Source organism: Alloyangia pacifica (assembly GCF_003111685.1).
GTDB lineage: Bacteria > Pseudomonadota > Alphaproteobacteria > Rhodobacterales > Rhodobacteraceae > Salipiger > Salipiger pacificus_A.
Window position 1 is genome coordinate 1117577 of sequence record NZ_CP022189.1, and the last position, 53320, is coordinate 1170896.

Below are 53320 nucleotides of genomic sequence, written 5' to 3' on the forward strand. Positions count from 1 at the left end.
GAGGTCGATGCCGTGCACTGCCTTGAACGCGCCGCCATAGACCTTTTCGAGCTTGCTGAGTTGCAGACGTGCCATTGCGATTATCCTTTCACCCCACCGGCCGAGAGGCCTTCGATGAAGTATTTCTGAGCCATGAAGAACACGATGAGCGCGGGCGTGATGGTGAGCACCGACATCGCCAGGATGCGGTTCCATTCGAACGCCTCGGTCGTGTCGATCGAGAGTTTCAGCGCCAGGCTGACCGGATACTTGTCGACCGAGCTGATGTAGATGAGCGGGCCGAGGAAGTCGTTCATCGTCCACATGAATTGGAAGAGGCACACCGAGATCAGCGCGGGGGCCAGCATCGGCACCACGATGAACACCAGCGTCTGCCAGCTGTTCGCGCCGTCGACCCGCGCCGCCTCTTCCATGTCGCCGGGGATCGCGCGCAGGAACTGCACCAGCATGAAGACGAAGAAGGCGTCACCGGCAAAGGCCGAGGGCACCCAGAGCGGCAGGAAGCTGTCGAGCCAGCCCAGATCGCGGAACAGCAGGTACTGCGGGATGCGGGTGACCACGTTGGGCAGCAGCAGGATGGCGATCACCGAGCCGAAGAGCAGCTTTTTCAGCGGGAAGTCGAAACGGGCGAAGCCGTAGGCTACCATGGTGCAGCTGATTGCCGTGCCGATCACCTTGGGGATGATGATCAAAAAGGAGTTCAGGAAGAACCGCCCGAAGGTGTAGGGGGTCGAGGTCTCCCAGCCCTTCACATAACCCTCGGCGGTGGGCTCCTGCGGGATGAAGCCGGGGTTGGCGAAGATCTCGGCGTTGGTCTTGAACGACGCGCCGACCAGCCAGATCAGCGGGTAGAGCATCAAGAGCCCCACCCCAAAGAGGATGACATAGCGGACCGCGGCCGAGACTTTGGCGTTGCGGATCTGCCGGGCGTTGGCCGCGCGGGCTTCGGCGAGGCCATCGGCACCGGCGGAAAGGACATCGGAGGCGTGGGAGATATCGGTCATGTTCAGCTCCGCTTGTCGCCGGCGTAGTAGACCCACTTCTTCGAAGACCAGAAGGCCGCGAGGGTGAGCACCATGATGATCACGAAGAGCACCCAGGCGATGGCCGAGGCATAGCCCATGTCGAAGCGGCGGAAGGCCTCGTCGTAGATGTACATCGGCAGGAGGTAAGTGGACTTCAGCGGGCCGCCCTGGGTGATGATGTAGGGGCCGTTGAACTCCTGAAACGCCTGGACCATCTGCATGATCAGGTTGAAGAAAATCACCGGGGTGATCAGCGGGATGGTGATGAACAGGAAGCAATGCGCCTTGCTCGCGCCGTCGATCTCGGCGGCCTCGTAGAGCGACTTGTCGATCGACTGCAGGGCCGCGAGGAAGATCACCATCGCCGAGCCGAATTGCCAGCAGCGCAGCAGCGTGATGGTGAAGAGCGCGTTCTGCGGATCGCCGAACCAGTTCACCGCCTCGAAGCCGAGCCCGGTGAGCATCATGTTCACCAGCCCCTCGGAGGCGAAGATGTAACGCCAGAGCACCGCGATGGCGATCGACCCGCCAAGGATCGACGGCACATAGAAGGCGGTGCGGAAGAAATTGATGAACTTCAGCTTGTAGTTGAGGATATAGGCGATGAAGAGCGCGAAGGCGAGCTTCAGTGGCACCGTGGTGAACACATAGATCAGCGTCACCGTCAGCGACCGTCTGAACGTCCGGTCCTTGGTGAAGAGATCGGTGTAATTCTCCAGTCCCGTCCATCTTGGTGCCGACATGAGGTTGTAGTCGGTGAAGCTGAGATAGAGCGAAGCCCCGAAGGGGATCATCGTGAAGACCAGAAGACCGATGATATAGGGCGCGAGGTAGCCAAGCCCCAGAGCGCGCTTGCGCGTCATGGCCGACCTCCCTCGCCCCGACCTGCCGAGACGGCGGTCAACTTCGGCAAAATAAGCATATGTCCTCCCGAACTGTGCGGAATTCGCCCGTCCCGTGACGTCAGCTTGCCCCCTCCTCGGGGCTGGCGGGTGACAGGCGGTCCTCTACAGTTGTATGATGAATTCATGACAGATGGCGAGCGTGGATTGAATTCACCAAGATGGCGAAAAAGATGGACGAAATCGGAGGTTCAATTCTCGACCGGGTGCCCGCCTCCGCGCTGACCCTGACGCTGACCCGTTCAGCGATCCGCATGCAGCACTCGAGGCTCTGGCGGATCGAGAAGGAAAACCCGGTCGAGGACCTGGTGATCGCGCTCGAGGGGCGCGGCGAGTACATCGTGGGCAAGGAGCGCTTCCCGCTGGCGCCGGGCGAGGCGATGCTGTTGCGGCGGGGCGAAGCCTTCTGCGGCTGGAACGAGGGCGCGGGTCTCTACACCGGGCTGGCGCAGCATTTCACACTCGGCATCTACGGCGACACCGACCTCATCGCGCAGATGGACCTGCGGCGGAAGGTGCGGCTGTCACGCTGGGCCGAGCTGGCGCCGCTCATTCGCAGCTACCGACAGAGCGCGCCGCCGAATTCGGTGACGCTGATGCAGCACCACCTCTTCATGGTCTTTCTGATCGCCTTCATCGATGATGCCTTCCTGGGCTGGCGGCAGGGCGGGGCTGTGCCGATTGACGGGGCGGCGGCGATCGATCTGGCGGTGATGAAGGCTGCGGCGCAGATTTCGACCGCACCGCTCGATCCCGAGGTTGCGGCGCGGGCGGTCGAGGCAGCCCCCTACAACGACGACTATTTCCATCGCGCCTTCCGCGACCGGCTCGGGCGTACGCCGCGCCAGTACCAGGAGTATTGCCGGATGGAGCGGGCCATGTCGTTGCTCGAGCGCGGCATGAGCCCGTCGCAGGTTGCCGAGGAAATCGGCTATGCCGACCCTTATTACTTCAGCCGGGCCTTCAAGCGGCAAATGGGCATCAGCCCGCGCGGCCACCAGCAAAGGGTGAAGCGCGCGCAGGACGGGCAGGTCATGGGTATGGACGAGGCCGATCAGGCACGGGCCCTGGGGCAGGCATGAGCGCCTGTTTCAGAGGAAATCGTCGCGGCGCGGGGTGAAGCAGTCGATCAGCCGCCCGGCGTCATGGCACTCGCAGCCGTGCTTGGCATTGGAGGGGATGACAAAGCTGTCGCCCGGCTTCACCTCGAAGCTCTCGTCGCCGAGGAAGAAGGTAAAGCGCCCGCTCTCGCAATAGGTCGACTGCACATGCGGGTGGTGATGCATCGCGCCTTTGGCTCCGGTCTCGAAGCGGAATGAGACGACCATCAGCTCGGGGCTGTCGGCCAGCACCTGCCGGGCGACGCCGGTGTCGGGAAAGACGACGGGGAAATTGCTCATGAGAGCCTCCTGTTGGGCCTATTGACCGGACTTGCGCAGCAGGTTGCGGTAGCGTGACTGCGCGCCCTTGAGATGCAGGCGCATGGCCCGCCGTGCGTCGTCCTCGTCGCCGTCGATGATCGCGCTGACGATGGCCTCGTGCTCGGCGTCGATGGCCTGCAGGTAGGTCGCGGTGGCGGCATCGGTGCCGTCGCTCAGCGCGTGGCGCGGGATCAGGCTTGCCCCGATCATCGACAGGAAGTCGCGAAAGCGCGGGTTGTTGGTGGCATCGGCGATGGCGAGATGCAGCTCGAAATCCGCCGGCGCCGTCGGCTCTCCCGATGCGGCCTTGGCACGCAGCGCCGCCAGCGCCTGCAGGATCAGCTCTTCCTGCGCGGGCGAGCGGCGCAGGGCGGCGAGCCCTGCAGCCTCGACCTCGACGGCGGTGCGCAGTTCGAGCATCTCGATCATCGAGGAAATGCGTACGAAATCGATGTTCTGGAACGGCAGGTCCAGCTCAGGGCGCTGGTCGAGCACGAAGACCCCGGCGCCCTGCCGCGGCTCCACCAGCCCGTCGTAGCGCAGCGATGCCACCGCCTCGCGCACCACGGTGCGGCTGACCTCGAACTCCTCGGTCATCTTGGCCTCGCTCGGCAGGCGGCTGCCGGGGGCGTATTGCCCGCTCTCGATCTGCGCCCGCAGGCGGTCACGCACCTGCTCGACGAGGGTCTTGCCGCTGCCGCGCGAGGGGCGGGCCGTCCTGACTTTCTGCTCGGTCACGTTCTTGGTCTTCTTGTTCCTGGCTTGGTCATACATATAATACAGGTTTCCTCGGGGCTGTCCATGTCCGGTGGCGGGAAGATCGCCGCGCGCTCTCGATCTTCCATCCCATTGGCGAGGCGGCAGGCAGGAGTTTTCCTGTAGTTATTTCAAGAAGATGGACGGCAGTGCCTAGGCTGGCCATCCGCGAGCAAGGCGGCGCCCGGACATCTGACCGCTTCGCAATGTTGTATGATAACATCTTGAAGGCGAGGGCCATCCGTGGTTCCTTGGCCGCGACAGCCTGACCGGCCCCGGCCGCGCAGGCAGAGATTCTGGGAGAGAGCACATGCTGACCGTCGAAACCCGCCACGCCATCCACCCGACCCAGGCCCGCGACATGTGGACCGAGGAGCTGCGCGAGCACTTCCTTACCCAGGGCATGTTCCGCGAGGGCGAGATCCGGCTCGTCTACACCCATTACGACCGTTTCGTCATGGGCGGCGCGGTGCCCGGCGCCGGCACGCTGACGCTCGACGTGGTGGACGAGACCCGGACCCCGAGCTTTCTTGATCGCCGCGAGATGGGCATCGTCAACATCGGCGAGGCGGGCACTGTGGAGGCCGGGGGCGAGACCTACGAGATGGGCCGGGGCGATGTGCTTTACCTCGGAATGGGCACGGGGGTGGTGTCCTTCTCCGGCGCGGGGCGCTTCTACATCACGTCCTGCCCGGCGCATAAGAGCTACCCGTCGAAGCTGATCACCCTGGCCGATTGCGTCGAGGTGACCATGGGCGCGCCAGAGACCTCGAACAAGCGCACCATCAAGCAGTTCATCCATCCGCAGGTGATGGAGAGCTGCCAGCTGATCCTCGGCTATACCTCGCTGGAGGAAGGCTCGGTCTGGAACACCATCCCCAGCCACATCCATGACCGCCGTATGGAGGCATATCTCTACTGGGGCATGGACGAGGAGAGCCGCGTGCTGCATCTGATGGGCGAGCCCGACGAGACCCGGCACCTCTTCGTCGCCAACGAGGAAGGCGTCGTCAGCCCGAGTTGGTCGATCCACTCCGGCGCGGGCATCGGCAAGTATACCTTCATCTGGGCGATGGCTGGCGACAACGTCGATTACACCGACATGGACTTCATCCAGCCCAAGGACCTGCGCTGATGTCCGGGCTCTTCTCGCTCGAGGGAAAGCGCGCGCTTGTCACAGGTGCCAACACCGGCATCGGCCAGGCCATCGCCGTGGCGCTTGCCGGGCAGGGGGCCTCGGTCACCTGCGCCGGGCGCCGCGCCTGCGACGAGACGGTGGGGATCATCGAGGCGGCGGGCGGCAAGGCGGAGAGCCTGCTGCTCGATTTCGCCGACCCGATGGCGGCCAAGGAGGTGTTCAAGGGCGCGGGCTATTCGCTGCTGGTCAACAATGCGGGGATCATCCGGCGCGCCGACAGCATCGAGTATTCCGAGGAAGACTGGGACGCGGTGACCGACGTCAACATGAAGGCGCTCTTCTTCACCTGCCAGGCGTTCGGCCGCGAGCTGATCGCGACAGGACAGGAGGGCGCAGTGGTCAACATCGCCTCGCTGCTGTCCTTCCAAGGCGGCATCCGGGTGCCAGCCTACACCGCGTCCAAACATGGCGTGGCGGGGATCACCAAGATCCTCGCCAATGAATGGGCCCCGCATGGCATCACCGTCAATGCCATCGCCCCGGGCTATATCGCCACCAACAACACCGAGGCGCTGCGCGCGGATGCGGAACGCTCCAAGGCCATTCTCGAGCGCATCCCCGCCGGGCGCTGGGGCGATCCAGAGGACATCGGCGGCACCGCCGCTTACCTCTGCTCCCGCGCGGCGCGCTACGTGACGGGCGCGGTGCTCAACGTCGACGGCGGCTGGCTCGCGCGCTGAGGCCGGGCTCCGGCGGGCGTATTTGGAAAGAGAAGGGGGAGGGCATCGCTCTCCCCTTCGGCGTTTGCGCCCGCCCTGTCTTTTGGGTCCAAATATCCCGGGGGAGAGCCGCGCAGTGGCATGGGCGGAGCCCCCTTTTGCCCGACGGGACGCCTAGTCCGCCTAGTCGGCCGAGGGCGGCGGCATCAGGTCCATCTCCTCGCCGGTCAGCTCGCGGCGCATCATCTGCAGCGTCATATTGTCGGGGGTCTTCTCCAGCGCCTCGTTCAGCAGCGCACGGCCTCGGGTCTCGTCGCCCGAGGCAAAGGCGATGCGGACCTGCATGATCCAGGCGTCAGAGAGCTGCGGGTCGAGCCGGGTCGCCTCGGCAAAGGCATTGGCGGCGGCGGGCAGGTTGCGCATCACCAGGGCCATGCCGCCCATCTGCAAGTGGGTTTCCGGGAAATCGAGACGGCTGGCCATCGAGGCCTGCCATTCGTCAAAGGCGCCGCGCAGCGCCTGTTCGTAGCGGTCGGGCATATGGGCAATCTGCGCGTCGAGCATCGATTGCGCCGCGGCCATGCGCACCGAGCGCGAGGGGTCCGAGAGCGATTGCATGATCCGCGGCGCGCGCTCCATGGCCTGGGCGGAGCGCTGCAGCCGGACGGCGGCGCTGCGCACCAGCGGGTCAGGGTCCCTGAGCAGCGACTCCAGCGCCGCGGCCTCGGCGGGATCGCCCGCCTGCTCGAGCAGGTAGATCGCCGTGGCGCGCACGATGCCGGCCATGTCGCTGTCCTGCGAGAGGCTGCGCAGCTCGGGCGCGGCGCGGGCGGGGTCGCGGCGGCCATGGGCGAGCACCTCGCCGAAATGCGGGCCGCGGTGGGTGCTTTCGGGGAACCACTCCTCGAGCTTGGCGGCGGCCCATTCGGGGCTCTGGTCCTCGTGGCAGGTGGTGCAGGCATCGGGGGCGCCGGTCTCGGCGTTCAGATCGGGGCGCGGGATGCGGAAGGAATGGTCCGCCCGCCAGTCGTTGCCCATGTAGACGCGCTCGACCATGTGGCAGTTCTTGCACTCCGCGCCCGCCGAGCCCTCGGGATGGTGCGTGTGCTCGGGTCCGTCGAAGACCTTGAGCGGCAGCGAGGGGAACTCGGGGTTGCCCGCCGGGCTGTGGCACTGGGCGCAGACGGCATTGCCCTCGGCGATCAGCTCGGCCTCATGCGGCAGGTGGCAGTTCGAGCAGCTGACCCCCTTGGCATACATCTTCGACTGCAGGAAGGAGCCATAGACGTAGACCTCGTCGAGGATCTGCCCGTCGGCCTCATAGGCGCCCTCGCGGAGCAGCGAAAGATTGTAGGTGTCGTGGTAGGGCGTGCCGGGCACCGGGTTGCCGTCGAGATAGGGCTCGCGCCGGGAATGACACGAGGCGCACTGTTCGATCATCTGCGCGGGCTGCGACATGTCGACAGTGAACCCATGTGCGGGGGGCGGCGCCTCCTGCGTGGTCTCGTAGGTTTCCGCCCAGTTCACATGTGCCGAACCGGGGCCGTGGCAGGCCTCGCAGCCGACGCCGATCTCGACCTGCGTCGAGGCGAAACTGCGGGCCTGCGGGTCGTAATTGGCCTCGAAGCCCGTCGCATGGCAGGCGGCACAGCGGCTGTTCCAGGTTTTGTAGGGGCCGGTCCAGTGCAGCCCGTCGCCCGGGGCGTAGTTCTGCTGCGGGTAGAGGTGGAACCAACCGCCCTTTTCGGTGTCCCAGACCACGTCGAAACTCTGCAGGCGGCCCGGCTCGGTCTCGAGGATGTATTGCTGCAGCGGCTCGACACCGATCACCGAATGCACGTCGTATTCGGTGGTCACCCCGTCGCGCTCGGTGACGCTGACATGGGGCGTGCCGTCCGCCTTGAGACTGAAGCGCGCCTGCATGTCGCCGAGCGTGAACTGGGTGCCGTCGAAATTCGCGCGGATGGTGTCCGCGGTCGGTTCGGTCCAGGCGAGCGCATGGTGCGAGCCCTCCCAAGCTGCCCCGGCGGCCTCGTGGCAGGTGATGCAGCGCTCGGAGCCGAGGTAGTCCTGGGCGAGAGAGGACGACGCGCCCAGGGCCAGCGCGAGAGCCATCAGAAGGCGAGCGAGTCGGTGCAGCATGCAATTGGATCCGGAGTAAAAATTTAAGGCGGAAAAACGACTTGGCGCGCGCGGGCACGTCAGGCCCGATCCTTTCCGAGGGAGGTCGCTGCGTCAACCCTCGGCGAGGGCCTCACGGCGGCGTGGGTCAGTCGAGGCTGATCAGGAGCTGCCAGTCGCCGCCTGCGCCGCTGCGGTCGGCGAGGCGGATCAGAAGGTCCCCGCCCTCGGGCAGGACCAAGGTGATCGGGGCTGCGGCGTCGCCGCGGGCGAGCAGCGTGGCGGGACGCACGAAGGCGGCAAAGCCGATGTTGCCGGGCGCTTCGAGCGAGAGCGTCACCGCCTGGTCCGCTGGCGCGCTGGTGATCAGATCGAGAATGCCGCCCGCGGCCATGGTGCCGTAGGTGAGACCGCCGCGAAATTCGAGCTGCGCGGTTTCGGTCGCGGGCACGGCGGGGCTGCTCAGCGCCGCCGGGTCAGCCCCGGCGAAGGGCGCGAGATAACCCGCCGCGACCCAGCCTGCGTGGGCGCCGTCGAGGCTCTGCAGCTGGCACCAGGGTTGGGGGTCCTCGACGCACCCGAGGTTGCGCAGGAGCGCGCCGGGGTCGAGCTCGGTGATCACCGGCGCCTCGGTCGAGGGGGCGCCGCGCATCCGCAGGCTGCCGTCGCTGGTGACATAGACGAAGGCACTCTGCGGCGGCGGGGTGGACTGTGCCTGCAGCGGCGCGGCCAGTGGCAGGACGACAAGCAGGGCGCGGGGGAGGCTCATGGTCGTGGGGCTTCCTCTGGGTCCGGCGAGCGCAGCAGCCCGCTCTGCATAATGACGAAGCCGCGCTCAGAGCGGCGGTCGGGGGTGGCGGCGATGTCGGAGATCACCAGCGTTAGGCCGGGGTGGGCATAGCTCAGCAATCGCTCGCGGGTGACCGAGGTCAGCACGAGCCGATCAAGAATGCTCGTTTCCGGCTGCAGTGGGCGCTCCGGGTCGGGCTGGTGGGTGACGCCGAGCCAACGCAGCCGGCCCTGCTCGGCGGCGCTCAATACCAGCACGTGCTCGCCAAGCGGTCGCTCGTCCTCGAGCAGGAAGCTCTCGGTCAGCACCTCGCGTCCGTCGCGCAGAAGGGTGATGCGCCGGTCGGGCGAGGTGACCAGTGCGGTGGTGATCGGGTAGGGATCAGACGGGTCCCACTCCTCTGGCCAATCCGCAGGGCGGCGGCGCACCTCGAGCTCGCGCACCGCGCTGTCGAGCTCGGCCTCGCTCAGTCGCGCCAGCACGAAGCCGGGGTGGATCAGCTCCCACGGATCGCTGCTGTGGCCCGAGACGATGACCGGCGTGCCGAGATGGGTGATCTCGAAAAGCCGCCTCGAGAAGTCTTCCGGCAGGCGCACGCAGCCATGCGAGGCCGGGTAGCCCGGCAGGTTGCCTGCATGCAGCGCGATACCGTCCCAGGTGAGCCGCTGCATGTTGGGCATGGGCGCGTCATTGTAGAGCGAGGAGCGGTGGTCGACATCCTTTTGCAGGATGGTGAAGACGCCGGTCGGGGTTTCGTGCCCCTGCATGCCCGAGGTGCAGGTCGACACGGCGATGCGCAGCCCGTTGCGATAGACGTGTACCCGCTGCTCGGGCAGCGAGACGATCACCGCCACCGGGCCTCGCGGGGCGCGTTCGGGGTGCCAGGTGAACTCGCCGGGAAGCATGCGGTCGATCGCCAGCGGCAGCTCCTGCGCCCGGGCCGCAGGGGCGAGCGCAAGCGCCGCGCCCCCGGCGCGCAGCAGGCTGCGGCGGGTCAGCATGGGGGAACTCGGCGGGGCGTCGGAGGAGGCGGGGAGGGCGTCGGGCGGTATGACATCAATCGGCTGGGGACTCGTAGGGGGCGGATGGGGGTGTCAGCGGGATCGGGAGAGCCCGCGGCGCAGCAGCGCCACGAGCAGGATGTTGAGAAGCGGCGCAAGGGCCGCGAGCCAGGGCCAGGACGTCTCGGGGAAGACATCGATCATCCGGTTCCATGGCAAGCCGAGCGGAATGAGGAAGACGCCGGCGAGCGGGTCCTTCGGGGTTCCGAAGAGGCCGAACTGGCCGAGCAGGTAGCCCCCGAGGGCCACCACGTACGCCAGCACCAGGGCCCAGAAGAGACCGCTCGTTAGCGCCCGCATCGCTCAGTTCTCCGGCTGCGATTGTCTCGGCTGGCGCCGGGTCAGCCCTCGGTCATATGTGGTTCGGCCATGATCTCGCCGGTCGTGCCATCGGGGTAGGCGATGCAGTCCCAATGCGTGCGGTCGTCGCCGACGCGGGCCTTCACCATGGTGCCGGTCTCGGAGCTCTCGGAGCTGATCAGCGCGATGTCCGTGGTTCCGGCAGCCTTGGCAATGTCGCGCAGGCAGGCGGACTCGGCCTCGGTGGCCGGGCGCATGCCAGCCGTAGGCTCTTCCGAGCCGCCGCAGGCGCCGAGCGCCGCGAGAACGGCAAGACCGAAGGTGGCCCTGGCAAATCTGTCGAGGTTGATCATTTCGGTCAGTCTCCCATTGTGTCGAAGAACCCGCCTCTGCCGCCAAGGCCGAGGCTTGGGCGTGCTGCCCTCCCGCCCGCGCACGGCGGGCGGGAGACCTCTGGTCTCACCGCGCTGCGCCGCGGATCAGGCGCACGATGAGAATGAGGATGATCGCGCCGATCACCGCGGCGATGATCGAGGGGATAAGCCCGGCGCCGAAGGAGACACCGATCATCGGGAACAGCCAGCCGGCGAGGAGCGCGCCGCCAATGCCGAGGATGATGTCCATCACCAGGCCCGATCCGCCGCCCTTCATGATGACGCTGGCGAGCCAGCCGACGATGGCGCCGATGATCAGGGTGATGATCAGCCCGACCAGCGCGTTGCCGCCGCTGGCCATGGCGTCTCCGGTCGTAGTGCCGGTGGTCTCCTGCGCCCAGGCAGGCGGCGCGGCCAGCGCGGCGGCGGCGAGGAAGTGGAATTTTCTCATGATGTCGTCTCCTTGCGTGAAAGCGCGCGGGCTGCGCGGGGGCTGCCTTGGGGGCCGGTCGCAGCGCGGCGAACCCCGGCGGGGCGAAAGTCTTGGAGAGGAGCGAAAGGAGGGAAGCCCGGCTGCGTGCCGGGTGGGGCGGCTGCCGGGGCGGGCGACACTCCTGCCGGCGCGGAACGGGTCGCCCGGGCGGCGCAGGACAGGTCGGATCGGGCTGCAGTCAACATAGTCCACCCTTGAAATCTTGCACCCTTGAAGCGGTCCCGGAGCGGCGCGCTGATACGGCTGGATCGGAGACGGACGAGGGGCGCTGCGGCAACGGGCAACTGGGTAAAACGTTTGATTCGAAAGAAATTCGCACGGGATAACGGCATCAGGTTACCGGAAATACCCGGAATGATATCATACATTCGAGAAATATCTTTTTCCGGCGGAACTCTGCCGGACGATTGGCTCGGAACCCGGGCGGCGTGCTTCAGGTTGGAAGGTCAGCCAGGCCGCACGGAGCACACGATGAGCACGACGCCGAAGACCAAGCCGCAGGAGCCCGCGAAGGCGCGCAAGAAGACCTCGTCGGAGGAGGCCGCGACGTCGGGCGCGGCTGAGCCGGTCGGCGAGATGCGCCACCGCACCGAGGCCTACGCCCGGCTCGCGCGCCGGGCCGATGCAGAGGCCGCGGTGTTCCGCCCTCGCGATCTGACCGGGCAGGCACGGCGGCTGCACGTGCGCAGCACGATCATCGAGGACCACATGGTGCGGATCGACCAGAAGGCGGCGGGGGCTGACGAGAAGTTCCGCGTATTGTCGACGTCCTTTTTCTCGTTTTTCCGCGGCACCTCGCTGCTCTTTCACCGCGACATGGCGGGGGAGGATGCGCGGATGCCGACCGTGCTCTGCCTCGGCGATGTACACCCCGGCAACTTTGGCATCATGCCCAATGCGGACAATGTGCCGATTTTCGGGGTGAATGATTTCGACGACGTGATCTACGGTCCCTTCGTCTGGGATCTCAAGCGGGGTGCCGCAGGGTTCATGATCGCCGCCGAGGTCGAGGGTGGGCTCAGCCGCAAGAAGCAACGCAAGATCGCTCGCCACTTCCTCAAGGGCTACCGCTCAGGGATGGCCTTTTTTGCCGAGCACAACACCGAACTCCATGTCGAGATGCGCGAGGACAATTGCCCCGAGATCATCCGCCCGCTCTTCGGCAAGGCCGCGCGTTCGCGCGAACACTGGCTCGGCAAGCGCTACCTTGAAGAGACCGGCCGCGGCTTCCGAGCCAACGCGGAACTGACCCCGGTGAGCAGCCGCATCAATGAGTTCCAGAAGCTGGTCAAGGCCCTCGCCGGTCAGAACGGCATTGAGGCGGGCGGGCGGCACGGCCCGCTCAAGGTCAAGGACGTGGCGATGCGGCATGGACAGGGCACGGCCTCGCTGGGGTTGCCACGCTATTACGTGCTGCTCGAAGGGCCCTCCGGGGATGCCCGAGACGACATCATCATCGAGTTCAAGAAGGCACGACGCTCGGCGCTCGAGGGGCTGGTGCCAGCGCATGATTTCGACGCCGGGGATCAGGGCGACCGGATCGCCCACGGCCAGTCGGTGCATCTCGCGCAGGGCGACGTCTTCTACGGCAATGTCGAGATCGAGGGCGAGAGCTTCATGTCGCGCGAGCGCGCGCCCTTCCGCAACGACGCGGATCTGGATGATCTGTCGAAGAAGGCGTGGAAGCGCTACGCCTATGCCTGCGGGCGGGCACTGGCGCAGGCCCACGCGCGGTCTGACGATCTTGGCCAGCTCGACTACGACATCGAGCCGGCGATCCTGCAGGCGATGGAACCGGCGAAACTCTTCATCGACGACATCCTGTGCTTTGCCGAGGAAGCCGTGGAACGGCTGCGCCGCGACCACGAGATGTTCCGGCGGGATCTGGCGCTTGGGGCCTTTGAAGTGACCGAAAAGCGTTACCGCTGAGCCCGCCTTCCCTCAGACCATCGACACCAGCGCGGCGCACATCAATTCGCGATCGTAGCGCTCGGGCTCGTCGGTGACCAGCGGCAGACGGTGGCAGGGGATGCCATGGCGCGCGGTGACCTCGGCGCAGGCCGCGGGGTCCTCGGAGGCGTCGCAGAGCACATGGGTCATAAGGCGCGTGCTGGGCACATCCATGCCAGCATCGGCGCGCAGCGGCGCGAGGATCGCGGCCACCCGCTCCGCCAGGCCCAGCCGCAGCGCCTCGGGGTCGGTGCCGAGGCTGGGGACATAGACCTTGGGCACCTCGCAGCGCGCGATGGTCCGACCCACGCCCGCGGGCAGCAGGTTGGCGATCACCGAGGAGAAAAGGCTCCCGGGCGGGTAGCAGATGAGATCTGCCTGCCGGATCAGCTTGCGATTGCGCTTGGGCAGGGGCACCGAGCCAGACAGAACCTCCTTGCCGTGCGCGCTCAGAAACAGCCGCACGATGGGGCTGTCGATCGGCGGTGCCTCCTTGCCGCTGATCTGGCGCTGGCCGTGGATTTGCCGCCCGTCGGCCAGTTCAACGCCGAGCTGCAGGTTGCAATCGACCACGCCGCGCACGGTGCCGCGCACATCGACCATCTTCGACATCAGAAACAGCACCGGCTCCAGCAGCCGCCCGTGCGCGAGATAGCCTCCGGCGAGGATGAGGTTGCCGATGCTGGCATTGCGGAAGTCGAAATCCATCGGCGCCGCGACGAGGAAGGCGCGCAGGAAGTCGCGGATCAGCAGGCCGATGGGGCTGGAGACCGCCTTGACCAGCGGGTGGCTGCCGGCGACCATCGCCTCGACCTCGGCGCGCAGCGGGGCGTTCGGCACCGCCTTGGGCATCCTGTGGCTGAAAAGCGCGTAGATGTCCGGCTGGCCAAGCTCGCTCTCGTCGGCCAGCGCCATGAGGCGGCTGCGCAGATCGCCCACTGCGGGCATGTCGAAGGCCTCACGCAGGACCTGGCTGCTGCCGCCGCTGTCGAAGGGAGTGATCAGATGGGCCGAATTGTAGGTGTAGCGCTTCAACGCACGCGAGATCTTGTTGAGTGCGCTGCCGCCGCTGAAGAACAGCAGCCGCGGGCCGAGGTGCGGTGCGCTGAGCGAGCGCGCGACGCGCAGGTCGTCGGGCAGCTCAGCGCTGCGCTGGAGGGTGATCTTGGTCATCCGGCCACTCGCTCTGGTCTCCGCCCTGTTGCGGGTCGCCGCGAACCTTGCCAGAGGCGGAGGCCGCTGCGAAGGCCTCCTGCGGGCTGCAGCGGATTTTTTCCTGTCCATTGGGCTGTTTGCGGGGTGGGTATTATCAGCTTTCGGGGTCGTACATGAATTCGCGCAGCTCCTGCGGGCAGCGGCATGCCTGCGCGATCCGGCGCGCCCAGTCCAGCGCCTCCAGCCGCGTCGGCACCTCGAGCACGGTAAAGCCGCCGTTCAGGAAGCTGCCCTGATAGATCTCGGCTGACACGCTGCCATCGCCCGAGACCAGCACCGGGGCTACGCTCTCATCGAGCCCACCGCCGAAGACGTAGACGCCAGCGGCCTTGGCCTCCTCGATCACCGCATGCGAGGCCGCGACCACCTCGGGGAATTCCCCGTCGGTGACCTGCATGGCTTCGGCCGGGAAAGAGATGAGAAATTTGGTCATGAGGCAGGGTGCCTTGCCGCCTGGTTTGAAACAAGTGGTCAGAGGCTGCCCGGGCGGGCGAAAAACCTTCCATACGCAAAAGGCCGCCCATGGGGCGGCCCTTCGGGTCATATCGGCTCGAGGTCAGCCGCGCTCGGCGATGGCGTCCAGCGTCGGGCGCATCCCGTCGAGCGCGTAGCCCGCCTTGGCGGTGGACAGCAGGATGTCGTCGGTCGGCATCTTGCCCGCCTGGCCCATGGCCCAGACCGTGGCGCAGCGGGTGCCCGAACGGCAGTAGGCGAAAACCGGGCCGGGGGCGTTCTCGATCAGCGCGGCCTGCTCGGCCACGAGGTCGAGCGTCAGCCCGTCGTGGGTCACCGGCAGCACGGCGAACTCCATGCCGGCGGCGCGCACGGCGGCGCCGATGGTCTTTGCCTGCAGTTCGGGCGGGACTTCGCCGTCGGGCCGGTTGCAGATGACCAGTGTGAAGCCGGCCTCGGCGAGCGCGGGAACATCCTCCACCGCAATCTGCGGCGAGACGGTGTAGCGGGGGGTGATGTGGTTCAGATCCATGGCCAAACGGTTATTCCGCCGCCACGGGGTTGTCGAGTCTCCTGCGCAGGGCAGGGGCTACGGCCATGCCGGTGAGCATCGCCGCGACGAAGACATAGAGCCCGGTGCCGCCGTAGCTCAGCGAGGCGATGGACGGGCCGGGGCAGAGCCCGGCGAGACCCCAGCCGATGCCGAAAAGCACCGAGCCGATCACCAGCTTGCGGTCGATCCGCGTGCCGGGCTGCGGCGGCAGCGGCGTGCCAAGCGCGGTGCGGGTCCGGCCACGGGCGACGAGCCAGGCCATTGCCATGGGGATCATCGCGCCGCCCATGACGAAGGCCAGCGTCGGATCCCAGGCGCCGAAGACGTCGAGCCAGCCCTGCACCTTGGCGGTGTCGGTCATGCCCGACAGGAAAAGGCCAGCGCCGAAGAGACCGCCGGCGACGAGGGCGAAGAACAGGCGGGCCGGAGAGGAATTGCCCATTTCAGATCACTCCCAGCAGGTGACGGAAGATAACCACGCCGACACCGCCGGCGAGAATGTAGCAGCAGGTTGCGACGAAGCCGCGCAGCGACAGGCGGGACATGCCGCAGACGCCGTGGCCCGAGGTGCAGCCATTTGCCAGCCGCGTTCCGACGCCGACCAGTAGGCCGGCGGCGACAAGCACGGGAATGTTGTCAGTGATGTGGGTGTCAACCGCGCCGCCATAGAACGGCAGCAGCAGGATCGGCAGAAGGATCACCCCCGCAAGGAAGCTCAGACGCTCCCACTTGCTGTCGCTAGCCGAGCCGTCGACCAAGGCGCCGATGATGCCCGACGCGCCCATGATGCGTCCGTTGATGAGCAGATAGACCGCCCCGCCGGTGCCGATCAGCAAGCCGCCGATCAGGCCCCAAATCCAGTCGAGTGGCATTCGCAGTTCCTTTGTCACGCGGCGGCCCCGGGAGGTGGCCGCCGTTCTTTATGAGGGGAACGCGCCCCGTCTGAAGGCGGAACGCGCAGGTATCCATGGGTGGCCGTCTTGCGACGTCAGAGCTTGTTGACCGGGACCTTGAGGAAGACATCGCCCTTTTCGTCGGGCGGCGGCATCCGGCCGGCGCGCATGTTCACCTGCAACGACGGGATGATCAGCTTGGGCATCGCAAGGGTCGCGTCGCGCGCGTCGCGCATCTTGACGAACTCCTCGGCGGACTTGCCGCTGCCGACGTGGATGTTGAGCGCCTTCTGCTCGCCCACGGTGGTCTCCCAGGCGTAGGCGTCGCGGCCCGGTGCCTTGTAATCGTGGCCGACGAAGATGCGGGTCTCGTCCGGCAGCGCCAGGATCTTCTGGATCGACGCAAAGAGCGTTTCCGACGAGCCGCCGGGGAAGTCGCAGCGGGCGGTGCCGAAGTCGGGCATGAAGAGCGTGTCGCCGACGAAGGCGGCATCGCCGATCACGTAGGTCAGGCAGGCCGGCGTATGGCCCGGTGTATGCAGCACGTCGCCGCGCAGCTGGCCGATGTGGAAGCTGTCGCCCTCCTCGAAGAGCCGGTCGAACTGCGAGCCGTCCCGCTGGAATTCGGTGCCCTCGTTGAACACCTTGCCGAAGGTGTCCTGCACCACGGTGATGCGCTCGCCGATGCCGATCTTGCCGCCCAGCTCGCGCTGGATGTAGGGCGCGGCAGAAAGGTGGTCGGCGTGCACGTGGCTCTCGAGCAGCCAGTCGACCTTGTAGCCCTTCTCCTTGACGAAGGAGATGATGGCATCGGCCGAACGGGTGTCGGTGCGGCCCGAGGCGTAATCGAAGTCGAGCACGCTGTCGACGATCGCGCAGGCGCTGCCGGTCGGGTCGCGCACGACGTAGGAGATGGTGTTGGTGGCCTCGTCGAAGAAGGCGGTGACCTCAGGTGTCATCATGGAATGATCCTCCGTTTGATGTTCATATAGATAAAGCTGAATGTGTGTTCAAGGATTCGTTGCGATTGACCCATATCATGGTCATCATCGGCGTGTTGGTGCAGGATTGTCTGCGTTCAGACGGGGTCTGCCGTGCCCCTCCAACCCGGTCTCCCAGGCGCATCGACCCGGGAGAACTGCAAGCGAATTCAAGGCTTGCACGGGGGCGCCCGCCGCTCCCTGAGGAGCCGCGGGCGTGTTCGACGCTGCCTTCGGAAGGCGACTCGGCAGGACTGGAAAACAGCTGCCGGAGCCGGTCCGCGGCTCCGCCACAGGCATGGCCCGGCCAAAGAGCCTCTCTGGCTGAGTGCCCCGACACGGAGGAGACGTGTGATGGATGACAGACTGAAAGGCCGCCTCGAAACGGTTGAACGCGCGCTGGCCGAGGCGCAGGGCGCCGAACATGCCGCGCTTCTGGCAGAACTCGAGCGGCTCGCGGGCGAGGCGCGGGCGCGCGGAATGCCGCTGCCGTCCCACGTCCGGGATCGGCTACGCTCCGAGGTCGACGCCGAGCTCGAGGCGCGCTTCGACAACATGCCGATCTGATCGGCAGGTCCCTGCCTGCGACAGTCGCAGGCACCACCGCCGCGCGGCCGGAAAGGGCGGCGCGGCGGATTCTCGTCTTGCCGCGCCTTTCGGAACCCACTAGCTCGCGGGGATGCCTCAGGGCATGACGAAAGGGACGGGCTGCGGGGCGCTTGCGCTCGCGCCCGCGGGCAAGTGGAAAGGCGGGCAGATGGCGCAGGCGGCAGGCGCGGTTGAGGTGCGGATCGGCGAGGGGATCGTCTGGGTGGTCATGACCGGAGATGCGGCCAACCGGTTGACACCCGAACTGCGCGGCGCGCTTCTCACCGAACTCGCCCGGGCCGAGGCCGACCCCGCCGTCGCCTGCATCGTGTTGCAGGGGGCGGGGGCCTGTTTCTCCGAAGGCGATGATCCAACCGAGCTCGAAGGCCCCCATGCCACCCCCGATCCCGCCACGCTCTGCCGCCGTGTTGAGGGCTGCGCCAAGCCGGTGATCGCTGCGATGCACGGGGCGGCACTTGGCACCGGCGCCGAGCTGGCGCTGGCGGCGCACTACCGGATTGCCGCGCCGGGCACGCGCTTCGGACTGCCCAACGTCGCGCTGGGGCTGACGCCCGCAGCCGGGGCCAGCCAGCGGCTGCCGCGGCTGGTCGGCGCCGGGCCGGCGTTGGACCTCATGCTGTCGGGGCAGGCCATAGCGCTCGAGGCGGCGCCCGCGGGGCTCATCGACCATCTCGCGCGGGGCCCGATCGAGGAAGAGACCCGCGCCTTCTGTGCCGAGCTGCGCGCCGAGGGGCTGGGGCCGCGCCCCGCCGCGCAGCGCCGCGAGGGGTTTGCCGCGCCGCTGGCCTATCAGCAGGCGGTCGCCGCCCGCCGCGCCAAGGTCGCGGGCAGCGGCAATCCTGCCCCGCCCGAGATCGTCGCCGCGGTCGAAGCCGCGCAGCTGCTGCCCTTTGCGGGCGGCCTGGAGTTCGAGGCCGACGCCTATGACACCTGCCGCGAGACCGAGGCCAGCGCCGCGCTGCGCGCGGTTGCCGCCGCCGAGCGCGCTGCCGCATCTGCCATGACACCGGCGCGCCGCGCGCCGCACCGCGTCGCCGTGCTGGGCGAGGGCCCACTCGCCCTGCCGCTGGTGCAGGCGCTTCTGCCGGTCGCAGCGGGGGTCGACTGGGGCTGCGACGCGCCGGACGTGCTGCACGACGGGGTGATCGCCCTGCACCGGCGGCTCGAGGCGGCGCGGCAGGGCGGGAGCATCTCCGAGGAGGTGGTCGAGGAACGCCTGTCGCGCTTGCGCGTCGGCGCCCCGGCCGACATGGCGCGCAGTGCCGGGTGTATCCTGCTGGCGGGGCCGGGTCAGCGTGAGGTGGCGGCGCCCGCGGGGGTCAGCCGACTCGTCGCTTACCCGGGACGGGTGCGCGAGGTCGGGCTGCGCTTCGCTCCGGCGCCGCTCGGCGCGAGGCTGGTCGAGGTGATCGCCGGACCCGAAGCGCAGGTCGAGCAGATCGCCGAGGCAGAGGCGCTGGCGCAGCAGATGGGCTGCCTCGCGATCCGCGTCCGCTCGGGTGGCGAGAGCGTTGGCGGGCGCCTCTTCGACGCGTGGTGCCGCGCCGCGGATGCGCTGGTGGACATGGGCCAGAGTCCCGAGGCGATCGATGCCGCCTGCCGTGACTGGGGCTGGCGCCGCGGGCCTTTCCTGCGCCGCGACCAGATGGGGCTGTTGCGCCTCGGCGCGCAGACCCGGGCCGAGGGCGCGGTGAACTGGGCCAGCGCGCTTGCCGAGAGCGGGCGCATGGGCCGCGAGAATGGCGCGGGCTTCTACGACTGGACCGAAGTGGGTGTGCCTCTGGCCAGCGCCGAGGTCGACGCCCTTGTCGTCGCCCGCCGTCCGGCTGCCCCGGCACTGCCGGCAGATATGCTGCGCCTGCTGCTGATCGGCGCCATGGCCAACGAAGGCGCGCGGATGTTGGCGACCGGCATGCTTCGCCGGGCTTCCGACCTCGATCTGGTGGCACTGGAGGTGCTCGAGATGCCGCGCTGGCGTGGCGGGCCGATGTTGGCAGCGCTGCGCATGGGCGCGCGGGCGGTGCGCGAGGCGCTGGCGTCGGTGGCGCATCCCGACCGCGCCTTCTGGGCGCCGCACCCGCTTTGGGACGATCTGGTCACCACCGGCGGGGCGGACTGGCCCCAGCGGTAGACCTGTGGGCTCAGCCGAGCAGGATGCCGACCATCACCATCGCAAGGCCGAAGACCGACAGCAGCAGCGTTGCCATGTTCAGCGGCACGATCTTGCGCATCACCTCGCGCAGCCCGTCGTCATCGAGCCCGGCGCGCTTGGCGGTCCAGACCTTGATGATGCATCCGAAAAGCCCCAGAAGCCCCGCGAGCGAGACCGCCGCACCCAGCCAGATCAGCCATTCCATGGCGCACTACCCTCTGTTCGCGCCGCCCGTCGGCGCTTTCGGGGCGGGTACTGCATCGCCGCCCGCCTCGCAACCCTCGGCGGCATCTGCCCGGCGCGCCGGATCGGGCTTGATGAGGGCGGCGCCGGGGGGTAGTCAAACCGGCGATACCGGCAGAAAACCAGGCAGGAGTTGACGAGATGCAGGACAATGGGTCCGACGCCTATGGCGTCGCCGCAGGCGAGCTGAAGCAGTTCATCGAGCGCTTCGAGCGGCTCGAGCTCGAAAAGAAGGAAATCGCCGACCAGCAGAAAGAGGTCATGGCCGAGGCAAAGGGCCGCGGCTACGACACCAAGGTGATGCGCAAGGTCATCGCGCTGCGCAAGCGCGACAAGGACGACATCGCCGAGGAAGAGGCTGTGCTCGAGATGTACAAGGCTGCGCTCGGCATGGACTGAGCCCCCTCGAACATCCCGGACCGGGGCGCGGGCCCCGGTCCCTCCCGGAGGGAAGACCTCCCCGCCTTTTTCCTGACATAACTATCCCGGCGGAGCCGCGCGGCGGCAGGGGCGGAGCCCCCGGATCCTCCGGATGCGGCCACGCGTTCAGGGCGTCAGCACCCGCACCCCGTCCATCTGTGCCATCTGCCAAACGTCCTCGTCGTAGAGCCCGGTCAGCATGTCCACATAGGCGGCGTCCCATCCCGGCATGTCGAGCTCTTCCTCCATCACCCCGGGCAGGGCGTATTTCTCAAGGAAGGCGGTCATGACCCGGCGTTTCTGCGCCTCGCTGACCATGGGGTTCTCGCGCAGGAAGCCGCGGAAGCGCTGCATCGCCTCGGGGCTGACGAGTTCGGAGAAGATGTCGAAGCTGCCGGTGATCTTCCGCTCGGCTGCGATCCCCGCCGCCTCGCGCAGGATTTGCCCCCAGAGCAGCGGCGTGTCCTCGTTGCACCAAAGGGTGATCGGCACGCCGGGCAGAGCGCGCCGCAGCCGCATCACGAGATCGGACCAGCGCAGCTTCATCGGGTCGGCGCCCGAAAGGAAACTCTCGAGCGTCTCGTGCGGCGTGGCGCGCAGCATGGCGGGCAGCCATGTGGCGAAATCGCGCAGCCCGAAGAAGATCTGCAGCTCATCCCCCTCGAACAGCCGGGCAATCGCCTGCAGCCGCCGCTCGGCCTTGCGGTAGAGCGTGCCACCCTCCAGCGCGATCTTGGGCACCGAAAAGAGCGTCTCGTGGCTGAGGATGAGCCGGGAGACCTGTCCGGGATCCTCGCTGAGGATGGCGTCCAGCAGCACCTCGCGCGCCTCGGGGGTTGGCTTCTCGGCGCCGAGGGCGCTGATGGCTTCCGACAGGAGCATGCGGTACCGCGACGGGCCGGGAACGGCGATGCCCTCGCGGTGAAGCTCGCCGGCGTTGCGCAGCAGGCCCCTGAGCAGGCGATCCTCGTCCGTGCATTGCGCGCCGATATGGAGAATGACCTGCATGACCTGCACTTTCGGTTACCAACGGCAGGGACTATACCCGGATCAGAGCCAAGGAAAACCGCGCGCCGCCCGGGGCGGATCACGAAGGAGCCCTCATGAGCCTTGCCGACAACAGCGCCCCGCGCCGTGCCCGCCTGTCGCTGGCGCGCGCCTTGCCGAACCCCTGGTCGCTCGGCGCCGCCCTGATCGCCGCCGTGGTCATCGCGCCGATCCTTGCGGTGCTCTGGATCGCGCTGTTTCCCACGGAGAACATCTGGCCGCATCTCATCTCGACGACCTTGCCACGCTATTTGGGCAATACGCTGAAGCTGATGGCGGGCGTCGGGCTTTTGGCGGGGGCGGCAGGCTCGGGCGCCGCCTGGCTGGTGGCGCGCTACGAGTTCCCGGGGCGGCGCTGGCTCGAATGGCTGCTGCTGCTTCCGCTGGCGATCCCGGCCTATGTGGGGGCCTACGCGCTGGTCGATTTCCTCGAATATGCCGGGCCGGTGCAGACCGGGCTGCGCGAGGTTTTCGGCTGGAAAACCTCGCGCGACTACTGGTTCCCCGAGATCCGCTCGATGGGGGCGGCGATCATCGTACTTTCGGCAGCGCTTTACCCTTACGTCTACCTGCTGGCCCGCAACGCCTTCCGCGAGCAGCCGGGCAGCGCCGACGAGGTCGCGCGCTCGCTGGGGCAGGGCGCCTTTGCCCGGTTCTGGCGGGTCGGCCTGCCACTCGCCCGCCCGGCGATCGCGGCGGGCATGGCGATTGCCATGATGGAGGCGGTGAACGATTTCGGCACCGTGGATTACTTCTCGGTGCAGACGCTGACCACCGGCATCTTCAGCGTCTGGCTGCAAAGCAACAACGCCGGCGGCGCGGCTCAGATTGCCGGGACGGTGCTGGCGCTGGTCATCGTGCTGGTGCTGCTCGAGAAGGGATCGCGCCGCCGCATGCGCTTTTTCAACCTCTCCTCGCGCCACCGGCCGGTGGCGCGTACCGCGCTGCGCGGTGCCACCGGCTGGGGGGCGAGCCTGGCCTGCGTCATCCCCTTTGGCATGGGGTTCGTGCTGCCCGCCTGGGTGATCCTCGGCCACGCGATCGACAACGCCCAAGCATGGGCCGACCCGCGGCTCTGGCAGGCCGGGGTCCACACGCTCACCGTCGGCGGTATCGCGGCCGTGCTGACCGTGCTCGGCGGGGTCTTCCTGGTGTACGGCGTGCGGCTTTCGGGGCGGCAACTGCCGCGGCTGCTGCTGCCGGTCTCGACCATCGGCTACGCCGCGCCCGGCGCGGTGCTGGGCGTTGGCATCCTGATCCCGCTCGCGGCGGTGGACCACGCGCTGGCGGATACGATCGAGGCGGTCACCGGCATCGATATCGGCCTCGTGCTCGCAGGCTCGGCCTTTGCGCTGGTGCTCTCTTATTTCGTGCGCTTCTTCGCCATCGCGCAGGGCGCGGCAGATGCGGCGATGGCGCGGATCTCGCCCAATCTCGCCCGTGCCGCGCGCTCGCTCGGCCGCACCCAGGGCCAGACCCTGCGCGAAGTCTACGTGCCCCTGATGCGCGGCTCTGTCGCCTCGGCCTTGCTGCTGGTCTTCGTGGATTGCGTCAAGGAACTGCCGGCGACGCTGCTGTTGCGCCCGTTCAATTACGAAACCCTCGCCACGCGGGTGCACGACCAGGCCTCGCTGGAAAACCTCGGAGGCGCCGCCCCGGCGGCGGTTCTGGTGATTGGCGTGGGGCTTTCTGCGGTCGGGCTTCTGGCACGCGCAAATCGCTGAATCGCTCTTGCACAAGGGGGCGAAGCTGGCATATGCCTCTGCGCACGGTGCCCCTATAGCTCAGCTGGTAGAGCAACTGATTTGTAATCAGTAGGTCCGCGGTTCGAGTCCGTGTGGGGGCACCATATTCCCGCCCAAGTTGCTGAAAAGGCAGGAAAGTGAAAGTCTGCCTTTCCGGCATCCCCCCAAGTAGCCCCCCAAGCGCTCGCGCATTGCGACGCAACGTCTTGCAACACTTCGGTACGGCTTTCGAGGAACGTCTCGATCTCCGAGACTTTGAGCAGCGAAATCTCACCCTTCTTATAGATGCGAATCTGTCCGGCGGCTGCCCACCGGTAGAAGGTCACCCGGTGGATGCCGAAGACCTCCTGAGCCTGCGCCAGACGGACAGAGGTTCGATCGCTGCGGTCATTCTGGAAACGCCTTGGTGCGATGACATGCAACACCCTGAAACGGTGGGTAGGGGTGGCAGGGTGGCGACGACAGGATTCCAAAAGTCCGAGGCTTGCCCGCCCCCAGCGCCGGCCACGAAAACGCCCGCCTGGCACCTAAAGGCCGAATAAATTTCCGGGCAGGTGTTCCCCGGGGCCGCGCCGAAGGCTGGCCCCGAGGTCAACAGCCCTCAGCCCATCCGCTCGGAGCTGTAGGAGCCCGGCGAGGCGGGGAAGACGACGGTCTTGTCGCCGTTGAGGAACACCCGGCGGTGGGCATGGGCGTGGATGGCGCGGGCCAGCACCTGTGCCTCGACATCGCGGCCGAGCGAGACATAGTCCTCGGGCGATTGCGCGTGGGTGACGCGCACGGTGTCCTGCTCGATGATCGGGCCCTCGTCGAGGTCCGCAGTGACGTAATGCGAGGTCGCCCCGATCAGCTTCACGCCGCGCTGAAACGCTTGCTTGTAGGGGTTTGCGCCCTTGAACGACGGCAGGAAACTGTGGTGGATGTTGATGATCCGCCCCGACATCTTGCGGCACATCTCGTCGCTGAGGATCTGCATGTAGCGGGCGAGCACGATCAGCTCGGCGCCCGACTCCTCGACCACCTGCATGATCGCCGCCTCGGCCTGCGGCTTGTTCTCGCGGGTCACCTTGATGCAGTGGAAGGGGATATCGGCGTTCACCACCACCTTCTGGTAGTCCATGTGGTTGGAGATCACCGCGACGATCTCGATCGGCAGCGCGCCGATGCGGCAGCGATAGAGCAGGTCGTTCAGGCAATGCCCAAAGCGCGAAACCATCACCACGACCTTCATCTTGGTGGCCTCATCGTGGAAGGCGAACTCCATGCCGAACCGCTCGGCCACCGCGGCAAAGGCGGCCTCGAGCTCGGCCAGCTCCACGCCGGTCTCGCTGCGGAAGCTCACGCGCATGAAGAAGCTGCCGGTGCCGAGGTCGTCGAACTGGGCGCTGTCGGTGATGTTGCAGCCCTGCTCGGCGAGGAAGCCGGCGACGGCGGCGACGATGCCGCGGGTGGAGGGACAGTGCACGGTGAGGGCGTAGGAGGAACTCATGGGAGGGCGTTTCTTTTCTGGATTTGAGGCCTGGACAGATCGCTGCCGCCTGCGCCGGGCGAGGTCAAGCGGATTGCAGCCCGATCCTGCGGCAAGATCGGGCCGCAGCGTCGCGCTGGCGCGACATGTTTCCACGAGGATGCGACAGGGCCGCTTTCGGAAACTCTGCCCAATCTCCGGCCGCCGGGGGGGCGGGGCAGAGCGAAGAGGCCGGGCGCGGGGAGTAAACTCTTGTGAAAGCGGGGGTGATTGCTTACCCCAAGGGTAAGTGCCCGGAATTCCGTGCCGTCCCTGGCCTTCCGGTCCTCTCAACCCGGACCCGTCGAGACCCGTTTTCATGACCGAGACCTCCTTCAGCGCCCGCCTTTCGGAACTGCTCCATTTCATCTACCCCGACCTCAACGCCGACATCCTTTCCAGCCAGGTCATCGATGCCTTCTGGCCTGAAGCCAAGGGTCGCCGCCGCCAGCCGCGCAAGCCCGGCAACAACCTCTGGTCGCAGAAGGACGCGGTGCTGATCACCTACGGCGACAGCCTGATCGACGGCAACCACAAGCCGCTCGACCTGATGAACGACTTCCTGCTGCGCCGTATGAAGGGGGTGGTGAATGGGGTGCACATCCTGCCCTTCTTCCCCTTCACCTCGGATGACGGCTTCGCGGTCACCGACTATCGCAAGGTGAACCCGCAGCTTGGCGACTGGGTCGACATCACCCGCATCGGCGACGAATTCCACCTGATGTCCGATCTGGTGCTCAACCACGTGTCCTCGCAGGGGGTCTGGTTCAACGCCTATCGGCAGGGGCAGAAACCCTATGACGGCTTCTTCTTCGAGGCCGAGCCCTCGGACGACCTGTCGATGGTGGTCCGGCCGCGCACCACGCCGCTGCTGCAGGAGGTCGAGACGGCAATGGGCACGCGCCACGTCTGGTGCACCTTCAGCCACGACCAGATCGACCTCGACTTCCGCAACCCTGACGTGCTGCTGGAGATCCTGCGGATCATCCGCCTGCACGTCGACATGGGCGTGCGGATCATCCGGCTCGATGCCGTCGCCTTCCTGTGGAAGGAGATCGGCACCAACTGCATCCACCTGCCGCAGACCCATGCGGTGATCCGGTTGTTACGGCTGCTTGCCGACTACGCCACCGAGAGCATCATCCTGCTGACCGAGACCAATGTGCCCAAGGCCGAGAACCTGTCGTACTTCGGCAACCGCAACGAGGCGCATATGGTCTACAACTTCCCGCTGCCGCCGCTTGTGCTGCACGCGATGATGGCGGGGACGGCGAAATACCTCAACGACTGGCAGCGCGCCATGCCGCCCGCGCCGCTTGGCTGCGCCTATCTCAACTTCACCGCGTCGCATGACGGCATCGGCATGCGCCCCGCCGAGGGGTTGCTGCCGCCCGAAGAGGTGGCCCGTGTGATCGACACGGCGCGCGCGCTTGGCGGGCTTGCTTCGATGCGCTCGCTGCCCGGCGGCGGCGAGAGCGTCTACGAGCTCAACTGCGCGTTCTTCGCGGCCATGGCGCGGACCTACAATGGCGAGGACGACAACCACCTTGCACGCTTCCTCTGCTCGCAGACCATCGTCATGTCGCTCGAAGGCATTCCGGCTTTCTACATCCACTCGATGCTCGGCACGCCGAATGACATCGAGGCGGTGCAGCGGCGCGGCATGAACCGGGCGATCAACCGCCACCGTTGGAATTACGCGGAGCTCAACGCCCTGTTGGACGATCCCGAGACGGTGCACGCGCGGGTGCTCGAGATGCTCTCGGAGCGGCTGGCCCTGCGCTCAGCGCAGGCGGGCTTTCACCCCAACGCCACGCAGTTCACCCTCAATCTCGACGAACGGGTCTTCGGGCTCTGGCGGCAATCTCTGGACCGGGCGCAGTCGATCTTCGCGCTGCACAACTGCTCGGACGAGGAGGTGGTGATCCCGCATGAGGGGCTGAACCTCATCGCCGACGAACATTGGGTGGACCTCTTGTCGGGCGAGACCATCGAGGCCGGGGCGGTTTCGCTGGCACCCTACCAGTGCCGGTGGATCTCGAACCGCGGCTAGGGGCTGGCGGGCGGCAGGCGATCGAAGGCCGAGAGGCGGCTCTGCCCCTGCGGCGCTGCGCGCGGGTCTTTCGTGACATCTTTCTCTGCTAGAGAGACCTATCTCGAAGATCGGGTGAACTCGGCGGCGCGCGCGCGCGTTGGGCTGTCAGACGTCAAGCGGAGGGCGATATGTTCGACTGGATCTCGGGGTTTGTCGACACGGTGGGCGCGATCGGCATCGCCGTGCTGATGTTCCTCGAGAACGTCTTCCCACCCATCCCCTCCGAACTCATCATGCCGCTCGGCGGGTTCAACGCGGCCGCGGGGCGCGAGCACCTGCTGGCGGTGATCGTGGCGGGCTCGCTCGGCTCGCTCGCCGGAGCGCTCTTTTGGTACTGGATCGGACGGCGGCTCGGCACTCAGCGGCTGAAGCGGCTGGCGGCGCGGCACGGGCGTTGGCTGACCATCCTGCCCGAAGATCTCGATCGCTCGAACGCGTGGTTCGACCGTCACGGCGGCAGCGCGGTGCTGATCGGGCGGCTTATCCCGACCGTACGCACCTTCATTTCGGTCCCCGCCGGTGTGGCGCGGATGCCGATGGCGAGCTTCCTGGCCTTCACCACCGTTGGCACGGTGAGCTGGACGACGGTGCTCGCGATGGCGGGCTACCTTCTACAGGCGCAGTACGGGCTGGTGGCAGGCTGGCTCGACCCGGTGTCGACGGCCGTTGTGGTGGGGATCGTCGGGCTCTACCTCTGGCGGGTCGCAACTTACGGTCGGCGTAAGCGGCGCAAGGCGGGCGAGGTCTAAGCGCCGGAATGAAAACGGGGCGCCCAGCGGCGCCCCGTTTCGCGTTTCCCGTGCCGCGGGGGTCAGAGACCCAGCGAGCCAAGTACGATCACCGTGATCGTCGCCACCACCGGGATCGCCACGGCCACCACGAAGATGTCCGCGTAGCTCTTCTTGTGGGTCATGCCGGTGATCGCCAGCAGGGTGATCACCGCGCCGTTGTGCGGCAGCGCGTCGAAGCCGCCCGACGACAGCGCCGTGACCCGGTGCATCAGCTCCATGCTGATGCCCTGTTCGGCACCCATGGCGGCGAATTGCTCGCCGAGCGCCTTCAGCGCGATCGACATGCCGCCCGAAGCCGAACCGGTGATCCCCGCAAGCACGTTCACCGCCACCGCCAGCGAGGCCAGCGGGTTGTTCGGGAAGAGCCCCAGAACCGCGTCGCGGATCAGCCCGAAGGCGGGCAGCGAGGCGATGACGGCCCCGTAGCCGACCTCGGAGGCGGTGTTGAAGATCGGCAGCAGCGAGCCCATCGTGCCCTTGTTCACCGTCTCCTTGACGTCGGCGAAGCGGCGCCAGTTCAGCGCCAGCGCCAGCACGATCGACACCACCAGCGAGATGATGATCGCCCAGATGCCCGCCACGCGCGACAGCTCGGTTGCGCCGTATTGCGGCTCGGCGAGGTAGTCGGCGCTCATGTTCGGGAAGACCAGGTAGGTGAGCAGCGCGTTGAGCGCGATCACCGTGATCACCGGCAGGATCGCCGCGCCGAAGCCGGGCATGTTGGCATCCTCGGGCAGCGAGCTGTCGGCGGCGGTGCGCTCGTGCTGGCCGTAGCCTTCGCCCCGGGCCTGAGCGGCCTTGGCGCGGCGGCTCAGCCAGAGCGTGCCGCCGCCGAGCATGATGAGGCCGGCCAGCGTGCCAAGCAGAGGCGCGGCAAAGACGTTGGTGCCGAAGAACGGGATCGGGATCGCGTTCTGGATCGCCGGGGTGCCGGGGGAGGCGGTCATGGTGAAGGTGAACGAGCCGAGCGCGATGGCCGCGGGCAGCAGGCGCTTGGGCACGTCGGCGCGGCGGAACAGCGCGTTGGCGATCGGGTAGATGGCGAAGGCCACCACGAAGAGCGACACGCCACCAAAGGTCAGCACGCCGCAGGCGAGCACGACCGCGAGGATCGCGCGGTCACCGCCGACCCATTCGACGATTTTCTCGGCGATGGTGCGCGCGGCACCGCCGTCGGCCATGACCTTGCCGAAGATCGCGCCCAGCAGGAACAGCGGGAAGTAGGTGATCACGTAGCCGCCGAGCGACTGCATGAAGACCTGCGTATAGGTGGCCATGACCGGCAGACCGCCCGAAAACAGCACGGCGAGCATGGCCAGAAGCGGTGCTAGGATCAGCACATTGATGCCGCGGTAGGCCAGGTACATCAGCAAGCCCAGCGACAGAATGATCCCGATGAGACCCATTCTTCTCCTCCTTTGATCAGAAGCGCCCCGCGGGGAGGCCGGAACTGGGAGGACCGGCGCGGGCAGGGCTAAAAAACAGTTACTCGGACGAGAGTTGGGTCAGGTCAATGTGAGGGCGCGACGAGAGACGCGACGTCGCGGGCTTTTGAGTTCACGGTGACGTGAGGTTCTTGTGGGGGTCAGCCGAACTCGGCATCGTCGGCGGCCACGGCGGCGCGGAAATCTGCCAGCAGCCTGGGGTCGGCCGAGTGCACCCGGTTCCACGTCGGGATGAAGGGTGTCTCCTGCGGGTTCTCGATGAAGAGCTGACCGGCGCGGACGATGTTCTCGCCGAACATTTCGATGCTGCGTTCCTCGGCGTGGCGGTCGATGGTCAGCCCGTTCATCTTGGCATCCGCCGAATAGGCCTCGAGCAGATCGAGCGCCGAGCGGTAGTAGGTGGCCTTGAGCGTGCGGAAGACATGCGGGGTAAACACGGTCCCGTCGGCAGCGAGCTTGCGGAAAATCGCCTTGCAGATATCGACCGACATGCGCGAGAGCCCCTGGCTGGCGTCCTCGGGCGAGAGGTCCTGGTGCTTGTGGTCGTAGATGTCGGCGATCTCGACCTGGCAGACCTGCCGCGGGCCGAGGTTGCGCCAGGCTTCGGACAGCACGCCGATCTCCAGCCCCCAGTCCGAGGGAATGCGCAGGTCGGGCAGCAGTCCGGTGCGCAGCGCCATCTCGCCCGAGAGCGGGTAGCGGAAGGCGCGCAGGTAATCGATGTAGTCGCGATCCCCGATGGTGCGCTTGAGCGCGATGAGCAGCGGAGAAACCAAGAGGCGGGTGACCCGGCCGTTCAGCTTGCCGCCGCCGACGCGGGGGTAGTAGCCCTTGGAGAGCTGGTAGCTGAAGCTCGGATTGGCCACCGGGTAGACCAGCCGGTCGAGCATCTCGCGCGTGTAGGTGACGATGTCGCAGTCGTGGATTGCCATCACGGCACTGTCGGCGCAGGAGATGAGATAGCCCATGCAGCCCCAGACGTTCTTGCCCTTGCCGGGCTCCTGCGGGGCGAGGCCGAGCGCCTCGAGCCTGCCCATGATCTGCTGCATCCGCGGGCTGTCGTTCCAGATCAACGTGGTCTGCTGCGGCAGCATGGAAAAGAACTGGCGGGCGTGGCGGTATTGCGCCTCGTTCGCGCGGTCGAGCCCGATGACGATGCGGTGCAGATAGGTGACCTTGCTCAGTTCCTTGAGGATGTCCGGAAGCGCGTCGCCCTCAAGCTCGGAATAGAGCGAGGGTAGGATCAGCGAGATCTTTCGGCTCTGCGCGTAGGTTTCAAGCTCGTAGACCATCTCCTCGATCGGGCGCGAGCGCAGGTTGTGGAACTGGGCGATATTGCCGTTCTGGTGGAAGTCGGCCATGGCGGAGGTCTCCTAAAGCCCGAGGTCTGCAAGTACGTGGAGGATGGCGGCGTTCCAGCCCTCGGGGCCGGGCAGGGCGGTGCGGCGGATGCGTCCCGTCTGCTCGCCGGGCAGGGGCGGGATGCCGTTGCCATGGTCGTTGCGGAGAATGACGCCGTGGGTGGCGGCCTCGATCATCTCGATGTCGTTGGGCGCATCGCCGAGCGCGATGGACGTATCGCAGCCGAGCTCTTTCGTGACCCCATCCATTTGCTGCGCCTTGGTGCCGCCGAAGGAAAGGGTGAGAAAGCGCCCGCCCTTGCGCGCGTGGATGCCTTTTTGCGCGAGCGCGGCAAGGAAGGTGTCCTGTTCGGCCTCGCTGCCAGACCAGAGGCCGGGCTCGGTGAAGCGCCGCTTGCGGGCCAGTTCGGCGCCATCCAGAGACAGGCCGGTGACCCGCGCCACCTCCTCGGCGTCCATGTCGCCGAAGCCTCTGAAAAGGCGGGCGTGCTCGGGCTCTTCGGCCAATGCGGCGCGGAGTTTCTGATACTCGGGTGCGTCTTCCGAAAGGGCGCCGGGGCTGATCCGGTCGGCGCCGTTCTCGACGATGGCGGGCCAGTCACCGAGGCCCAATTCGCGATGCAGGGGGCCGATCTCGGCGGCGGTCTTGGAGGAGGCGAGGATGAGCGGGATGCCACGCTTCTTGAGCGCATCGAGCGCGGGCCGCGCGGGGGCGTAGGAATAGGTGCCGTGGTCGAGCAGGGTCCCATCGAGATCGGTGAATACCGCCAGCCGCACGTCTTGTTCCTTCGTCTCTGCCCCGGGTCCAGTTAAGCGGATGGCGCCCGGCAAGGGAACAGGCGCGGCGTCAACAAACACCTGAGATGCCGAGATTGGGCGGAAAGTGGGCAACGCCATCGCGCGTCTCGGCGTGCGACGGTTTCGGGGGGCAGAAAAAGCAGCGCCGGCCCGGAACAACGGACCGGCGCACATCGCGTGATCTTGGCGTTATCGTGCGCCGGGCGCGCTTAGGCCACGTTCTCGAGCTTGCTGTCCGGCACCACGCCGAGCGCGTGGCATACGTCGCGCGTGAGCTCGGGGCGGTTGAGCGTGTAGAAGTGCAGCTTCTCGACGCCGCCCTCCAGCAGCTCGTTGCAGAGCTCGGTGCACATGGCGGTCGCCAGCAGGTCCTGCCGGTCGTCGCGCTCGGCCTTCTCGAAGGCCTCGATCACCCAGGCGGGGATCTTGGTGCCGGTGGCTTCGGCGAAGCGGCGCGCGCCTTTCCAGTTCTCGATCGGCAGGATGCCCGGCACGATGGGCTTGTCGATGCCGGCCTTCTCGCAGGCGTCGCGGAAGCGGAAGAAGCTCTCGGCCTCGAAGAAGAACTGGGTCAGCGCCTCGGACGCGCCGGCGTCGAACTTGCGCTTGAGGTACTCAACATCGGCGGTGGCCGAAGGCGCCTCGGGGTGCTTGTCGGGATAGGCCCCGACGCGGATGGTGAAGTCGCCCGCCTCGCGCAGCGCCTCGATCAGCTCCACGGACGAGTTGAAGCCCTCGGGGTGGGGGGTGAAGCCGCTGGCGCCCTTGGGCGGATCGCCCCGGAGCGCGACGATGTCGTTCACGCCGGCCTCCTTGAACTGGCGCGCGATGGCCAGCGTTTCCTCGCGGGTCGCGTCGACGCAGGTCAGATGCGCCGCGACCTTGAGGCCGGAGTTCTTGTGCAGGGTGGCGACGACGTCACGGGTCAGCTCGCGGGTGGTGCCGCCGGCGCCATAGGTGACCGACACGAAGCGCGGACCGAGCGGCGAGAGCGCCTGCACCGTGTCCCACAGCCGGAAGGTCGCCTCGATGTTGCGGGGCGGGAAGAATTCGAAAGAGATGTCGGGGCGCGTCATTGGCCGGGACTCCGAGTTTGGATTTCGGTCCTTGTGACACAGGAACCTTTGTGAGACAAACTCATACTCCTCAAGAACAACATGAGGCGAACACTGGGATGCATATCGAGTTTCGTCACCTGCGCACGATCAAGGCCATCCACGAGGCCGGTGGTCTCGCGCGTGCGGCAGATCAGCTCAACATAACGCAATCGGCCCTCTCTCACCAGATCAAGGGGCTCGAGGATCAGGCCGGGGTCGAGCTTTTCGTGCGCCGGTCCAAGCCGATGAAGCTCTCGGCGGCGGGTCTGCGCCTGCTGCGCCTCGCCGACCAGGTGCTGCCGCAGGTCGAGGCGGCGATGGCCGAGTTCGACGGGTTGCGCGCGGGCTCGGCCGGGCGGCTGCATATCGCCATCGAATGTCACGCCTGTTTCGAATGGCTGTTCCCGGTGCTCGAGAGCTTCCGCAAGAGCTGGGGCGATGTCGACGTGGACATCCGCCCGGGGCTCGCCTTCGACGCGCTGCCGGCGCTGATGAAGGAAGAGGTCGACGTGGTGATCTCGTCCGATCCCGAGGATCTGCCCGGCGTCACGTTCACGCCGCTCTTTGAGTATCACCCGGTTTTCGTCGCGGCGGCCTCGCACCCGCTGGCCGGAAAGCCCTGGATCGAGGCGCAGGACTTCCGCGGCGAGACGCTGATCACCTATCCGGTGGATCGGGCGCGGCTCGATATATTCTCGCAATTGCTGTCCCCGGCGAAGGTCGAACCGGCGGCGATTCGCCAAGTCGAGCTGACAGCGGTGATTCTGCTTTTGGTTGCCTCGAATCGTGGTGTCGCGGTTTTGCCCGATTGGGTTGTGCGCGAAGTGAAATACAATTCCGATTACATCACCCGGCCATTGACCGAGGCGGGGATCACCCGGCACCTCTACGCCGCGACCCGCACCGAGGATCTGGATAAACCCTTCATGACAGACCTGATCCGCTTGGCGGGGCAGGAGGCGCGGCGCCTGCAATCGCGATGACGGTGCGCCGGACTGCAACGCCGGCTGTCGCCAGTCCCGCTACGGGCTGACGTGTGCGGGTACACCCCCGCGGGGACCCAACCCCGGGTGGGGTGGGGTCATGCGATGTAAGATTTTGTTATTAAAGTGTTTTCAGATCGGACGCCATCATGCGTCCATCGCGGCCTTCCTTGAGCTCGTAGCTCACTTTCTGATTGTCCGCGAGGCCGGTAAGCCCCGAACGTTCGACGGCCGAGATATGAACGAAGACATCCTTGCCCCCCTCTTCGGGCGCGATGAAGCCGTAGCCTTTGGTGGTATTGAACCATTTCACGGTGCCGCTCGGCATGTGTCCGTGCTCCTTCCAACTTTCCTGTTTCTACCCGTAATGCGGGCGCCGCGTCACATTCGCCTCTCAGCGGGAGGAATGCCTGTCCCGGTCGAAAACGCGGTAAAATCGAGGCTTTCCGGCTCTGATCATCGAAGGTCACGGGCCAAGAGTTGCACGGTGCCTGCAAAAATCAAGAGAAACGCTTCGCAGTCGCGGCGTTAGGCAATAAATAGTGCCCCAAGAGTTCAAGGAGATGGCGGATGCTGATATACGGGCTGAAAACGTGTGATACCTGCCGAAAGGCGCTGAAAGCCCTGCCCGAGGCCGAGTTTCGCGACGTCCGGGCCGACGGTGTGCCCGTTGAGGTGATCGACAGCGCGCTTGCGGAATTCGGCGACAAGCTGGTGAACACCCGCTCGACCACATGGCGCGAGCTTGAAGAGGCGCAGCGCGCGCGCCCGGCGAAGGATCTGCTGGCCGACCACCCGACCTTGATGAAGCGGCCGCTGATCGTGGCGGGCGAGGCGATGTATCTGGGCTGGACCAAGGACGTCGAGGCGGCTCTGGCGGGCTGACGCCGCCAAACCCCGGTTAAAAAGAAAAAGCCCCGGGCGATCCCCCGGGGCTTTCTCGTTTTCAAGAGACCCGGCTCAGCGTAGGTCGGGCGCGGTGGCGTCCAGCGACAGCGAAGCGACGATCTCGTCGAGGCTCTGCACCGCGGTCTGCTTCTCGCCGAGACGGCGCACGGTGACGGTGCGCTCTTCGACCTCGCGGTGGCCCACGGCGAGGATGATCGGCACCTTGCCCACCGAGTGCTCGCGGACCTTGTAGTTGATCTTCTCGTTGCGCGTGTCGGCCTCGGCCCGCACGCCGGCGGCCTTGAGCGCTGCGACGACCTCGAGCACGTAGTCATCCGCCTCCGAGGTGATCGAGGCGACAACGACCTGCCGCGGCGCGAGCCAGAAGGGCAGCTTGCCGGCGTGTTCCTCGATCAGGATACCGATGAAACGCTCGAAGGAGCCCAGCACGGCGCGGTGCAGCATGACCGGGCGGTGCTTCTCGCCGTCCTGGCCGATGAAGCTCGCATCAAGACGCTCGGGCAGGTTGGGATCGACCTGCAGCGTGCCGCACTGCCAGTCCCGGCCGATCGCATCGGTCAGGGTGAACTCGAGCTTGGGACCGTAGAAGGCGCCTTCGCCCTCCTGGATCTCATACTCGTAGCCCGCGGCACGGCAGGCATCGCCAAGCGCCGCTTCGACGCGGTCCCAGCTCTCGTCCGAGCCGATGCGCTTCTCCGGGCGGGTGGAGAGCTTGATCGTCCAGTTCTCGAAGCCCAGATCGGCGTAGATCGAGGCGAGGAACTCGATGAACTTCTTGGTTTCCGCCTCGATCTGATCGTCGGTGCAGAAGATATGCGCGTCGTCCTGGGTGAAGCCGCGCACCCGCATGATGCCGTGCAGCGCGCCCGAGGGCTCGTAGCGGTTGCACGAACCGAACTCGGCCATGCGCAGCGGCAGGTCGCGGTAGGACTTCAGGCCCTGGTTGAACACCTGCACGTGGCAGGGGCAGTTCATCGGCTTGAGCGCGTTGATCGCCTTCTCGCGGGCATGCTCTTCGTCGACTTCAACGATGAACATATTCTCCTGGTAGTTGTCCCAGTGCCCGGACTTTTCCCAGAGCTTGCGGTCAACGACCTGCGGCGTGTTGACTTCGACGTAGCCGTCACGCTCCTGCCGGCGGCGCATGTAGTCCTGCAGCGTGGTGTAGATTTTCCAGCCGTTGGGATGCCAGAAAATCTGCCCCGGCGCTTCCGGCTGGAGGTGAAAGAGATCCATCTCGCGGCCCAGCTTGCGGTGGTCGCGCTTGGCCGCCTCCTCGAGGAAGTTGAGGTACTTCTTCAGCTCGTCGCGGTTGCGGAAGGCCACGCCGGTGATCCGCTGCAGCATCGGGCGCGAGACGTCGCCGAACCAATAGGCCCCCGAGACGCCCATCAGCTTGAAGGCATCCGACGGCAGCTGGCCGGTGTTCTGAAGGTGCGGGCCACGGCAGAGATCCTGCCAGTCGCCGTGCCAGTACATGCGGATCGGCGCATCCGCGGGGATGCGGTCCACCAGCTCGACCTTGTAGCCCTCGCCGCTGTCTTCATAGAACTTGCGGGCGCGGTCGCGGTCCCAGATCTCGGTCTTCACCTCGTCGCGGGCGTTGATGATCTCTTTCATCTTCGCCTCGATCAGGCCGAGGTCTTCGGGGGTGAAGGGTTCGGCGCGGTCGAAGTCGTAGAACCAGCCTTGGTCGGTGACCGGGCCAATGGTGACCTTGGTGTCGGGCCAGATCTCCTGCACCGCGCGCGCCATCACGTGGGCGAGGTCGTGGCGGATCAGCTCGAGCGCCTGGTCCTCGTCCTGCAGCGTGTGGATCGCGATCGTGCTGTCGGCCTCGATGGGCCACTGAAGGTCCCAATGCGCGCCGTTCACGGTGGCGGAGATGGCCTTTTTCGAAAGGCTCTTGGAAATGGCTGCGGCCACGTCGGCAGGGGTCACGCCCTTGTCGAACTCGCGCGCATTGCCATCGGGGAATGTCAGGGAAATCTGGCTCATAGGCCTAGTCTCCTCGTCGGTCTGGCGCCCACGGAACGCCCGGTTGCGGGTTATATGTCGTGCCGCCTTGTGGCCCTCGGGGCAAGGGGTGTCAAGCGGCGGGGAGGCAGGCATGACGAGAGGGCGCTGCCAGCGTGCTTGGAGCCGCGCGGAAGCCGCGGGGGCGTGCGCGGCCAGCGAACGGCTGTCAGGGCCGCAAAATCCTCGGCGCGGGCGCTTCGAACGTCATCCGCCCCCCACGCAATCCCCAGACCGGCCGCCGGATTTCCGCCACGGCAGAGGCGCGGCTCTCGCAGGGCAGCAGCACCAGATCGGCCGGGCCGCCGACCTCGATCCGGTCGGACACGCCAAGAAGCCGGAAGGGTGCGCTGCTGACCATCTCGAAACAGGCAGTCAGCTCCTCGGCGCTGCCAAGCTGCGCGACGTTGGCAAAGAGGTTGGCCATCCGAGGCAGCGAGCAATCGCCGTAAGGGGTAAAGGGGTTGAGCACGTTGTTGGTCGCCACGGTGCAGCACACCCCAGCAGCGTGGAACCGATGCGCCGGCGCCACGCCCCGCGGCACCGCGTGGTCATGCCCGCGCCCGGTGATGAAAAGGTCGGTCGCCGGCAAGACGGTGAGCGCGATCCCCGCGTCCTGCAGCAGCGCCACGCTCTGCGCCAGCGCGGCGGGGGGAAGCATCGACAGCTTGGTCACATGGCCGATTGCCACGCGCCCCTGCATGCCAAAAGGGATGGTCTGCCGGGCCACCTCGTCGAGATGCCGCCAGCTGGTGTCGAGGTCGAAATCGAGGTGGAAATCAAGGTCGACACCGAACGCGCGCGCCATCTCGAAGAGCCGCGCAATCTGCCCCTCCGGGTCGGTGTCGGTATAGGGACAGCCGCCGAGCAGGTCTGCCCCCGCCGCCAAGGCCGCCCGCAGCAGCTCCTCGGTGCCGGGATAATTCAGCAGGCCCTCTTGCGGGAAGACGCAGATCTGCAGGTCGAGCGCCCAGGAATAGTCCCTCTTCAACTGCCTGACCGCCTCGAAGCCCGCGAGCCCGATCACCGGATCGATCTCGACCTGCGTGCGGATCAGCGTGGTGCCCTGGCCGATCGCCTGCTCCAGAACCCGCGCCCCGCGCGCGTAGACGTCCTCGGTGGTGAAGTCCCTTTTGGCTGCCGTCACTGCCGTCAGCGCACCCTTGAGATCGCCGGTCCGGTTCACCGCGCGCTCGAGAATGCAGGCCTTGTCGAGGTGCAGGTGGCTGTCGGCAAAGCCGCGGAAGGCCAGGCCACCTTGCGCATCGAGCGTGGGGGCGTCGCTGGCGAGGCCCGCCCCGATGGTCGCGATCCGCCCCTGCGCGAGGCCGATATCGACCGGCGCTGCACCGTCCGAAAGCCGCGCGTCGCGGATGATGAGATCAAGTGTCATTGTGCGGCTCTTGCCCTTTCTTCGTGGGTTTTCAGCTGCCGCGAAAGACTCGCGGCGGTTTGCCAACCTCGGCGCCCAGGTAAGGCACCCTCGGCGCGGAAGCCTGTCAAAGCCGCGCATCGAATAGTCGCTAGAGCGCCGCTCTTGAAGTGCGCTCTGCCCAATCTTTGGGCAAAGTGAATGCCATGTCTTTGAGGACTATGCGTGCCCTCATTCTCTCCGCTCCGCTCCGCTGCGTGCCCGAACCGACGCGCCGGATGATCGAGATCACCGAACGACCCCGGAGGCCCCGCGAAAGGACCGGTGTTCTGGCCTCTTCCGCCGAGCTTGCGCGCGGGGCGAGACCGGCGCGGGAACCTGCCGCCACGCCGCGGCGTTTCCCTGCCGGACCCCCCGGCAGACGAGAAACGGCAGGCGCATGACCCATATCGACGAGACGCAGATCTATGACACCTTGACCGAAGGCGCTGACGGCGCGCCAAGGTCCGAGGCCCGCAACGGGCTGCGCCATGTCGGATCGCTGTCGATGACCAAGCTCGCCGACGGCCTTCTGAATCCGAAACTGGTGCTCACCTGGCTGGCGCAGGCGCTCGGCGCGCCTGCCGCCGTCTCCGGCCTGCTGGTCCCGATCCGCGAGGCGGGGGCGCTTCTGCCGCAGCTCCTGCTGGCGGGCGTGGTCCGGCGCAGCCGCCAGCGTAAGTGGATCTGGGTGGCGGGCTCGATCGGGCAGGGGCTCGCGGCAGCGGGCATGGTCGTCGTTGCCCTGACGCTGCAGGGCATGGCGGCGGGTCTCGCGCTCTGCGCACTGCTGGCGGTGCTTGCGCTGTCCCGCGCCGCCGCTTCGGTCAGCTACAAGGACGTGCTTGGCAAGACCGTCTCGAAGACCCGCCGCGGCTCGATCACCGGCACGGCGGGCTCGGTCGCCTCGGCGGGGGTTCTGGTCTTTGCGCTGCTGCTCCTGTCGGGCGCGGTGCAGGACGTGCCGCCCGTCGCCGCGGCGATCGCCCTTGCTGCGGCGCTCTGGCTCGGAGCGGCGGCGCTCTTCGCGACGCTGGAAGAAAAGGACAGCGACCCCGATGAGACGGCCGCTGCCATCGACCTCTCACCGCTGCGCGAAGACCCGCAGTTCCGCCGCTTCATCGCCTGCCGGGGGGCGCTGACCGTGACCTCGCTGGCGCCGCCCTATCTCGTGCTGCTCGACGACGGCGGCGGCGCATTGCAGAAGCTTGGCGCCATGGTCCTGGCCTCGGCGCTGGCCGGCTTCCTGTCGAGCTGGGTGTGGGGCCGGATGGCGGACCGCTCGTCGCGCCGCGTTCTGATGCTCTCGGGCTTCGCCGGGGCTGGCGCCATGGCGCTGGCGGTGGTGGCGGCGCTGCTCGGCTGGACGGGGCCGATATGGGTCACACCGCTGCTGCTCTTCGCGCTGCTGATCTCCTGGCAGGGGGTCAGGCAGGGCCGCTCGACCTACCTTGTCGACATGGCTCCCGAGGAGGGGCGCGCGAGCTATGCTGCGCTCGCCAATACGCTCATCGGCGGGCTGCTGCTGGTGACCGGCGCGCTTGGCGGGGCGCTGGCCATCCTCGGCCCGGTGGCGGCACTGGCGGGTTTCGCGGCGCTGAGCCTGATTGGCGGGGTCATCGCCGCTGGCCTGCGCGAGGTCGAAAACGGTCAGGGCGGCAGCAGAGACTGACGTGCCTGCGCCCGAACGGCGCGTGTCAACGGCGCCAGCGCCGCGGCCACCAGCCGGTTCACCTGCCAGGTCAGGAAGATGTCCTCAGGCACGCCCGGGCGCATGGCAACCAGTGCGCCCGAGGACAGCAGCGGTGCCGCAAGGAACTCCGGGTTCAGACCCCAGCCGATCCCCAGCCGCGCGGCCTCGACGAAGCCCTGGGTCGAGGGCAGGCGGTGCGTGGGCGGCAGCAGCGCCTGCCCGGTGACCCGGCGCAGCCAGTGGTGCTGCAGCGCGTCCTTGCCGTCGAACTGCAGCAGCGGCGCGCGCGAAAGGGTCTCGGCCGTGACCCCTTTGGAAAAATACCGGTCCCGGAAATCGGGCGCGCAGGTCGCAACATAGCGCATCCGCCCCAGTGGTACCGCGTCGCAGCCCTGCACCGGGCGGGCATGGTCGCAAATCGCCGCCGAGACCTCGCCCCGCCGCAGCCAGTCGGCCGAGAAGGCCTGATCATCCACCACGATGTCGAAGAGCATGTCGCGCCCGACCAGCGCGGGCAGGAACCAGGTGCCAAGGCTGTCGGCGTTGACCGCCAGCCGCAGCCGCGCTTGCGGTGCCGGCTGGCCGAGATCGCGTGCCAGCGCAGCCTCGAGCAACGCCACCTCCGAAGCATGGCGCGCCAGCCGCGCTCCGGCGGGGGTGGCGGTGCAGGGGGTGGCGCGGATCACCAGCGCCGCCCCGGCGCGATCCTCGAGCGCCTTGATGCGCTGCGAGATCGCCGAGGGCGTCACCGAAAGCGCGCGCGCGGCGGCATCGAAGCTGCCGAGCCGCAGCACCGCTTCCAGAGCGGCCAGTTGAGAGGGGTCGTACTGCATTAGCGTATCTTAATCAGGGTCAATTTCTTTAACTAGTCTTTGATCGGCCCTGCGTGATAGCCCGGCCTCCGGACAACGAAGATGGAGACCGAACCATGCAGGCAGCCACCGCTGGGTTTGCTCTGGGACTTTCGCTGATCGTGGCGATCGGGGCGCAGAATGCGTTCGTGCTGCGGCAGGGGCTGCGGCGCGAGCATGTGCTGGCGGTGGTGCTGGTCTGCGCGCTGTCGGATGCGGTGCTGATCGCCGCAGGCGTCGCGGGCCTTGGACTGCTGGCAAGCCAGCTGCCGGGGCTCGAGACCGTGATGCGCTGGCTCGGCGCCGCCTTTCTGACATGGTACGGCGCGCGCACCCTGCTTGCCGCCTGGCGCGGTGGCGCGGCGCTGCGGGCCGAGCGCGACCCGGGCAACGGCAGCCTTCGGCGCGCGCTGCTCACCTGCCTCGCGCTGACCTGGCTCAACCCCCACGTCTATCTCGACACGGTGATGCTGCTGGGGGCGGTGTCGTCCCAGTATGAGAACCGGCTACACTTCGGGCTCGGCGCCGTGAGCGCGTCCCTGTGCTTTTTCTTTGCGCTCGGCTTCGGCGCGCGGCTGCTGGCGCCGGTCTTTGCACGACCGTTGGCTTGGCGCGTGCTCGACCTGGGGATCGGGCTGACCATGTGGCTCATCGCGGCGAAACTGCTGATCGGCTGAGCGCGGACCCTTGCGCCCGGCGCAGGGCGCGCTACCAAAGCCCCTATGAACACCACGCAAGCGAACCCGGTCCGGGGCATCCTTTTCATGGTCGTCACGGGGCTTTGCTTCGTCGGCGTCACGGTCACGGTCAAGCTGCTGCACGGCCGGGTGCCGGCAGCGGAGTCGGCCTTTCTGCGCTACCTCCTCGGACTGGTCTTCCTGATCCCCATGTGGAAGGCGCTGCGCGAACTGCGGATGACCCCGCGCCAGTGGCGGCTCTCGGCGCTGCGCGGCGGCGCGCAGACGCTTGGGGTGATCTGCTGGTTCTTCGCCATGGCCCGCATCCCGCTCGCCGAGGTCACGGCGATGAACTATCTCACGCCGATCTACGTGACAGTTCTGGCGGTTTTCGTGCTGGGCGAGCGGCTGGCAATGCGCCGCATCCTCGCCATCGTCGCGGCACTTGGAGGGGCGCTGCTGATCCTTCGGCCGGGGTTCCGCGAGCTTGATCCGGGGCATTTCGCCATGCTCGGCACGTCGCTCATGTTCGCCGTTTCCTATCTCATCGCCAAGATCATCACCGACGAACTCTCGCCGGCCATCGCGCTGGCGCTCTTGTCGATCTCGGTGACGCTGGGGCTTTTCCCCTTCGCGCTTGCGGTCTGGGTCTGGCCGAGCTGGGGCGATCTCGTCATCCTCATGGCCACCGCCACCTTTGCCACGGCGGGGCATTACGCCATGGTGCTCGCCTTCGCCAGCGCGCCGGTGACGGTGACCCAGCCAATCACCTTCCTGCAGCTGGTCTGGTCGGTGGCCATCGGGGCGCTGTTCTTCGCCGAGCCCGTCGATCCCTTCGTGGTTGGCGGCGGGCTGGTGATCATCGGCTCGGTGCTCTTCATCACCCTGCGCGAGGCGATGCTGAAGCGTCGGGTGACGCCCTCGGGTCCCGATACGAAGTTCTGAGCGTGTGGGGTGGCGCCCAATCCGCTGAAACAATCCGTTTCCAAAACATGAAAAATCCCCAGGGCCATCGCATTTCGGCCTTATTCCCGCGTGAAGGTTTCCTCTAGTGAAACAGTTTAGCCGGGTATGTGACCATGTTTGCCAACAACCAATTGACCGAAAACCTCGACGACGTCCGGGCCTTCCTGCTGGCGGAGCGTGGCAAGGCGCTCTCCGACGCCGAATGGCGCTTTCGCATGAAGGGCTACGGCTACCAACTGCGCCGCACCGAGCGGGGCATGGAGGTCTCTCGCCTGCCGCAGAACCACCTGCTGGGCACGCTCGACGCCTGAGCCGAGAGGGACCGTGGCAGGCGGCGCACGCCTTAAGGAAGATTAAACGCGCGGCCTTGCCCTCCTCCCTTGATGCGTCGAGATTGGCCTGATGATCAGGCTTTGTTCACGCTTCGTAAGCGCTTTATTCATTATTGTTTCCCTTACGTCACCCTGGGTCAGCCTCGTCGCGGCCCCGGTGGCGGCGGCGCAGCCGGAGATCACCGGCCGCATCCGCGTGATCGACGGCGACACCTTCGACGTCGGCGATGTGCGCGTGCGACTCTTCGGCGTCGATGCCCCGGAACGGGGGCAGACCTGTGGTGGCGGAGCGAAGCCGACCTGGGCCTGCGGCGCCTGGGTGACGTCCGAGGTCCGCGCCCGCTACGAGGGTCGCCGCGCCAGTTGTGCCCGGCGGGACACGGACCGCTATGGGCGCGCCGTGGCGCGCTGCTCGGTCGACGGCGAGGACGTGGGCCGCGAGCTGGTTTCCGAGGGGCTGGCCTTTGCCTATCGCGCGTATTCTCTGGACTACGACCTCGACGAGAAACGCGCCGTGGTGCGCGGCGTCGGGGTGCATGGCTCCGAGGTGCGGCGCCCCGCCGAGTACCGCGCCGAGACCCGCAACGCCGCGAATTCCGCTGCCGTGGCAGCGGCCCCGCAGGGCTGCGTGATCAAAGGCAACGTCTCATCAAAGGGCGAGCGCATCTTCCACGTGCCTGGCCAGAAATACTACGCGGCCACGCGCATCACTGTGACCAAGGGCGAACGCTGGTTCTGCTCCGAGACAGAGGCGCGCAAGGCCGGGTGGCGCAAGGCGCGGCAGTGAGCACCTCGGAATGACCTCGGGGCATGTTGATCCGCATCAAGGAGCGGCCGCGCGGCGCGTGCGAAGACAGGGCCAAGACACGTGAAGGAGGCTCAGCCCATGTCCCATGTTCCGCATTCCCTCGCCGAGGAATTCCCGCAGTTTGCCGCGCGCATCTCCGAGCTCAAGCAGCAGGGCGGCCACTTTGCCACGCTCGCCGAGCGTTACTATGAGGTGAACCGCGAGGTGCATGGGGCCGAGAGCGGGCTGACCCCGATGGAGGGGCTCGCCGAGGCCGACCTGCGCAAGAAGCGCGCCGCGCTGAAGGATGAGATCTATGCGCTGCTCACCGCCGATGCCGAGGGCATCGAAGGTTAATTGAGCAGAGGCTCGATTTCCGAGACGATCGGATCGGAGAGGGGCAGGGTTGTGCTGCCCCAGCCGGCGACGAATTCGCCGTTCGGTCCGATCAGCACCTTGTTGAAATTCCAGGACGGGGCGAAGTTCTTCGCCTCGGCCAGTTCCCGGTAGAACGGATGCGCACCGTGCCCGGTCACATGGGTGATCGTGGTCATCGGCATGTCGAGATCGAAGTTGATCTCGCAATAGTCCTTCACCTCGGCTTCGCTTCCCAGCTCCTGCCTGAAATCGTTCGACGGCACCGCCAGCACCACCAGTCCGCGATCGCGGTAGCGTTCGTAAAGCGTCTGCAGCCCGTCGAACTGCGGTGCGAAGCCGCAACGCGAGGCGGTGTTGACCACAAGAACCGGGCCGCCGCGCCAGCTTTCCAGATCGAGCGTGCCGCCGTCGATGGAGTCGAAAACCGTGGCCTCGGAGGCCTTGCCGGGCAGGGCGAGGGCGGGCAGGGCAGCGGTGGCGAGAACCGCAAGAAGGGGGAGGATGCGCATGGAAGGTCTCCTTTGCGTTCACAGATAGTCTCGCTACCGTGAAGTCAATGTCGCGGGGCGAACTTGGACGTTCACCCGCCTGTGCAAAATTGCAGGGCGCCAAATGCGCTTGGCGGGCGGGTCTGTCGACCCTATCTTCAAAGCTCAGCAGGAGGTGACGCCATGGCCGGAGGCTGGAGCCGCGACGGAGCGGTGCAGGATCAGATCGAGGACAGCATCAAGGACGAGCTGGCGCGCATGCAGGCGCGCAGGCGCCCCATGGGCGAGAGCCTGACACATTGCGCCGAATGCGAAGAGCCGATCCCCGAGAAGCGCCGCATGGCCATCCCGGGCGTGAAGCTCTGTATCGACTGCCAGCAGGAACGCGACGGGGCCGTTCAGGCGCGCGAAGGCATCAACCGGCGCGGCTCCAAGGACAGCCAACTCAAGTGAGATCGTCGTCGTCGCGCTCTGCAGGGGTGCGGTCCGGGTTCTCGCGCCGTCGCAGGCTCTTGCCGCGCTCGAGCCCACGCCGGTAAAGCGGCATCACGTCCAGCATCGCCACGGCGAAGCCGAGCGGTATCATCCAGAAACCCAGGATCGGCAGAAAGCCGAGGATCCCGCCGCAGATCAGCAGCAGCCCCAGCACGAGGCGCAGGCCTGGCGGCACGCGCCGACGCACGTGCACGAGGAAGCGCTGCATCCGCGCCTTGATCGTGCGCTTCACGCGCGGCTGTGGGGGCTGTTTGTCGGGCGGGAGCATGAGGCGGATCCTTCTCGGGCCTCGGGAATGATATGTTGAAAATGCCGTTGGAACAGGGGGCGGGCCCCGCGAGGCCCGCCCCAGAGCACAGTCTTGGGATCAGTCTTCCATCGCCTCGAGCTCGTCGATGAAGCCCTCGATCATCGACAGACCCTTGTCCCAGAACTTCGGGTCGGTGGCATCGAGGCCGAAGGGCTCGAGCAGCGCCTTGTGGTGCTTCGAGCCGCCCGCCTTCAGCATGTCGAAGTACTTGTCCTGGAAGCCTTCGGGGTTCTGCTCGTATTCCGCGTAAAGCGCGTTCACCAGCCCGTCGCCGAAGGCGTAGGCATAGACATAGAAGGGCGAGTGCACGAAATGCGGGATGTAGGCCCAAAAGGTCTCGTAGCCCGGCATGAAGTCAAAGGCCTCGCCAAGGCTCTGCGCCTGCACCGACATCCACAGAACGTTGATGTCCTCTGGCGTCAGCTCGCCGCCGCGCCGCGCCTCGTGCAGCTTGCACTCGAAGTCGTAGAAGGCGATCTGCCGCACCACGGTGTTGATCATGTCCTCGACCTTGCCGGCGAGCATGACCTTGCGTTCCTTCTGATCCTTCGCCTTGGCGAGCATGGCGCGGAAGGTCAGCATCTCGCCGAACACCGAGGCGGTCTCGGCCAGCGTCAGCGGCGTCGAGGCGAGCATCTCGCCTTGGCCAGCCGCCAGCACCTGGTGCACGCCGTGGCCCAGCTCATGCGCCAGGGTCATTACGTCGCGTGGCTTGCCGAGGTAGTTGAGCAGCACGTAGGGGTGGGCGTCGGTGACCGTGGGATGGGCAAAGGCGCCGGGGGCCTTGCCGGGCTTGGCGGCGGCGTCGATCCAGCCCTTGTTGAAGAAGGGCTCGGCGATCTCGGCCATGCGCGGATCGAAGCCGGCATAGGCCTCCATCACGGTCTTCTCGGCCTCGTCCCAGCCGACAATGCGGTCGCTCTCCATCGGCAGCGGCGCGTTGCGGTCCCAGACCTGCATCCGGTCCAGCCCCAGCCACTTGCGCTTGAGCTCGTAGTAGCGGTGCGACAGGCGCGGGTAGGCATTGACCACGGCGTTGCGCAGCGCTTCCACCACCTCGGGCTCGACGTCGTTGGCGAGGTGCCGGGCGTGCTGTGCCGAGGGCATCTTGCGCCAGCGGTCCATCACTTCCTTTTCCTTGGCCTGGGTGTTGTGCACCCGGGCAAAGGTCTTGATGTTCTCGCCGAACACGCGCGCCAGTTCGTGGGCGGCGGCTTCGCGCTTGGACCGGTCCTGCTCGGTCAGCAGGTTGAGCGTGCTCTCGATGCTCATCTCCTCGCCGCCGACCTCGAAGGTCAGCCCGGCGATGGTCTCGTCAAACAGCCGCTCCCAGGCGTCGCCGACGACGCCCAGATCGTGCAGGAAATGCTCCATCTCGTCCGAAAGCTGGTGCGGCTTCATCGCGCGGATGCGGTCGAAGGCGGGCTTGTAGCGGCCAAGCTCGGGATCGGCGGCAAAGAGCCCATCCAGCACATCATCGTCGAGCCGGTTCAGCTCGAGCGTGAAGAACACCAGCGGCGTGGTGTAATTGGTGATCTTCTCCTGGCAGTCCGACAGGAACTTGGCGCGCTCGGCATCCACCGTCAGCTGGTAGTAGCGCAGCCCGGCGTAAGACATGATGCGCCCGCCCACGGCCTCGATCTTCTCGTGGCGGCGGATCATCTCGAGGAAACCGGCGGCGTCGAGCGTGCCCAGCTTGCCCTCGTAGTCGGCGGCGAAACGCGCGCAGGCATCCTCGAGCCAGTCGAGGTCGCGCTTGACCTCGGGCGCGTCGGGCGCCGGGTAGAGATCGCTCAGATCCCATTCCGGCAGGTCGCCCAGGTTCTTGCCGCCGGCGGCGGCATGTGCATCAAAAACGGGCCGAGGGGTCATCGCGTGTCTCCATGTTCTTTCTTCTTGGGGGACAGCTAAGAGCGCCGCCCCCGCAGGTTCAAGGGCGAAAGCCCTTTCTTCTGGGTCCAACTATCCCGGGGTCGGGCGCGCGGCGCCTTGGGGCGGCGCCCCTCGGCAACGTGCACCCTTGCTCACTCCGCCACGCAGTCGGCGAAATACTCCACCGAGCCGTCCGGCATCTCCTTCTGCACGAGCCCGTGGATGTCGGTCTCGAAGCCGGGGCACTGCCGCGCGAACTCGCGGTTGAAGCGCAGGTAGTCGACGATGCGCTTGTTGAACACCTCGCCGGGGATGAGCAGCGGGATGCCCGGCGGGTAGGGGGTGACCAGTGAGGTGGTGATCCGCCCTTCGAGCTCGTCGATCGGCACGCGCTGCGTGGTGCGGCGGGCGATGTGCGAAAAGGCCTCGCCGGGGTTCATCGCGGGGGTGAGGTCGCTGAGGTAGATCTCGGTCGACAGCCGCGCCACGTCGTACTTGGCGTATTGCGAGTGGACGTGCTGGCATAGGTCCTTCAGCCCCATGCGCTCGTACCGGCGGTGCTTCTGGCAAAACTCCGGCATCGAGCGCCACATCGGCTGGTTCTTGGCGTAATCGTCCTTGAACTGCTGCAGCGCGGTCAGCAGCGTGTTCCAGCGGCCCTTGGTGATGCCGATGGTGAACATGATGAAGAAGCTGTAGAGCCCGGTCTTTTCCACCACCACACCGTGCTCGGCGAGATACTTGGTCACGATCGACGCGGGGATGCCCCAGTCGTCGAAACGCCCGTCGAGGTCGAGGCCCGGGGTGATGATCGTGGCTTTGATCGGGTCGAGCATGTTGAAGCCCGGCGCCATGTCGCCAAAGCCGTGCCAGCTGTCGGTGCCGCTGCTCTCGACGCCCTCGGCGTCGGTCTTCTTCAGCACCCAGTCGCGGGTCCGGCCCATGCCGTCGCTGTTGTGGTCGAAATCCTCGGGGCCCCAGACCTGGAACCACCAGTCGTCGGCGCCGTATTCCTCGTCGACCTTGCGCATGGCGCGGCGGAATTCCAGCGCCTCGACGATGCTCTCCTCGACCAGCGCGGTGCCGCCCGGCGGCTCCATCATCGCCGCCGCCACGTCGCAGCTGGCGATGATGCTGTACTGCGGGCTGGTTGAGGTGTGCATCAGGTAGGCTTCGTTGAAGAGATGCCGGTCGAGCTTGGTCTCTTCGCTGTCCTGCACAAGCACGTGGCTCGCCTGCGAAATGCCCGCCAGCAGCTTGTGCACCGATTGGGTTGCATAGGTCAGCGACTTTCGGGTGCGCCCGCGTTTGCGGCCCATGGCGTGATAGGCGCCGTAGAACGGGTGGAAGGCGGCATGGGGCAGCCAGGCTTCGTCGAAGTGCAGGTTCTCGACGTAGCCGTCGAGCAGCCCCTTGATCTCTTCGGTATTGTAGAGAACCCCATCATAGGTCGACTGTGTCAGCGTCATGATGCGCGGCTGCACCGTGTCGGCATCCACGTCCTTGAGCAGCGGGTTGTTGCGGATCTTCGCCTTGATGCTCTCGATCTCGAACTCGCTGCGCTGGATCGGGCCGATGATGCCCCAATGGTTGCGCGTCGGCTTGAGGAACACCGGGATCGCCCCGGTCATGATGATCGAGTGCAGGATCGACTTGTGACAGTTGCGGTCCACCACGACCACGTCGCCGGGCGCCACGCTGTGGTGCCAGACCATCTTGTTCGACGTCGAGGTGCCGTTGGTCACGAAGAAGCAGTGATCGGCGTTGAAGATGCGCGCGGCATTGCGTTCGGATTCGCCGATGGCGCCGTTGTGGTCCAGCAGCTGGCCCAGTTCCTCGACCGCGTTGCACACGTCGGCGCGCAGCATGTTCTCGCCGTAGAACTGGTGGTACATCTGGCCGATGGGCGATTTCAGGAAGGCGACCCCGCCCGAATGCCCGGGGCAGTGCCACGAGTAGGACCCATCCTCGGCATAGTCGAGCAGCGCCTTGAAGAAGGGCGGCTGGATGCCCTCGAGGTAGCTCTTGGCCTCGCGGATGATGTGCTTAGCCACGAACTCCGGTGTATCCTCGAACATGTGGATGAAGCCGTGCAGCTCGCGCAGGATGTCGTTCGGCAGGTGCCGCGAGGTCTTGGTCTCGCCGTAGATGTAGATCGGCACATCGTCGTTCTTCCAGCGGACTTCCTCGATGAAGTTGCGCAGGTTGAGCACCGCCGGGTCGAGCTCGGGGCCGGGAGAGAATTCCTCGTCGTCGATCGACAGCACGAAGGCGCTGGCGCGCGATTGCTGCTGGGCGAATTGCGACAGGTCGCCGTAACTGGTGGCGCCCAGCACTTCGAACCCCTCGGCTTCGATCGCTTCCGCGAGCGCGCGGATGCCAAGGCCCGAGCTGTTCTCGGAGCGGAAGTCTTCGTCGATGATCACGATGGGGAAGCGGAACTTCATTCTTGTCTCCAACCGGGGGTCTTTCGTTGGGTGGGTGTTCGGTCGCCGAGGCCAATGGCCCCTGTTCCGGGCGGGTCGAGGGGGCTGCAAATCAGCCCTATAATGAATGGATGTTTCTTTCTTTTGAACCCGTCCCCGTCAAGGGGCTGCATGCGCAGCCGGGCGGCGGATCGCGGGCCTCAACCATAGGCGCCGAGCAGCGCCTTGAGCCCCTCCAGCGTGTCGATCTCATCCACCGGCTTGTCGCGTCGCCAACGCGCCATGCGCGGAAAGCGCAGCGCGATGCCGGACTTGTGACGCGCGCTCTCCTGTATGCCCTCGAAGGCGATCTCGAAAACCAGCTCGGGCGTTACTTGCCGCACCGGTCCGAAGCGCTGCTGGGTGTTGCGTTTGACCCAGCGGGTGATCTCGTCGAACTCGGCGTCGGTCAGGCCCGAGTAGGCCTTGGTGAAGGGCACGAGCCCATTGCCGTCGCGTACCGCGAAGGTGAAGTCGGTGAAGAGATTGGCCCGCCGCCCGTGGCCCTGCTGGGCGTAAATCATCACCGCATCGACGCTCAGCGGATCAAGCTTCCACTTCCACCAGTCACCGCGCCTGCGCCCGCCCTGATAGGCCGAGTCCCGGTGCTTCAGCATCAGCCCCTCAGAGCGATGCTCGCGCGCGCTTTCGCGGCGGGAGGCGAGGGCCGGCCAGTCCGCTTCTGTCAGCAGCGGTGAGGGCATCACGGCGGCATCCTCTGGCAGGCCCGAGAGCATCGCGTCGAGCCGTGCGCGGCGCTCGGACAGGGGCAGGGCGCGGATGTCGGTGCCCTCGTGTTCGAGCAGGTCGTAGGCGAGCATCCGCACCGGCGCCTCGGTCAGCAGTTTCTTCGGCACGGTCTTGCGCCCGATGCGCGGTTGCAGCTGGGCGAAGGGCAGCGGGGCGCCGTCCTTCCACGCGAGGATCTCGCCGTCGAGCACCGTGCCCGGCGGAAGGAAGTCCGGCGTGCGGGCGAATTCGGGGAAGCGGTCGGTGATCAGCTCTTCGCCGCGCGACCAGAGGTGGTGTACCCCGCTGCGCAGGATGAGCTGGCCGCGGATGCCATCCCACTTCCATTCGGCCAGCCAGTCGCCGGGATCACCCAGACTCGCGGCCTCGGCCTCGAGCGGCGAGGCAAGGCAGAACGGGTAGGGGCGGCTTTCGTCCTCGGTCGCGTCTTCCTCGGCGGTGAGCTGCTCCCAGCTGCTGTCCTCGGGTTGCCAGTTCCCCATCAGGCGCAGCGCCATGGCGGGCTCGTCGACGCCGGTCGCCTCGGCCAGCGCGCGGGTCATCAGCTTGCGGCTGATGCCGATGCGGAAGCCGCCGGTGATCAGTTTATTGAAAAGGAAACGCTCGGTCGCATCCAGACGATCCCAGGCGTCGAGCACCGCCGCCTTGCGCGCCTCGGTCTCCATCCCGGCCAGCCCTTTGACGACGCCGATCCAATCGTTCAGATCGCGGTCTTCGGACGCCGCGGCGGGGGGCAGGATCAGCGCGATGGTCTCTGCGAGGTCGCCGACGATCGGATAGCTCTCCTCGAACAGCCAGAGCGGAATCTCGGCCCGTTCCGCCGCCCATTCTCGCAGCAGCGTCGCGGTCACCGCCCGCTTCGGACGGCGCCCCGAAAAGAGCGCCACCGCCCAGAGACGATCAGCCTCGGGCGCCTCGCGGAAAAACTCGGTCAGAGCGGCAACTTTCTCTGAAGTTCTCGTTGTTTGGTCGAGCCTTGTGAAGAGGTGCGCGAAGTCCTTCATGCGGCGTCTCCACTTTCCGTCGCGGCGTCCTCGTCTCCGCCGAACTCTGTGGGCACCGGCGTAGCGTCGTAGCCTTCGCTGCGTAGGTATTGCGCGAAGATATCCACGTAACCATGTGTTGGATATATCTTTTCAGCGCCGGTTTCCTTGATCGCCCGCAGCAGCGCGGGCCAGTCGGCATGATCCGAGATCACGAAGCCGCGCTGTACCCCGCGCCGCCGCCGCACGCCGCGCAGCCGCATCCACCCCGAGGCGAAACCGGTCTGCGCCGGGCCGAATTTGCGGGCCCAGGAGGTGCCGAACGCCGAGGGTGGTGCGATGACCATCGGCGCGGGATGCGCCTTGCGGTCGAAATCCGGGGTAACGGGGATCGTCTCGCGATCAAACGCCCCGGCGGCGCGCAGCACGGCGTTGCTGCCCTCGACCGCACCGTGGGTGTGGATCTCACCGATCCCGGGGTCGAGCATGGAGATCAGCCGCTGGGCCTTGCCGAGACTGTAGGCACCCAGAAGCGAGGCGCGCCCGGCGTCGCGGTTGGCGCGCCACCAAGCGTTGATCTCGGCGGCGATCTCGGCTTGCGCCTGCCAGCGGAAGACCGGAAGGCCAAAGGTGCATTCGGTGATGAACGCATGACACCGCACCGGCTCGAAGGGCTCGCTCAGCCCGTCCGCTTCCAGCTTGTAATCGCCCGAGACCACCCAAACCTCGCCACCGACCTCGACCCGCACCTGCGCCGAGCCCGGCACGTGGCCCGCGGGATGGAAGCTGATCGTGGCGCTGCCGATGCGCAGCGGCTCGCCAAAGGACAGATTCTGCACCTCGACCCCGAGCCGGTGGCGGATCATCGCGGCGGTGAGCGGGGTGGCGAGGTAGCTGCCATGGCCGGGGCGGGCGTGGTCGGAATGGGCATGGGTGATCAGCGCCCGCGGCACGGGGCGCCACGGGTCGATGTAGATGTCCGCCGCAGGGCAGTAGATGCCGCGCTCGGTGAAGCTGAGAACAGGGTCCGCCATGGAGCGGAAGGATAGGGCGCGGGGTGGCCGCGGCCAGTTCAGGCGCTGGCCTGCGCCCGGGCGGCCTCGGCGCTCTGCCGGAAGTGCGCCGCCAGTTGCGCTACGATGCGCGCGCGGGTTGCCGCATTCTCCATGAGCACCTCGTGCTCGCCGCCGCGGATCACCTCGAGCCGCCCGCCGGGCCAGTCGGCCATCCGGGCGCGGACACGGGCGGGATCGACCACGCGCTCGTTGCTGCCGAGATAGGCAAGGCAAGGTACCCCGGGCGCCGGCAGGCGTGAGAGCGACCGGCATTCCGCCAGTGCCTCGTGCAGCCAGCGCAGCGACGGGCCGCCAAGCGCCAGATCGGGCACCTCGGTGACCTGCCGCCGCATGTAATCCCAGCTGTCGCGGTCGGTGGTGAGCAGGTTGCCTTCGAAGGCGGTGCGCGCGAGGTAGCTGCCCGGCCCGGTCGAGGGCGCGTAGACATGCCCCATGCCCATGCGCGCGCCGGACCAGCTCAGCGCCCAGGCGGCCGTGCGCACGGGGCCGAACATGCGGATGCCCCACATCGGCGCGGTGAAGCCGGCACCAGCGACCGGCAGGCCCCGGCTCAGGGCGCGCAGGCCGATGGCGCCGCCCATGGAATGGGCCAGCAGGTGCAGCGGGCGGGGCAGGCCGAGCATATCCACCGCATCGAGAAGAGCGGCCACGTCCTTCTGGTAGTCGGCGAACAGGTGCACATGGCCGGTCTGCACGTCCTCGAGCATCCGATCCGCCAGCCCCTGCCCGCGCCAGTCGATGGTCAGCACGTGAAACCCTTCCGCCGCGAAGTCACGGGCCACGCGGCCGTATTTCTCGACGTATTCGGTGCGCCCGGGGAAGAGCAGCACGGTGCCGCCTGCCGCCTCGGGGCCGGGATAATGGGCGATGCGCAGGCGCAGCCCGTCCTCGGCGCGAAGCCAGAAGGCGCGGGCCCCCTCGGGGCCATTCGCGAGCGCGGCATGGAAGGGGGCCGGCTCGAGCATCAGCTCAGCACCCCCGCGAGACGCATCGCCGCGCCCATGTCGCCATCGACCTTGAGCTTGCCGGTCATGAAGGCGGTGGTGGGGTTCTTCTCGCCGTCGATGATGGCGCGGAAGGTCTCGGTGTCGGCGGTCAGCGTCACGTCCGCGGCGTCATCGCCGACCCGCGCGCCGTTCTCGTCGACGACAAGGCTGCCCTTGCCCTCGATGACGAACTTGGCGACGCCGGCGAATCCCCGTCCGTCCAGCTTGCTGTTCAGCGCGGCCACCGCCGCCTTGACCGTTTCGCTCATGTTGCGGGCACTCCTTGCGAATTCCTGTGCTGGCAAAGCGCCAGCTCTGCGCTACACTTCCCTCTATGAGCATCCTGATCCGCGAATTCAAATCTAGAACGGCTCTGGCACTGGCCCTGATCACGTTTTGCCTACCCGGTGCGGCCGTGGCGGACCGGGCGGAGGAACT

Annotated in this window: 56 protein-coding genes, 1 tRNA gene and 1 pseudogene (2 of these 58 cut by a window edge); 21 read left to right on the plus strand and 37 right to left on the minus strand. The window is 66.9% G+C overall.

What is annotated here, in order from left to right; all coding sequences use genetic code 11:
* The 3 genes in view from CEW88_RS05360 to CEW88_RS05370 are tightly spaced (at most 5 nt apart) and all read right to left on the minus strand, a layout consistent with a single transcriptional unit that may run on beyond the window.
* Positions 1-75 carry the beginning of an ABC transporter ATP-binding protein gene (locus CEW88_RS05360; RefSeq protein ID WP_108965030.1) on the minus strand. The gene continues 1032 nt to the left of window position 1, outside the view, so the window shows 75 of its 1107 coding nt (coding positions 1-75); the start codon lies at positions 73-75; its stop codon lies beyond the left edge, outside the window.
* Positions 76-80: 5 nt separating this feature from the next.
* The gene (locus tag CEW88_RS05365) at positions 81-1004 is read right to left on the minus strand and encodes a carbohydrate ABC transporter permease (protein WP_108965031.1); all 924 of its coding nucleotides are present in this window, start codon (positions 1002-1004) and stop codon (positions 81-83) included.
* Positions 1005-1006: 2 nt separating this feature from the next.
* A complete protein-coding gene (locus CEW88_RS05370) occupies positions 1007-1888 on the minus strand; it encodes a carbohydrate ABC transporter permease (RefSeq protein WP_108965032.1) in 882 nt (293 codons plus the stop codon).
* Positions 1889-2100: 212 nt separating this feature from the next.
* Here CEW88_RS05370 and CEW88_RS05375 point away from each other — a divergent pair, with 212 nt between their 5' ends.
* Positions 2101-3009 (plus strand): AraC family transcriptional regulator, encoded by a 909-nt coding sequence (locus CEW88_RS05375; protein ID WP_108967563.1) that lies wholly within the window; start codon positions 2101-2103, stop codon positions 3007-3009.
* Positions 3010-3018: 9 nt separating this feature from the next.
* On the opposite strand, the gene CEW88_RS05380 is transcribed toward CEW88_RS05375, so the two are convergent.
* Entirely contained in the window at positions 3019-3327 is a 309-nt protein-coding gene (locus tag CEW88_RS05380) for a cupin domain-containing protein (RefSeq protein ID WP_095880583.1), read from the minus strand.
* A gap of 18 nt (positions 3328-3345) precedes the next feature.
* Positions 3346-4122 carry a FadR/GntR family transcriptional regulator gene (locus CEW88_RS05385; RefSeq protein ID WP_108965033.1) on the minus strand — a complete coding sequence of 259 codons (777 nt, stop codon included), beginning with the start codon at positions 4120-4122 and terminating at the stop codon, positions 3346-3348.
* A gap of 292 nt (positions 4123-4414) precedes the next feature.
* Here CEW88_RS05385 and kduI point away from each other — a divergent pair, with 292 nt between their 5' ends.
* The gene (kduI, locus tag CEW88_RS05390; RefSeq protein WP_108965034.1) at positions 4415-5239 is read left to right on the plus strand and encodes a 5-dehydro-4-deoxy-D-glucuronate isomerase; all 825 of its coding nucleotides are present in this window, start codon (positions 4415-4417) and stop codon (positions 5237-5239) included.
* A complete protein-coding gene (gene kduD / locus CEW88_RS05395) occupies positions 5239-5982 on the plus strand; it encodes a 2-dehydro-3-deoxy-D-gluconate 5-dehydrogenase KduD (RefSeq protein ID WP_108965035.1) in 744 nt (247 codons plus the stop codon). Before kduI ends, kduD begins: the two co-directional genes overlap by 1 nt.
* Positions 5983-6144: 162 nt before the next feature.
* Here kduD and CEW88_RS05400 read toward each other — a convergent pair whose 3' ends face one another.
* From CEW88_RS05400 to CEW88_RS05425, 6 genes are all read right to left on the minus strand, one after another.
* Entirely contained in the window at positions 6145-8103 is a 1959-nt protein-coding gene (locus CEW88_RS05400) for a multiheme c-type cytochrome (RefSeq protein ID WP_254694444.1), read from the minus strand.
* Positions 8104-8230: 127 nt separating this feature from the next.
* Complete coding sequence (locus tag CEW88_RS05405; RefSeq protein ID WP_108965036.1) at positions 8231-8851, minus strand: SH3 domain-containing protein; 621 nt, start codon at positions 8849-8851, stop codon at positions 8231-8233.
* Positions 8848-9873, minus strand: a complete 1026-nt coding sequence (locus tag CEW88_RS05410; RefSeq protein ID WP_108965037.1) for a L,D-transpeptidase — start codon at positions 9871-9873, stop codon at positions 8848-8850. The genes CEW88_RS05405 and CEW88_RS05410 overlap by 4 nt, the downstream gene beginning before the upstream one ends.
* Positions 9874-9966: 93 nt before the next feature.
* A complete protein-coding gene (locus CEW88_RS05415) occupies positions 9967-10233 on the minus strand; it encodes a hypothetical protein (protein ID WP_108965038.1) in 267 nt (88 codons plus the stop codon).
* Between the two features lie 41 nt (positions 10234-10274).
* Positions 10275-10586, minus strand: a complete 312-nt coding sequence (locus CEW88_RS05420) for a hypothetical protein (RefSeq protein ID WP_108965039.1) — start codon at positions 10584-10586, stop codon at positions 10275-10277.
* A gap of 106 nt (positions 10587-10692) precedes the next feature.
* Positions 10693-11058 carry a GlsB/YeaQ/YmgE family stress response membrane protein gene (locus tag CEW88_RS05425; protein WP_235940276.1) on the minus strand — a complete coding sequence of 122 codons (366 nt, stop codon included), beginning with the start codon at positions 11056-11058 and terminating at the stop codon, positions 10693-10695.
* Positions 11059-11571: 513 nt separating this feature from the next.
* Here CEW88_RS05425 and CEW88_RS05430 point away from each other — a divergent pair.
* Complete coding sequence (locus CEW88_RS05430; RefSeq protein ID WP_108965040.1) at positions 11572-13029, plus strand: DUF2252 domain-containing protein; 1458 nt, start codon at positions 11572-11574, stop codon at positions 13027-13029.
* 12 nt (positions 13030-13041) lie between these two features.
* On the opposite strand, the gene CEW88_RS05435 is transcribed toward CEW88_RS05430, so the two are convergent.
* From CEW88_RS05435 to CEW88_RS05460, 6 genes are all read right to left on the minus strand, one after another.
* Positions 13042-14223: a GAK system CofD-like protein gene (locus tag CEW88_RS05435; protein ID WP_108965041.1), complete on the minus strand. Its 1182-nt coding sequence runs from the start codon at positions 14221-14223 to the stop codon at positions 13042-13044.
* A 136-nt stretch (positions 14224-14359) separates the two neighbouring features.
* Positions 14360-14698: a YciI family protein gene (locus CEW88_RS05440; protein ID WP_108965042.1), complete on the minus strand. Its 339-nt coding sequence runs from the start codon at positions 14696-14698 to the stop codon at positions 14360-14362.
* A gap of 123 nt (positions 14699-14821) precedes the next feature.
* Positions 14822-15250, minus strand: coding sequence for a TIGR01244 family sulfur transferase (locus tag CEW88_RS05445; protein ID WP_108965043.1), 429 nt, complete (start codon positions 15248-15250; stop codon positions 14822-14824).
* A 10-nt stretch (positions 15251-15260) separates the two neighbouring features.
* On the minus strand, positions 15261-15713 hold the full coding sequence (locus tag CEW88_RS05450) for a DUF6691 family protein (RefSeq protein ID WP_108965044.1): 453 nt from the start codon (positions 15711-15713) through the stop codon (positions 15261-15263).
* 1 nt (position 15714) lies between these two features.
* The gene (locus tag CEW88_RS05455; protein ID WP_108965045.1) at positions 15715-16143 is read right to left on the minus strand and encodes a YeeE/YedE family protein; all 429 of its coding nucleotides are present in this window, start codon (positions 16141-16143) and stop codon (positions 15715-15717) included.
* Positions 16144-16259: 116 nt separating this feature from the next.
* A complete protein-coding gene (locus CEW88_RS05460; protein ID WP_108967569.1) occupies positions 16260-17123 on the minus strand; it encodes an MBL fold metallo-hydrolase in 864 nt (287 codons plus the stop codon).
* A gap of 375 nt (positions 17124-17498) precedes the next feature.
* Between CEW88_RS05460 and CEW88_RS05465 the strand changes: the two genes are divergently transcribed.
* Positions 17499-17711, plus strand: coding sequence for a hypothetical protein (locus CEW88_RS05465; RefSeq protein ID WP_108965046.1), 213 nt, complete (start codon positions 17499-17501; stop codon positions 17709-17711).
* A 124-nt stretch (positions 17712-17835) separates the two neighbouring features.
* Positions 17836-19884: an enoyl-CoA hydratase-related protein gene (locus tag CEW88_RS05470; protein ID WP_159099564.1), complete on the plus strand. Its 2049-nt coding sequence runs from the start codon at positions 17836-17838 to the stop codon at positions 19882-19884.
* Positions 19885-19894: 10 nt separating this feature from the next.
* Here CEW88_RS05470 and CEW88_RS05475 read toward each other — a convergent pair whose 3' ends face one another.
* Positions 19895-20110: a hypothetical protein gene (locus tag CEW88_RS05475; protein ID WP_108965048.1), complete on the minus strand. Its 216-nt coding sequence runs from the start codon at positions 20108-20110 to the stop codon at positions 19895-19897.
* Between the two features lie 179 nt (positions 20111-20289).
* On the opposite strand from CEW88_RS05475, the gene CEW88_RS05480 reads away from it, so the two are divergent.
* Positions 20290-20547, plus strand: coding sequence for a DUF2312 domain-containing protein (locus CEW88_RS05480; RefSeq protein WP_108965049.1), 258 nt, complete (start codon positions 20290-20292; stop codon positions 20545-20547).
* 147 nt (positions 20548-20694) lie between these two features.
* On the opposite strand, the gene CEW88_RS05485 is transcribed toward CEW88_RS05480, so the two are convergent.
* Positions 20695-21576, minus strand: a complete 882-nt coding sequence (locus CEW88_RS05485; protein ID WP_108965050.1) for a hypothetical protein — start codon at positions 21574-21576, stop codon at positions 20695-20697.
* A 95-nt stretch (positions 21577-21671) separates the two neighbouring features.
* Between CEW88_RS05485 and CEW88_RS05490 the strand changes: the two genes are divergently transcribed.
* A complete protein-coding gene (locus tag CEW88_RS05490) occupies positions 21672-23339 on the plus strand; it encodes an ABC transporter permease (protein ID WP_108965051.1) in 1668 nt (555 codons plus the stop codon).
* Positions 23340-23388: 49 nt separating this feature from the next.
* Positions 23389-23464: transfer RNA gene (locus CEW88_RS05495), tRNA-Thr, on the plus strand.
* A 177-nt stretch (positions 23465-23641) separates the two neighbouring features.
* Here the strand turns inward: CEW88_RS05495 and CEW88_RS25180 are convergent.
* Positions 23642-23887 (minus strand): annotated as a pseudogene (locus CEW88_RS25180) (hypothetical protein); the annotation flags it as partial.
* A 74-nt stretch (positions 23888-23961) separates the two neighbouring features.
* Positions 23962-24849 carry a formyltetrahydrofolate deformylase gene (purU, locus tag CEW88_RS05505; protein WP_108965052.1) on the minus strand — a complete coding sequence of 296 codons (888 nt, stop codon included), beginning with the start codon at positions 24847-24849 and terminating at the stop codon, positions 23962-23964.
* A gap of 337 nt (positions 24850-25186) precedes the next feature.
* Here purU and CEW88_RS05510 point away from each other — a divergent pair, with 337 nt between their 5' ends.
* Together CEW88_RS05510 and CEW88_RS05515 are read left to right on the plus strand one after the other, a co-directional pair.
* Positions 25187-26920 carry a sugar phosphorylase gene (locus CEW88_RS05510; protein WP_108965053.1) on the plus strand — a complete coding sequence of 578 codons (1734 nt, stop codon included), beginning with the start codon at positions 25187-25189 and terminating at the stop codon, positions 26918-26920.
* Positions 26921-27090: 170 nt separating this feature from the next.
* On the plus strand, positions 27091-27711 hold the full coding sequence (locus CEW88_RS05515; protein ID WP_108965054.1) for a DedA family protein: 621 nt from the start codon (positions 27091-27093) through the stop codon (positions 27709-27711).
* Between the two features lie 62 nt (positions 27712-27773).
* On the opposite strand, the gene CEW88_RS05520 is transcribed toward CEW88_RS05515, so the two are convergent.
* From CEW88_RS05520 to metF, 4 genes are all read right to left on the minus strand, one after another.
* Positions 27774-29159: a GntP family permease gene (locus CEW88_RS05520; RefSeq protein ID WP_108965055.1), complete on the minus strand. Its 1386-nt coding sequence runs from the start codon at positions 29157-29159 to the stop codon at positions 27774-27776.
* A gap of 179 nt (positions 29160-29338) precedes the next feature.
* Complete coding sequence (locus CEW88_RS05525; RefSeq protein ID WP_108965056.1) at positions 29339-30559, minus strand: glycosyl transferase; 1221 nt, start codon at positions 30557-30559, stop codon at positions 29339-29341.
* Positions 30560-30571: 12 nt separating this feature from the next.
* Positions 30572-31336 (minus strand): HAD-IIB family hydrolase, encoded by a 765-nt coding sequence (locus CEW88_RS05530; RefSeq protein ID WP_254694445.1) that lies wholly within the window; start codon positions 31334-31336, stop codon positions 30572-30574.
* Positions 31337-31566: 230 nt separating this feature from the next.
* Entirely contained in the window at positions 31567-32433 is an 867-nt protein-coding gene (gene metF / locus CEW88_RS05535) for a methylenetetrahydrofolate reductase [NAD(P)H] (RefSeq protein WP_108965058.1), read from the minus strand.
* Between the two features lie 98 nt (positions 32434-32531).
* Between metF and CEW88_RS05540 the strand changes: the two genes are divergently transcribed.
* Positions 32532-33437 (plus strand): LysR family transcriptional regulator, encoded by a 906-nt coding sequence (locus tag CEW88_RS05540; protein WP_108965059.1) that lies wholly within the window; start codon positions 32532-32534, stop codon positions 33435-33437.
* 121 nt (positions 33438-33558) lie between these two features.
* Here the strand turns inward: CEW88_RS05540 and CEW88_RS05545 are convergent, their stop codons facing one another.
* Complete coding sequence (locus tag CEW88_RS05545) at positions 33559-33765, minus strand: cold-shock protein (RefSeq protein ID WP_008885598.1); 207 nt, start codon at positions 33763-33765, stop codon at positions 33559-33561.
* 242 nt (positions 33766-34007) lie between these two features.
* Between CEW88_RS05545 and CEW88_RS05550 the strand changes: the two genes are divergently transcribed.
* A complete protein-coding gene (locus CEW88_RS05550; RefSeq protein ID WP_108965060.1) occupies positions 34008-34322 on the plus strand; it encodes an arsenate reductase family protein in 315 nt (104 codons plus the stop codon).
* Between the two features lie 75 nt (positions 34323-34397).
* Here CEW88_RS05550 and thrS read toward each other — a convergent pair whose 3' ends face one another.
* On the minus strand, positions 34398-36344 hold the full coding sequence (thrS, locus tag CEW88_RS05555; protein ID WP_108965061.1) for a threonine--tRNA ligase: 1947 nt from the start codon (positions 36342-36344) through the stop codon (positions 34398-34400).
* Between the two features lie 187 nt (positions 36345-36531).
* Complete coding sequence (locus tag CEW88_RS05560) at positions 36532-37755, minus strand: amidohydrolase family protein (RefSeq protein WP_108965062.1); 1224 nt, start codon at positions 37753-37755, stop codon at positions 36532-36534.
* Positions 37756-38173: 418 nt separating this feature from the next.
* Here CEW88_RS05560 and CEW88_RS05565 point away from each other — a divergent pair, with 418 nt between their 5' ends.
* Positions 38174-39445, plus strand: coding sequence for an MFS transporter (locus CEW88_RS05565; protein WP_108965063.1), 1272 nt, complete (start codon positions 38174-38176; stop codon positions 39443-39445).
* Here the strand turns inward: CEW88_RS05565 and CEW88_RS05570 are convergent.
* Positions 39424-40299: a LysR family transcriptional regulator ArgP gene (locus CEW88_RS05570; protein WP_108965064.1), complete on the minus strand. Its 876-nt coding sequence runs from the start codon at positions 40297-40299 to the stop codon at positions 39424-39426. The genes CEW88_RS05565 and CEW88_RS05570 overlap by 22 nt on opposite strands.
* A 95-nt stretch (positions 40300-40394) precedes the next feature.
* Between CEW88_RS05570 and CEW88_RS05575 the strand changes: the two genes are divergently transcribed.
* From CEW88_RS05575 to CEW88_RS05595, 5 genes are all read left to right on the plus strand, one after another.
* Positions 40395-40994 carry a LysE/ArgO family amino acid transporter gene (locus tag CEW88_RS05575; RefSeq protein WP_108965065.1) on the plus strand — a complete coding sequence of 200 codons (600 nt, stop codon included), beginning with the start codon at positions 40395-40397 and terminating at the stop codon, positions 40992-40994.
* A gap of 45 nt (positions 40995-41039) precedes the next feature.
* A complete protein-coding gene (locus CEW88_RS05580) occupies positions 41040-41939 on the plus strand; it encodes a DMT family transporter (protein WP_235940274.1) in 900 nt (299 codons plus the stop codon).
* A 134-nt stretch (positions 41940-42073) separates the two neighbouring features.
* Complete coding sequence (locus tag CEW88_RS05585; RefSeq protein ID WP_108965066.1) at positions 42074-42271, plus strand: hypothetical protein; 198 nt, start codon at positions 42074-42076, stop codon at positions 42269-42271.
* Between the two features lie 91 nt (positions 42272-42362).
* Positions 42363-43079 carry a thermonuclease family protein gene (locus CEW88_RS05590; RefSeq protein WP_108965067.1) on the plus strand — a complete coding sequence of 239 codons (717 nt, stop codon included), beginning with the start codon at positions 42363-42365 and terminating at the stop codon, positions 43077-43079.
* 99 nt (positions 43080-43178) lie between these two features.
* Positions 43179-43436 carry a YdcH family protein gene (locus CEW88_RS05595; protein ID WP_108965068.1) on the plus strand — a complete coding sequence of 86 codons (258 nt, stop codon included), beginning with the start codon at positions 43179-43181 and terminating at the stop codon, positions 43434-43436.
* On the opposite strand, the gene CEW88_RS05600 is transcribed toward CEW88_RS05595, so the two are convergent.
* Complete coding sequence (locus CEW88_RS05600; RefSeq protein ID WP_108965069.1) at positions 43433-43966, minus strand: glutathione peroxidase; 534 nt, start codon at positions 43964-43966, stop codon at positions 43433-43435. The two genes, CEW88_RS05595 and CEW88_RS05600, sit on opposite strands and share 4 nt — an antisense overlap.
* A 162-nt stretch (positions 43967-44128) precedes the next feature.
* On the opposite strand from CEW88_RS05600, the gene CEW88_RS05605 reads away from it, so the two are divergent.
* Complete coding sequence (locus CEW88_RS05605) at positions 44129-44398, plus strand: DksA/TraR family C4-type zinc finger protein (protein ID WP_108965070.1); 270 nt, start codon at positions 44129-44131, stop codon at positions 44396-44398.
* Here CEW88_RS05605 and CEW88_RS24860 read toward each other — a convergent pair.
* From CEW88_RS24860 to CEW88_RS05640, 7 genes are all read right to left on the minus strand, one after another.
* Entirely contained in the window at positions 44391-44708 is a 318-nt protein-coding gene (locus tag CEW88_RS24860; protein WP_108965071.1) for a hypothetical protein, read from the minus strand. The genes CEW88_RS05605 and CEW88_RS24860 overlap by 8 nt on opposite strands.
* 99 nt (positions 44709-44807) lie before the next feature.
* Positions 44808-46622, minus strand: coding sequence for a M3 family oligoendopeptidase (locus CEW88_RS05615; RefSeq protein ID WP_108965072.1), 1815 nt, complete (start codon positions 46620-46622; stop codon positions 44808-44810).
* Between the two features lie 152 nt (positions 46623-46774).
* Complete coding sequence (locus CEW88_RS05620) at positions 46775-49069, minus strand: arginine/lysine/ornithine decarboxylase (RefSeq protein ID WP_108965073.1); 2295 nt, start codon at positions 49067-49069, stop codon at positions 46775-46777.
* Between the two features lie 179 nt (positions 49070-49248).
* On the minus strand, positions 49249-50841 hold the full coding sequence (locus tag CEW88_RS05625) for an ATP-dependent DNA ligase (protein ID WP_108965074.1): 1593 nt from the start codon (positions 50839-50841) through the stop codon (positions 49249-49251).
* Positions 50838-51854 (minus strand): ligase-associated DNA damage response exonuclease, encoded by a 1017-nt coding sequence (locus CEW88_RS05630; RefSeq protein WP_108965075.1) that lies wholly within the window; start codon positions 51852-51854, stop codon positions 50838-50840. The genes CEW88_RS05625 and CEW88_RS05630 overlap by 4 nt, the downstream gene beginning before the upstream one ends.
* A 38-nt stretch (positions 51855-51892) precedes the next feature.
* Complete coding sequence (locus tag CEW88_RS05635) at positions 51893-52861, minus strand: alpha/beta fold hydrolase (protein ID WP_108965076.1); 969 nt, start codon at positions 52859-52861, stop codon at positions 51893-51895.
* Positions 52861-53151: an SCP2 sterol-binding domain-containing protein gene (locus tag CEW88_RS05640; RefSeq protein ID WP_108965077.1), complete on the minus strand. Its 291-nt coding sequence runs from the start codon at positions 53149-53151 to the stop codon at positions 52861-52863. The genes CEW88_RS05635 and CEW88_RS05640 overlap by 1 nt, the downstream gene beginning before the upstream one ends.
* 146 nt (positions 53152-53297) lie before the next feature.
* On the opposite strand from CEW88_RS05640, the gene CEW88_RS05645 reads away from it, so the two are divergent.
* On the plus strand, positions 53298-53320 hold the beginning of the coding sequence (locus CEW88_RS05645; RefSeq protein WP_254694447.1) for a tetratricopeptide repeat protein. 460 nt of this gene lie beyond the right edge of the window; only the first 23 of its 483 coding nucleotides appear in the window; its start codon is at positions 53298-53300; its stop codon lies off the right edge, out of view.

What these genes read in the sequence shown, in the direction of transcription:
- CEW88_RS05365 (WP_108965031.1), bottom strand. Translation starts at nt 1,004, where the DNA reads ATGACCGATATCTCCCACGCCTCCGATGTCCTTTCCGCCGGTGCCGAT.
- CEW88_RS05370 (WP_108965032.1), bottom strand. Translation starts at nt 1,888, where the DNA reads ATGACGCGCAAGCGCGCTCTGGGGCTTGGCTACCTCGCGCCCTATATC.
- CEW88_RS05375 (WP_108967563.1), top strand. Translation starts at nt 2,101, where the DNA reads ATGGACGAAATCGGAGGTTCAATTCTCGACCGGGTGCCCGCCTCCGCG.
- CEW88_RS05380 (WP_095880583.1), bottom strand. Translation starts at nt 3,327, where the DNA reads ATGAGCAATTTCCCCGTCGTCTTTCCCGACACCGGCGTCGCCCGGCAG.
- CEW88_RS05385 (WP_108965033.1), bottom strand. Translation starts at nt 4,122, where the DNA reads ATGTATGACCAAGCCAGGAACAAGAAGACCAAGAACGTGACCGAGCAG.
- kduI (WP_108965034.1), top strand. Translation starts at nt 4,415, where the DNA reads ATGCTGACCGTCGAAACCCGCCACGCCATCCACCCGACCCAGGCCCGC.
- kduD (WP_108965035.1), top strand. Translation starts at nt 5,239, where the DNA reads ATGTCCGGGCTCTTCTCGCTCGAGGGAAAGCGCGCGCTTGTCACAGGT.
- CEW88_RS05400 (WP_254694444.1), bottom strand. Translation starts at nt 8,103, where the DNA reads ATGCTGCACCGACTCGCTCGCCTTCTGATGGCTCTCGCGCTGGCCCTG.
- CEW88_RS05405 (WP_108965036.1), bottom strand. Translation starts at nt 8,851, where the DNA reads ATGAGCCTCCCCCGCGCCCTGCTTGTCGTCCTGCCACTGGCCGCGCCG.
- CEW88_RS05410 (WP_108965037.1), bottom strand. Translation starts at nt 9,873, where the DNA reads ATGCTGACCCGCCGCAGCCTGCTGCGCGCCGGGGGCGCGGCGCTTGCG.
- CEW88_RS05415 (WP_108965038.1), bottom strand. Translation starts at nt 10,233, where the DNA reads ATGCGGGCGCTAACGAGCGGTCTCTTCTGGGCCCTGGTGCTGGCGTAC.
- CEW88_RS05420 (WP_108965039.1), bottom strand. Translation starts at nt 10,586, where the DNA reads ATGATCAACCTCGACAGATTTGCCAGGGCCACCTTCGGTCTTGCCGTT.
- CEW88_RS05425 (WP_235940276.1), bottom strand. Translation starts at nt 11,058, where the DNA reads ATGAGAAAATTCCACTTCCTCGCCGCCGCCGCGCTGGCCGCGCCGCCT.
- CEW88_RS05430 (WP_108965040.1), top strand. Translation starts at nt 11,572, where the DNA reads ATGAGCACGACGCCGAAGACCAAGCCGCAGGAGCCCGCGAAGGCGCGC.
- CEW88_RS05435 (WP_108965041.1), bottom strand. Translation starts at nt 14,223, where the DNA reads ATGACCAAGATCACCCTCCAGCGCAGCGCTGAGCTGCCCGACGACCTG.
- CEW88_RS05440 (WP_108965042.1), bottom strand. Translation starts at nt 14,698, where the DNA reads ATGACCAAATTTCTCATCTCTTTCCCGGCCGAAGCCATGCAGGTCACC.
- CEW88_RS05445 (WP_108965043.1), bottom strand. Translation starts at nt 15,250, where the DNA reads ATGGATCTGAACCACATCACCCCCCGCTACACCGTCTCGCCGCAGATT.
- CEW88_RS05450 (WP_108965044.1), bottom strand. Translation starts at nt 15,713, where the DNA reads ATGGGCAATTCCTCTCCGGCCCGCCTGTTCTTCGCCCTCGTCGCCGGC.
- CEW88_RS05455 (WP_108965045.1), bottom strand. Translation starts at nt 16,143, where the DNA reads ATGCCACTCGACTGGATTTGGGGCCTGATCGGCGGCTTGCTGATCGGC.
- CEW88_RS05460 (WP_108967569.1), bottom strand. Translation starts at nt 17,123, where the DNA reads ATGACACCTGAGGTCACCGCCTTCTTCGACGAGGCCACCAACACCATC.
- CEW88_RS05465 (WP_108965046.1), top strand. Translation starts at nt 17,499, where the DNA reads ATGGATGACAGACTGAAAGGCCGCCTCGAAACGGTTGAACGCGCGCTG.
- CEW88_RS05470 (WP_159099564.1), top strand. Translation starts at nt 17,836, where the DNA reads ATGACGAAAGGGACGGGCTGCGGGGCGCTTGCGCTCGCGCCCGCGGGC.
- CEW88_RS05475 (WP_108965048.1), bottom strand. Translation starts at nt 20,110, where the DNA reads ATGGAATGGCTGATCTGGCTGGGTGCGGCGGTCTCGCTCGCGGGGCTT.
- CEW88_RS05480 (WP_108965049.1), top strand. Translation starts at nt 20,290, where the DNA reads ATGCAGGACAATGGGTCCGACGCCTATGGCGTCGCCGCAGGCGAGCTG.
- CEW88_RS05485 (WP_108965050.1), bottom strand. Translation starts at nt 21,576, where the DNA reads ATGCAGGTCATTCTCCATATCGGCGCGCAATGCACGGACGAGGATCGC.
- CEW88_RS05490 (WP_108965051.1), top strand. Translation starts at nt 21,672, where the DNA reads ATGAGCCTTGCCGACAACAGCGCCCCGCGCCGTGCCCGCCTGTCGCTG.
- purU (WP_108965052.1), bottom strand. Translation starts at nt 24,849, where the DNA reads ATGAGTTCCTCCTACGCCCTCACCGTGCACTGTCCCTCCACCCGCGGC.
- CEW88_RS05510 (WP_108965053.1), top strand. Translation starts at nt 25,187, where the DNA reads ATGACCGAGACCTCCTTCAGCGCCCGCCTTTCGGAACTGCTCCATTTC.
- CEW88_RS05515 (WP_108965054.1), top strand. Translation starts at nt 27,091, where the DNA reads ATGTTCGACTGGATCTCGGGGTTTGTCGACACGGTGGGCGCGATCGGC.
- CEW88_RS05520 (WP_108965055.1), bottom strand. Translation starts at nt 29,159, where the DNA reads ATGGGTCTCATCGGGATCATTCTGTCGCTGGGCTTGCTGATGTACCTG.
- CEW88_RS05525 (WP_108965056.1), bottom strand. Translation starts at nt 30,559, where the DNA reads ATGGCCGACTTCCACCAGAACGGCAATATCGCCCAGTTCCACAACCTG.
- metF (WP_108965058.1), bottom strand. Translation starts at nt 32,433, where the DNA reads ATGACGCGCCCCGACATCTCTTTCGAATTCTTCCCGCCCCGCAACATC.
- CEW88_RS05540 (WP_108965059.1), top strand. Translation starts at nt 32,532, where the DNA reads ATGCATATCGAGTTTCGTCACCTGCGCACGATCAAGGCCATCCACGAG.
- CEW88_RS05545 (WP_008885598.1), bottom strand. Translation starts at nt 33,765, where the DNA reads ATGCCGAGCGGCACCGTGAAATGGTTCAATACCACCAAAGGCTACGGC.
- CEW88_RS05550 (WP_108965060.1), top strand. Translation starts at nt 34,008, where the DNA reads ATGCTGATATACGGGCTGAAAACGTGTGATACCTGCCGAAAGGCGCTG.
- thrS (WP_108965061.1), bottom strand. Translation starts at nt 36,344, where the DNA reads ATGAGCCAGATTTCCCTGACATTCCCCGATGGCAATGCGCGCGAGTTC.
- CEW88_RS05560 (WP_108965062.1), bottom strand. Translation starts at nt 37,755, where the DNA reads ATGACACTTGATCTCATCATCCGCGACGCGCGGCTTTCGGACGGTGCA.
- CEW88_RS05565 (WP_108965063.1), top strand. Translation starts at nt 38,174, where the DNA reads ATGACCCATATCGACGAGACGCAGATCTATGACACCTTGACCGAAGGC.
- CEW88_RS05570 (WP_108965064.1), bottom strand. Translation starts at nt 40,299, where the DNA reads ATGCAGTACGACCCCTCTCAACTGGCCGCTCTGGAAGCGGTGCTGCGG.
- CEW88_RS05575 (WP_108965065.1), top strand. Translation starts at nt 40,395, where the DNA reads ATGCAGGCAGCCACCGCTGGGTTTGCTCTGGGACTTTCGCTGATCGTG.
- CEW88_RS05580 (WP_235940274.1), top strand. Translation starts at nt 41,040, where the DNA reads ATGAACACCACGCAAGCGAACCCGGTCCGGGGCATCCTTTTCATGGTC.
- CEW88_RS05585 (WP_108965066.1), top strand. Translation starts at nt 42,074, where the DNA reads ATGTTTGCCAACAACCAATTGACCGAAAACCTCGACGACGTCCGGGCC.
- CEW88_RS05590 (WP_108965067.1), top strand. Translation starts at nt 42,363, where the DNA reads ATGATCAGGCTTTGTTCACGCTTCGTAAGCGCTTTATTCATTATTGTT.
- CEW88_RS05595 (WP_108965068.1), top strand. Translation starts at nt 43,179, where the DNA reads ATGTCCCATGTTCCGCATTCCCTCGCCGAGGAATTCCCGCAGTTTGCC.
- CEW88_RS05600 (WP_108965069.1), bottom strand. Translation starts at nt 43,966, where the DNA reads ATGCGCATCCTCCCCCTTCTTGCGGTTCTCGCCACCGCTGCCCTGCCC.
- CEW88_RS05605 (WP_108965070.1), top strand. Translation starts at nt 44,129, where the DNA reads ATGGCCGGAGGCTGGAGCCGCGACGGAGCGGTGCAGGATCAGATCGAG.
- CEW88_RS24860 (WP_108965071.1), bottom strand. Translation starts at nt 44,708, where the DNA reads ATGCTCCCGCCCGACAAACAGCCCCCACAGCCGCGCGTGAAGCGCACG.
- CEW88_RS05615 (WP_108965072.1), bottom strand. Translation starts at nt 46,622, where the DNA reads ATGACCCCTCGGCCCGTTTTTGATGCACATGCCGCCGCCGGCGGCAAG.
- CEW88_RS05620 (WP_108965073.1), bottom strand. Translation starts at nt 49,069, where the DNA reads ATGAAGTTCCGCTTCCCCATCGTGATCATCGACGAAGACTTCCGCTCC.
- CEW88_RS05625 (WP_108965074.1), bottom strand. Translation starts at nt 50,841, where the DNA reads ATGAAGGACTTCGCGCACCTCTTCACAAGGCTCGACCAAACAACGAGA.
- CEW88_RS05630 (WP_108965075.1), bottom strand. Translation starts at nt 51,854, where the DNA reads ATGGCGGACCCTGTTCTCAGCTTCACCGAGCGCGGCATCTACTGCCCT.
- CEW88_RS05635 (WP_108965076.1), bottom strand. Translation starts at nt 52,861, where the DNA reads ATGCTCGAGCCGGCCCCCTTCCATGCCGCGCTCGCGAATGGCCCCGAG.
- CEW88_RS05640 (WP_108965077.1), bottom strand. Translation starts at nt 53,151, where the DNA reads ATGAGCGAAACGGTCAAGGCGGCGGTGGCCGCGCTGAACAGCAAGCTG.